Origin of the sequence: Sphingobium psychrophilum, from assembly GCF_012927105.1 — a bacterium.
Classification (GTDB): Bacteria; Pseudomonadota; Alphaproteobacteria; order Sphingomonadales; family Sphingomonadaceae; genus Sphingobium; species Sphingobium psychrophilum.
This window is the reverse complement of the sequence record NZ_JABBFV010000002.1, coordinates 287,096-344,766: the sequence shown is the minus strand read 5'-3', so window position 1 is coordinate 344,766 and position 57,671 is coordinate 287,096. Positions and strand designations below refer to the sequence as shown.

General features: G+C 64.0%; 48 protein-coding genes and 3 pseudogenes (2 of these 51 running past the window's edge). 44 read left to right on the top strand and 7 right to left on the bottom strand.

Translation table 11 applies throughout. The features are described 5' to 3' along the window. The 7 genes from HHL08_RS04955 to HHL08_RS04925 all read left to right on the top strand — a co-directional run. Positions 1-2,027, top strand: partial view of an error-prone DNA polymerase gene (locus HHL08_RS04955; protein ID WP_169571355.1) — the 3' portion only. The gene continues 1,291 nt to the left of window position 1, outside the view; only the last 2,027 of its 3,318 coding nucleotides appear in the window; its start codon lies off the left edge, out of view; the stop codon is at positions 2,025-2,027. A 408-nt stretch (positions 2,028-2,435) separates the two neighbouring features. Then, entirely contained in the window at positions 2,436-3,281 is an 846-nt protein-coding gene (locus HHL08_RS04950) for an oxygenase MpaB family protein (RefSeq protein WP_169571354.1), read from the top strand. Then, entirely contained in the window at positions 3,278-3,580 is a 303-nt protein-coding gene (locus tag HHL08_RS04945; RefSeq protein ID WP_169571353.1) for a UvrB/UvrC motif-containing protein, read from the top strand. The genes HHL08_RS04950 and HHL08_RS04945 overlap by 4 nt, the downstream gene beginning before the upstream one ends. A gap of 149 nt (positions 3,581-3,729) precedes the next feature. Further along, positions 3,730-4,068, top strand: a complete 339-nt coding sequence (locus tag HHL08_RS04940) for a hypothetical protein (protein ID WP_235954847.1) — start codon at positions 3,730-3,732, stop codon at positions 4,066-4,068. After that, the gene (locus HHL08_RS04935) at positions 4,065-5,378 is read left to right on the top strand and encodes a PQQ-dependent sugar dehydrogenase (RefSeq protein ID WP_169571351.1); all 1,314 of its coding nucleotides are present in this window, start codon (positions 4,065-4,067) and stop codon (positions 5,376-5,378) included. Before HHL08_RS04940 ends, HHL08_RS04935 begins: the two co-directional genes overlap by 4 nt. A gap of 26 nt (positions 5,379-5,404) precedes the next feature. After that, positions 5,405-6,025, top strand: a complete 621-nt coding sequence (locus tag HHL08_RS04930; protein WP_169571350.1) for a retropepsin-like aspartic protease family protein — start codon at positions 5,405-5,407, stop codon at positions 6,023-6,025. 610 nt (positions 6,026-6,635) lie between these two features. Next, a complete protein-coding gene (locus tag HHL08_RS04925; RefSeq protein ID WP_169571349.1) occupies positions 6,636-7,466 on the top strand; it encodes a 23S rRNA (adenine(2030)-N(6))-methyltransferase RlmJ in 831 nt (276 codons plus the stop codon). A gap of 327 nt (positions 7,467-7,793) precedes the next feature. Here the strand turns inward: HHL08_RS04925 and HHL08_RS25905 are convergent, their stop codons facing one another. Together HHL08_RS25905 and HHL08_RS26255 are read right to left on the bottom strand one after the other, a co-directional pair. Then, positions 7,794-7,919: a hypothetical protein gene (locus HHL08_RS25905; RefSeq protein ID WP_268932673.1), complete on the bottom strand. Its 126-nt coding sequence runs from the start codon at positions 7,917-7,919 to the stop codon at positions 7,794-7,796. Positions 7,920-7,945: 26 nt separating this feature from the next. Beyond that, positions 7,946-8,038 (bottom strand): annotated as a pseudogene (locus HHL08_RS26255) (helix-turn-helix domain-containing protein); the annotation flags it as partial. Between the two features lie 235 nt (positions 8,039-8,273). Between HHL08_RS26255 and HHL08_RS04915 the strand changes: the two are divergent. From HHL08_RS04915 to HHL08_RS04885, 7 genes and pseudogenes are all read left to right on the top strand, one after another. After that, positions 8,274-8,888, top strand: coding sequence for a TetR/AcrR family transcriptional regulator (locus HHL08_RS04915; RefSeq protein WP_169571347.1), 615 nt, complete (start codon positions 8,274-8,276; stop codon positions 8,886-8,888). 121 nt (positions 8,889-9,009) lie between these two features. Next, positions 9,010-9,762, top strand: a complete 753-nt coding sequence (locus HHL08_RS04910) for a MipA/OmpV family protein (RefSeq protein ID WP_169571346.1) — start codon at positions 9,010-9,012, stop codon at positions 9,760-9,762. A gap of 130 nt (positions 9,763-9,892) precedes the next feature. Then, on the top strand, positions 9,893-10,147 hold the full coding sequence (locus HHL08_RS25900) for a helix-turn-helix transcriptional regulator (RefSeq protein ID WP_169571345.1): 255 nt from the start codon (positions 9,893-9,895) through the stop codon (positions 10,145-10,147). A gap of 143 nt (positions 10,148-10,290) precedes the next feature. After that, positions 10,291-10,674, top strand: coding sequence for a helix-turn-helix transcriptional regulator (locus HHL08_RS04900; protein WP_169571344.1), 384 nt, complete (start codon positions 10,291-10,293; stop codon positions 10,672-10,674). Beyond that, entirely contained in the window at positions 10,671-11,018 is a 348-nt protein-coding gene (locus HHL08_RS04895) for a hypothetical protein (protein ID WP_169571343.1), read from the top strand. Before HHL08_RS04900 ends, HHL08_RS04895 begins: the two co-directional genes overlap by 4 nt. Positions 11,019-11,158: 140 nt before the next feature. Continuing rightward, positions 11,159-11,457 (top strand): annotated as a pseudogene (locus tag HHL08_RS04890) (IS3 family transposase); the annotation flags it as partial. Positions 11,458-11,837: 380 nt separating this feature from the next. Further along, the gene (locus HHL08_RS04885) at positions 11,838-12,842 is read left to right on the top strand and encodes a LacI family DNA-binding transcriptional regulator (protein ID WP_169571342.1); all 1,005 of its coding nucleotides are present in this window, start codon (positions 11,838-11,840) and stop codon (positions 12,840-12,842) included. Between the two features lie 3 nt (positions 12,843-12,845). Here the strand turns inward: HHL08_RS04885 and HHL08_RS04880 are convergent, their stop codons facing one another. Beyond that, entirely contained in the window at positions 12,846-14,168 is a 1,323-nt protein-coding gene (locus HHL08_RS04880; RefSeq protein WP_169571341.1) for an MFS transporter, read from the bottom strand. A gap of 162 nt (positions 14,169-14,330) precedes the next feature. Here HHL08_RS04880 and HHL08_RS04875 point away from each other — a divergent pair, with 162 nt between their 5' ends. The 21 genes and pseudogenes from HHL08_RS04875 (at position 14,331) to HHL08_RS04775 (ending at position 39,293) form a co-directional block, all read left to right on the top strand. Next, the gene (locus HHL08_RS04875) at positions 14,331-16,808 is read left to right on the top strand and encodes a TonB-dependent receptor domain-containing protein (protein WP_169571340.1); all 2,478 of its coding nucleotides are present in this window, start codon (positions 14,331-14,333) and stop codon (positions 16,806-16,808) included. A gap of 121 nt (positions 16,809-16,929) precedes the next feature. After that, on the top strand, positions 16,930-18,042 hold the full coding sequence (locus HHL08_RS04870) for a glycoside hydrolase family 68 protein (RefSeq protein WP_328804567.1): 1,113 nt from the start codon (positions 16,930-16,932) through the stop codon (positions 18,040-18,042). Further along, positions 18,030-18,947, top strand: coding sequence for an ROK family protein (locus tag HHL08_RS04865; RefSeq protein WP_169571339.1), 918 nt, complete (start codon positions 18,030-18,032; stop codon positions 18,945-18,947). Before HHL08_RS04870 ends, HHL08_RS04865 begins: the two co-directional genes overlap by 13 nt. A 203-nt stretch (positions 18,948-19,150) precedes the next feature. Continuing rightward, positions 19,151-20,320 (top strand): bile acid:sodium symporter, encoded by a 1,170-nt coding sequence (locus HHL08_RS04860; protein ID WP_169571338.1) that lies wholly within the window; start codon positions 19,151-19,153, stop codon positions 20,318-20,320. Then, positions 20,317-21,657: an AtzE family amidohydrolase gene (locus HHL08_RS04855; RefSeq protein WP_169571337.1), complete on the top strand. Its 1,341-nt coding sequence runs from the start codon at positions 20,317-20,319 to the stop codon at positions 21,655-21,657. The genes HHL08_RS04860 and HHL08_RS04855 overlap by 4 nt, the downstream gene beginning before the upstream one ends. Then, positions 21,654-23,021, top strand: coding sequence for an NCS2 family permease (locus HHL08_RS04850; protein WP_169571336.1), 1,368 nt, complete (start codon positions 21,654-21,656; stop codon positions 23,019-23,021). The genes HHL08_RS04855 and HHL08_RS04850 overlap by 4 nt, the downstream gene beginning before the upstream one ends. Further along, positions 23,021-23,935: a 5'-methylthioadenosine/S-adenosylhomocysteine nucleosidase gene (locus HHL08_RS04845; protein ID WP_169571335.1), complete on the top strand. Its 915-nt coding sequence runs from the start codon at positions 23,021-23,023 to the stop codon at positions 23,933-23,935. Before HHL08_RS04850 ends, HHL08_RS04845 begins: the two co-directional genes overlap by 1 nt. After that, a complete protein-coding gene (locus tag HHL08_RS04840) occupies positions 23,935-25,512 on the top strand; it encodes a gamma-glutamyltransferase family protein (RefSeq protein ID WP_169571334.1) in 1,578 nt (525 codons plus the stop codon). Before HHL08_RS04845 ends, HHL08_RS04840 begins: the two co-directional genes overlap by 1 nt. After that, complete coding sequence (locus HHL08_RS04835; protein WP_169571333.1) at positions 25,506-26,741, top strand: allantoate amidohydrolase; 1,236 nt, start codon at positions 25,506-25,508, stop codon at positions 26,739-26,741. Before HHL08_RS04840 ends, HHL08_RS04835 begins: the two co-directional genes overlap by 7 nt. Before the next feature lie 55 nt (positions 26,742-26,796). Then, positions 26,797-27,978: a pyridoxal-phosphate-dependent aminotransferase family protein gene (locus HHL08_RS04830; RefSeq protein WP_169571400.1), complete on the top strand. Its 1,182-nt coding sequence runs from the start codon at positions 26,797-26,799 to the stop codon at positions 27,976-27,978. Next, positions 27,975-28,850 (top strand): allantoinase PuuE, encoded by an 876-nt coding sequence (gene puuE / locus HHL08_RS04825; RefSeq protein WP_169571332.1) that lies wholly within the window; start codon positions 27,975-27,977, stop codon positions 28,848-28,850. Before HHL08_RS04830 ends, puuE begins: the two co-directional genes overlap by 4 nt. Then, on the top strand, positions 28,847-29,227 hold the full coding sequence (gene hpxZ, locus HHL08_RS04820) for an oxalurate catabolism protein HpxZ (protein ID WP_169571331.1): 381 nt from the start codon (positions 28,847-28,849) through the stop codon (positions 29,225-29,227). The genes puuE and hpxZ overlap by 4 nt, the downstream gene beginning before the upstream one ends. Continuing rightward, the gene (gene uraD, locus HHL08_RS04815) at positions 29,224-29,676 is read left to right on the top strand and encodes a 2-oxo-4-hydroxy-4-carboxy-5-ureidoimidazoline decarboxylase (protein ID WP_169571330.1); all 453 of its coding nucleotides are present in this window, start codon (positions 29,224-29,226) and stop codon (positions 29,674-29,676) included. Before hpxZ ends, uraD begins: the two co-directional genes overlap by 4 nt. Before the next feature lie 139 nt (positions 29,677-29,815). Continuing rightward, positions 29,816-31,240: an FAD/NAD(P)-binding protein gene (locus HHL08_RS04810; protein ID WP_169571329.1), complete on the top strand. Its 1,425-nt coding sequence runs from the start codon at positions 29,816-29,818 to the stop codon at positions 31,238-31,240. Further along, positions 31,237-31,566, top strand: coding sequence for a hydroxyisourate hydrolase (gene uraH, locus HHL08_RS04805; protein ID WP_169571328.1), 330 nt, complete (start codon positions 31,237-31,239; stop codon positions 31,564-31,566). Before HHL08_RS04810 ends, uraH begins: the two co-directional genes overlap by 4 nt. Continuing rightward, on the top strand, positions 31,538-32,998 hold the full coding sequence (gene xdhA, locus HHL08_RS04800; protein WP_235954841.1) for a xanthine dehydrogenase small subunit: 1,461 nt from the start codon (positions 31,538-31,540) through the stop codon (positions 32,996-32,998). Before uraH ends, xdhA begins: the two co-directional genes overlap by 29 nt. Beyond that, positions 32,991-35,300 carry a xanthine dehydrogenase molybdopterin binding subunit gene (gene xdhB / locus HHL08_RS04795; RefSeq protein WP_169571327.1) on the top strand — a complete coding sequence of 770 codons (2,310 nt, stop codon included), beginning with the start codon at positions 32,991-32,993 and terminating at the stop codon, positions 35,298-35,300. Before xdhA ends, xdhB begins: the two co-directional genes overlap by 8 nt. After that, a complete protein-coding gene (xdhC, locus tag HHL08_RS04790; RefSeq protein WP_169571326.1) occupies positions 35,297-36,217 on the top strand; it encodes a xanthine dehydrogenase accessory protein XdhC in 921 nt (306 codons plus the stop codon). Before xdhB ends, xdhC begins: the two co-directional genes overlap by 4 nt. After that, a complete protein-coding gene (gene guaD / locus HHL08_RS04785; RefSeq protein WP_169571325.1) occupies positions 36,214-37,494 on the top strand; it encodes a guanine deaminase in 1,281 nt (426 codons plus the stop codon). Before xdhC ends, guaD begins: the two co-directional genes overlap by 4 nt. A 10-nt stretch (positions 37,495-37,504) precedes the next feature. After that, positions 37,505-38,201: pseudogene (locus HHL08_RS04780) on the top strand (HAD family hydrolase). A 75-nt stretch (positions 38,202-38,276) separates the two neighbouring features. After that, the gene (locus HHL08_RS04775) at positions 38,277-39,293 is read left to right on the top strand and encodes an adenosine deaminase (RefSeq protein WP_169571324.1); all 1,017 of its coding nucleotides are present in this window, start codon (positions 38,277-38,279) and stop codon (positions 39,291-39,293) included. A 45-nt stretch (positions 39,294-39,338) separates the two neighbouring features. Here HHL08_RS04775 and HHL08_RS04770 read toward each other — a convergent pair whose 3' ends face one another. From HHL08_RS04770 to HHL08_RS04760, 3 genes are all read right to left on the bottom strand, one after another. Beyond that, on the bottom strand, positions 39,339-39,917 hold the full coding sequence (locus tag HHL08_RS04770; protein WP_169571323.1) for an LOG family protein: 579 nt from the start codon (positions 39,915-39,917) through the stop codon (positions 39,339-39,341). Positions 39,918-39,946: 29 nt separating this feature from the next. Next, the gene (locus HHL08_RS04765; protein WP_066608741.1) at positions 39,947-40,477 is read right to left on the bottom strand and encodes a phosphoribosyltransferase; all 531 of its coding nucleotides are present in this window, start codon (positions 40,475-40,477) and stop codon (positions 39,947-39,949) included. Between the two features lie 86 nt (positions 40,478-40,563). Beyond that, positions 40,564-41,496 carry a LysR family transcriptional regulator gene (locus HHL08_RS04760; protein ID WP_169571322.1) on the bottom strand — a complete coding sequence of 311 codons (933 nt, stop codon included), beginning with the start codon at positions 41,494-41,496 and terminating at the stop codon, positions 40,564-40,566. A 101-nt stretch (positions 41,497-41,597) separates the two neighbouring features. Here HHL08_RS04760 and HHL08_RS04755 point away from each other — a divergent pair, with 101 nt between their 5' ends. The 5 genes from HHL08_RS04755 (at position 41,598) to HHL08_RS04735 (ending at position 49,515) form a co-directional block, all read left to right on the top strand. Beyond that, a complete protein-coding gene (locus HHL08_RS04755) occupies positions 41,598-42,731 on the top strand; it encodes a purine-nucleoside phosphorylase (RefSeq protein ID WP_235954840.1) in 1,134 nt (377 codons plus the stop codon). After that, entirely contained in the window at positions 42,728-44,257 is a 1,530-nt protein-coding gene (locus HHL08_RS04750; protein WP_169571321.1) for an adenosine deaminase family protein, read from the top strand. The genes HHL08_RS04755 and HHL08_RS04750 overlap by 4 nt, the downstream gene beginning before the upstream one ends. 186 nt (positions 44,258-44,443) lie before the next feature. Then, positions 44,444-46,954, top strand: a complete 2,511-nt coding sequence (locus tag HHL08_RS04745; protein WP_169571320.1) for a TonB-dependent siderophore receptor — start codon at positions 44,444-44,446, stop codon at positions 46,952-46,954. Positions 46,955-47,017: 63 nt separating this feature from the next. Then, positions 47,018-48,127, top strand: coding sequence for a purine nucleoside permease (locus tag HHL08_RS04740; RefSeq protein ID WP_169571319.1), 1,110 nt, complete (start codon positions 47,018-47,020; stop codon positions 48,125-48,127). Next, a complete protein-coding gene (locus HHL08_RS04735; RefSeq protein ID WP_169571318.1) occupies positions 48,124-49,515 on the top strand; it encodes a uracil-xanthine permease family protein in 1,392 nt (463 codons plus the stop codon). Before HHL08_RS04740 ends, HHL08_RS04735 begins: the two co-directional genes overlap by 4 nt. 7 nt (positions 49,516-49,522) lie before the next feature. On the opposite strand, the gene HHL08_RS04730 is transcribed toward HHL08_RS04735, so the two are convergent. After that, a complete protein-coding gene (locus HHL08_RS04730; protein WP_169571317.1) occupies positions 49,523-50,557 on the bottom strand; it encodes a LacI family DNA-binding transcriptional regulator in 1,035 nt (344 codons plus the stop codon). Between the two features lie 332 nt (positions 50,558-50,889). On the opposite strand from HHL08_RS04730, the gene HHL08_RS04725 reads away from it, so the two are divergent. The 4 genes from HHL08_RS04725 to HHL08_RS04710 all read left to right on the top strand — a co-directional run. Beyond that, positions 50,890-53,541 carry a TonB-dependent receptor gene (locus HHL08_RS04725; protein ID WP_235954927.1) on the top strand — a complete coding sequence of 884 codons (2,652 nt, stop codon included), beginning with the start codon at positions 50,890-50,892 and terminating at the stop codon, positions 53,539-53,541. A gap of 68 nt (positions 53,542-53,609) precedes the next feature. Then, the gene (locus HHL08_RS04720) at positions 53,610-55,442 is read left to right on the top strand and encodes an alpha-amylase family glycosyl hydrolase (protein ID WP_169571316.1); all 1,833 of its coding nucleotides are present in this window, start codon (positions 53,610-53,612) and stop codon (positions 55,440-55,442) included. Between the two features lie 17 nt (positions 55,443-55,459). Beyond that, positions 55,460-57,067: an alpha-glucosidase family protein gene (locus HHL08_RS04715; RefSeq protein WP_169571315.1), complete on the top strand. Its 1,608-nt coding sequence runs from the start codon at positions 55,460-55,462 to the stop codon at positions 57,065-57,067. 12 nt (positions 57,068-57,079) lie between these two features. Further along, positions 57,080-57,671 carry the start of a glycoside hydrolase family 97 protein gene (locus tag HHL08_RS04710; protein WP_169571314.1) on the top strand. It continues 1,463 nt past the right edge of the window, so the window shows 592 of its 2,055 coding nt (coding positions 1-592); its start codon is at positions 57,080-57,082; its stop codon lies off the right edge, out of view.

Sequence of the window (57,671 nt, the reverse complement as noted above, 5' to 3'; positions counted from 1 at the left end):
CGACCGACGTCACCGACGCGCTGTCAGGACAGGTCTGGGGCTGGAGCCGCGAGGGTGTGCAGGACCGCCATGTCGCCGAGCTCAATCTTGATATGACCGATCGCCGCCTTGCCCTCACGCTGGAGCTGTCGCGTCTGCTCATGGATACGCCGCGCCATTCCTCGCAGCATCCCGGCGGCTTCGTGCTGACCCGCGACCGGCTCGACGAGTTGGTCCCGATCGAACCGGCCCGCATGGATGATCGCCAAATCATCGAATGGGACAAGGATGATATCGACCTCATGGGGTTCATGAAGGTCGATGTGCTGGCATTGGGCATGCTCAGCTGCATGCGACGCGGCTTCGATCTCCTGCGCGAGGAGAAGGACATCCACCTCGATCTCGCCACGATACCGGCCGAAGACCCGGCAACCTATGCGATGATCCGCAAGGCTGACACGCTTGGCGTCTTCCAGATCGAAAGCCGGGCACAAATGGCGATGCTGCCGCGTATCAAGCCAAGGACATTCTATGACCTGGTCGTCGAGGTCGCCATCGTGCGACCTGGCCCCATCCAGGGCGACATGGTCCACCCTTATCTGAGGCGCCGCGAAGGAAAGGAGGAGGTCAGCTATCCCAAGCCGGAGTTGCGCCGCGTCCTCGAAAAGACGCTCGGCGTCCCGCTCTTTCAGGAGCAGGCGATGCGGGTCGCAATTGAGTGTGCCGGGTTCACCGCCAGCGAGGCGGACCTTTTGCGGCGGGCGATGGCGACGTTCAAGCTGACCGGCGGGGTCAGCCATTTTCGCGACAAGCTCATCGGCGGCATGGTCGAGCGCGGCTATGAGCAGGCTTTTGCCGAACAGACCTTCAAGCAGATCGAAGGCTTTGGCTCCTATGGCTTCCCCGAAAGCCATGCCGCAAGCTTCGCGCTCATCGCCTATGCCTCCTCCTGGCTCAAATGCCATCATCCAGATGTATTCTGTGCAGCATTGCTGAACGCTCAGCCCATGGGCTTCTATGCGCCAGCCCAAATCGTCCGCGACGCACGCGAACATGGCGTTGAGGTCCGACCTGTTGATGTAAACCATAGCCGCTGGGACTGCACGCTTGAAGAGGGGAACCGGCGGTACAAGGCCGTGCGCCTTGGGCTGCGCATGGTCCGCGATCTTGCCAATCCGGACGGAGCGGCGATCGTCTCGGCCCGTGGCGCAGAGCCCTATGCTTCAGTGGAAGAAATCCAGCGCAGAACTGGCGTCGGCGCTGGCGCTCTCAATCGGATCGGTGATGCTGATGGCTTTGGCTCGCTCCAGCACAGCCGCCGCACTGGCCTGTGGGATGTGAAAGGGTTGCGCGACAGCCCCCTACCCCTTTTTGCCGCGGCAGACGAGCGCGAGGGAAAGCCCCGCGCCGAAGCGGTCGAACCGACGGTTGAGCTCTCGCCGATGGCGGAAGGCCGGGAAGTCGTGGAAGATTATCGCAGTGTCGCGCTATCACTCCGCGCCCACCCGGTGGCCTTTCTCAGGGCGGATTTGGTAGCTAGGAAGATGGTCCCGTGCGCGGCGCTTTCTGACATCCGCGATGGTCGCTGGGTCAATCTTGCAGGAATCGTCATGGTGCGGCAGCGACCCGGCTCTGCCAAGGGCATCATGTTCATCACTATCGAGGATGAAACCGGGATCGCAAATCTTGTAGTCTGGACCAAAATATTCGAAGCCAATCGCGGGACTGTCCTTGGCGCATCCATGCTGGGCGTGCGCGGTCAGGTTCAGAAAGAAGGCGAGGTCATTCACGTCATTGCCCAGCGGCTTGAAAATCTGTCGGGGTTGCTGGCAAGCGTGGGCGAACGGAGCGATCTTGCCAACGTCTTTCGCCCGGCGCGCGGCGATGGCGCAAAAAACGGGGGTGGACCTGATCCCCGGGACCCGGACAGCAAATTGCTCGGTCGTAAGGCACGTGAGATATACATCCCTGACCTGAGGCTGGGATCGGGCATCATTCCCGGGCAGTCGACCGAAGGCATCAAGGTGAAGCCAAGGGATTTTCGGTGAATGTTTCATCAGTGACATCGGCGCATACTGTGCGATATTGCAAGGGCGACGACCTGATCGGTTGCTCACTCACGAGCAACCGCCCTTGCGAAGAACTATTCGTTTTGTAGCGCGCCAGAATTGGTCGAAACGGAATTTTTCGGTTCCGCGGATATGCTCGATACCAGTGTCAGATCATCCGACAGCAAGAGGGGTCCTGGCGACGTCGCGCACGATGGATGGGATGCGCTGATGAAGGCAAGGCGCATATCGTGTCCGGTGGGAAAACAGGATATCGGCTGCCGTAGCGCATTTGACATCCGCGGCGATCCTGACGGAGCAGCATCGTAAGATGGGGGAACCGGGTCGGGTGATGAGGATTGCAAAGTCCATGCGGACCGATCGTCCGGGCCGTTCGTTGATCCCTATATGCTGACGCTCCGCACCCTGTCCAATGGCATCAAACAGTCTATCCGCCATCAGGTGGTTGGTATGTTCAACGACCTTGGCAAGGGCGAAACACCCGTATCAAGAAGCGCCGACGCGCTGTTCGATCCAGATTCGGTAGCATGGCGGGTGCATGGCGACGTGGCGTCGATGATGGTCGGCGGGATCGGCAGCCTGCTTATGCAGATGTTGCACCCTTCCGTACTGGCTGGCGTCTGGGATCACTCAAATTTCCGCACGGATATGCATGGCCGCCTGCGCCGGACCGCCCGGTTCATCGCGGCGACGACCTACGCCGATCGGGATTTGGCGCAGGCGACAATGGCGCGCGTCCGTCGTGTGCATGATCATGTCAGCGGCACGCTGCCGGATGGCACGGCCTATCATGCCAATGATCCGGCCCTTCTGGCCTGGGTCCATGTCACCGAAGCGAGCAGTTTCCTGAATGCCTGGATTCGCTATGGCGAACCGACCATGCCCGCCGACGACCAGAATCGGTATTTCGCGGAAATGGCGCTGATCGGTCGTGCCATGGGCGCCGACCCGGTACCAACATCGCGATCCCAGGCACGCGCCCTGGTCGAAGAGATGCGCCCGCAATTGCGAGTGGACGATCGCACCCGGACCGTCGCACGCCTGATCATGAACGGCAGCACGACCAGCCTGGCAGCCGAAGCGCCAAGACGGCTGGCGGTCCAGGCGGCGGTCGATCTGTTGCCGCAATGGGCGCGTAAGATGCACAGGATGAGCCTGCCCCCGTTGGAGCGCCCGATCGTCCGGGCAGGGACATTCGGCATCGCACAGACACTGCGCTGGGCATTCAAATGACGAAGGCTGGCGGCATCGAAGCGCTCCGGCTGGCCATGGAGGCAGCGGCTGAACGCGGCGACTTCGAAACCGCCGCGGACCTGCGGGACCGCATCAGCCTGTTGCGCAAAGCGCCTGCGGGGACGCAGGCGGCTGATTTCGATCCCACTGGGCTGGTTCGCCAGACCCCCGGCGCCATGGGCCTGGGCACGAACCGACAACGCGTATCGACCCCGCCCGGCTGGTCGCCGCCCAAGAAACCCGATCCCATGACGACGGGGCGATCCCGCCGGAGAGGCCCGCGCAAAAGCGGCACATGACGCTGATCGCGCAACCAAAGTTACGTGCCGCGCATTCCCATATTCTCCTCCCTCTCCCATCCTGGAGACATTCCTTGTCCAGCGCGTCGTCGGCATATCGGCCACTGCTTCCACCGCCCCTTGCGCTTCTTCTGTCGTTCCCAGTTGCCTTGTTCACCATCGCACTGTTCACCGACATCACCTATCTTCAGACGGCAGAGGTTCAGTGGACGAATTTCTCGTCCTGGCTCATCGTAGGGGCGCTGGTGTTCGGTGGGGTCGCCCTTGCGTGGAGCTTGATTCTGGCGATCAGGTGGCGCGGAGCACGTCTCTACGCGCTGTTGCTCGTGCTTGCGTGGATAGCGGGCCTGGTCAACGCGTTTCAGCATAGCCGCGACGCATGGAGTTCGGTCGGAACGACCGGGCTGATACTCTCCATCCTGAGCGCAGCGTTCGCCATCGCCGCAAGCTGGCTCGCGCATGGCGCCAAGTGGGAGATCGCCCGATGACCCTTTATCTCCGCCCATTCGGCGCGACGGCCGCCATCCTTGCCCTCGCCGCATGTAGTAGCAGCAAGCCGGGCATCGACCAGACCGGCGCTACCCCCGATCTGCCCGCGCAGCGCGAAACGCTGATACCACCGATCAAGATCGCCACGCCGCAGGGTTGGGATGGTGAAAAGCCGGTCGCCCCGCGCGGTTTTACCGTCACTGCGCTCGCCACCGATCTTAAAGTGCCGCGCCAGACGCTGGTGCTGCCCAATGGCGATATCCTGGTTGCAGAAGGATCGGGCGGCGCGGACGCGCCGCTGCTGCGGCCCAAGGATGTGATCGCGGGCTATATCAAGAGCAAGGGCAAGACGCCGGTCAAAGGTGCCAACCGCATCACCTTGCTGCGCGACGCCGATGGCGATGGCAGGGCTGAGGTCAGAACGATCCTGATCGACGGGCTGAACGCGCCCTATGGCCTGGCCTTCGTCGAGGGTAATCTCTACGTCGCGGATCAGGACGCGCTGCTGCGCTTTCCGTACAAGGAGGGCGACACCCGCATAGCGACCCCAGGGCAGGAGGTGACGAAGCTGCCGTCGCGCATCAATCATCATTGGACCAAGTCGCTTGCTGCCAGCGCCGATGGCACGAAACTCTATGTCGGTATCGGCTCGAACAGCAATGTGGGGGAGCGCGGCATGGCGGTTGAGGAGGACCGGGCCGTCATCTGGGAAATCGATCGCGCAACCGGCGCGCGCCGCACCTATGCCAGCGGTATCCGCAACCCCACAGCGCTCGCCATCAATCCGCAGACCCGCGCGCTCTGGTCGGTCGTCAACGAACGCGATGAACTGGGTCCACAATTGGTGCCCGATTATCTGACGTCGGTGCGGCTTGGCGGCTTCTACGGCTGGCCCTACAGCTATTGGGGGCGAAACGTCGATCCACGTGTGCATCCGCAAAATCCGAAGATGGTCGCAAATGCACAGCGCCCCGATTATGCGCTTGGCTCTCATGTTGCAGCCTTGGGTTTGAGCTTCGTATCGAGCGCGGGCTTTGGGCGGTTCTCGCAAGGCGCTTTTGTCGGTGAGCATGGCAGTTGGAATCGGCAGGACCCCTCGGGTTACAAGGTGGTGTGGATACCCTTCGTTAATGGCCGCCCGGCGGGCAAGCCGGTCGATTTTCTGACTGGCTTCCTGAAAGACGGACATGCACGGGGGCGCCCGGTTGGCGTCACCTATAATCCGGTCCATGACAGCGTAATCGTCGCGGATGACGTGTCGAACACGGTGTGGCGGGTCGCGCCAGATCGGCCTGAATCAGCGCAATGATATCGCCTTTGCAGTGGCGCGCGCCCATGGACCTCACGACTAACCCCGAATGGCAGCAACTGGCCATTTACGCGGTAGGGACCGCTGTCCTGTTGATCCTACTGTTCAATATTCCCTTTATCGGGCGGATGTTGCGTGCCCTGTTTTCGATGGGACTACTGGCCTTCTGTCTGTTCATCCTGTTCCAGCAAGCGCCATACGATCCTACGCTTGCCGGAGTGAAATCCAGGCTCGGGCTCGACGACCAGATCGTCTCTGGCAAGGATGTGCGCATCGCGATGAGCCGGGACGGCCATTTCTGGGCGCGGGTCAACATCAATGGCGTGGAACGGCATATGCTCGTCGACAGTGGCGCGACCATCACCGCCCTATCACAGGCCACTGCGGATAGCGCGTCGGTCGAGCGCAAAGCCAATATGATGCCCGTTGTCATGCAGACCGCCAATGGCGCAGTTCGCGTAGAAACCGGCTCGATTGACCGATTGCAAATCGGGTCCATCCAGGCGCGCAATCTCAAGGTGGTCATCTCGCCGGCGTTTGGACCGGTAGACATATTGGGAATGAACTTTCTGTCGCAGCTTGCCAGCTGGCGTGCGGAGGGCCGAACGTTGATCCTCGTGCCACAAAGCGTCTTGAAAGAAACCTAGCGGACAGCTTTCACCAAGACCTCCGCAACCATGGCCTTTGTGCCGTCATAACGCGTTCGAGCCGCGGATCCGCTTTATGACGCATCCATAAGTTTGTTGATTATGTGAGGAGTAGCGGCACCTTATCGCACGCCTGTGGCGCTCGAAGGCGGATGGCTTCTATTTCGCTGATCACTTGGTGCCGAACGCCAGGCCCGGCTCACTTGAAAGCCCCGTTGGAAAAGCTGAATTCAACCCAGGTGTCGACCAGTCCAAGTTATTCTACTGTGAGGAGGTGGAAGTCCGTCACTATCACAAGCGGATGCGTTCGTGTCAGCACTGCAGTTCTGATAAGTCGGCGCTATGTGAAGGTATTGCCAACATCGGACGAACAGGCGATTCCCAGTAATGCCCATCGCGTTCGGCTATGCGATGATCGAACATTCCCATGCGCCCAAAGCCTTGCCTCTCTGCCTCTGCTAACGCTGGCTTGAAGCCTTGCGCAAAAGTGCGTTGAAGGTTTCCGCCTGACTTTATACTAGCGCCGGATTGGTTCCATCAATCGCTTCGCGCTCGTCAAACGCGCCTAGTGGCATGTAGAAAAGTAGATCGTCAGGATTTTTGAGGCGTAATGAATTATCGTCATTCCTTCCATGCCGGCAATAGCGCCGACGTCGTGAAGCACTGCCTGCTTATCGCCCTCGTACGGGCATTGCAGCAAAAACCGGGCGCATTGACCCTAATCGACACCCATGCCGGCTGCGGGCTATACGACCTCCACGGCGAGGACGCCCGCCGGACCGGCGAGTCCACCCAGGGCGTGCTGCAGGCCCTTGCCGACCCGAACCCGTTGCTGGACGACTACCGCGCCGTCGTACAGGCTGTAAATACAGGAGCCGAACCGCACTTCTACCCCGGCTCGCCGGGAATTCTAGTGCAGCTTTTGCGCCCGCAGGATTTCTTAATCCTCAACGAAAAACATCCCGAAGACGCCCATACATTGCGCGGCGTGATGCACGGCACATCGGCTGCCGTGCACGAGCGCGACGCTTATGAGCTGTGGCTGGCGATGCTGCCACCCCGGACGCCTCGAGGCGTGGTGCTGGTCGACCCGCCGTTCGAGCGGACGGATGAACGCGCACGGATCACTGCCACCCTCGCCGCCATTCACCGCAAATGGGCGCATGGCGTGACAGTGATCTGGTATCCGCTGAAAGACCGCGCCGCGCATTGGCGCTGGAGGGAGCAGATGCGCAAGCTCGGTATCCCGAAATTGCTGCGAGTGGAGCATTGGTTGTACGATGGCGATCAGCCCGGAATCTATAATGGCGCGGGCCTCTATATCGTTAACCCGCCCTACGCCTTCACGCAGGCGCTGCCGCCTCTGTTGGAAGCTCTGCGCGTCGCGCTTGCGCCGGAGGGGCATAAAGGCGAGATCACAACCGATTGGTTGGGCGATTAGCCCTCATCGCCCCCCTCTCCCAAAGGAGGAATTGCTGCGCTGCAGCTCGCACGAGCAATGTAAGCGGAGGCCCCCCTTGCGCGCCTACAATGCAGCGGCACGACCGAATATCATCCAGCACCTTGGGCGTGCCGCGCATTTTCAGATAATCAGGCGACGCGCAGATGACGCATCACTGCGACCTCAGCCGCCGGGCGATAAGATTACTGGTGTCAGAAAGGGTTCCGAACCGGATGGCGAGGTCGACATCGTCGCGTAGGAGGTCGCTTGTCGCGTCCGTCAATGTGAGGCTGCGGCTCAGATCTGTATGTGCTCGAGTGATCGCCGTCAGATCGGCAGCAAAACATTGCGACCGAACACGATCAGCATGTTGATATGCACGCGGCCGCTCAATATCTGATTGCTCGCGGACAAGGCCGATTGAACCGATATGACCTCGTCGCGGCCGAACATGCCGCCAGACACGCCTCTCCATCGGCCGTCAGTCGCATGTGCCCGGTTGTACGATTGCACGGCCTGAAGCCAAGCCGCTCTTCAAGACGCGCGATCGTCTTTCCCACCGCGGATTTGGCAGTCCCAGCCGCTCTGCGGCAAGCGGGTCAAAGCATCTATCAACGCGCGATCATCTTGATCGCCAGCCTCCCTACCCCTTCGCTTCGTGCGGCTGGTCATGCTCTGACCAGTTGTGTCCTGCGCAAGCCAATAACCTGACTTTCAGTTGGTTTTATATCCTTTTAGTTTAAAGGTCTTCCCTGTCTCACAACCGACTTCGCGTGACGGCGATTGACCAGCAGGACTAAGACCGCCTTGACTAGTGACGAGGGTAACGAACTAAACCGGAGGCGTCGCGGGCTGGCGCTCGAAGAAGCCATTCTGGATGCTGCATGGTCAGAATTGTCTACCAACGGCTATGCGAAGTTTACCTTCGAAACTGTCGCTCGCCTGGCCGGCACGAGCCGTCCAGTACTTTACCGACGTTGGCCAACGCGCGCGAGTCTCGCTTCCGCCGCGATCGTGCGGCACATGAACCGTAACCTCATAATTGTCCCCGACCTTGGCAACCTGAAAGATGAACTCCAATGCGCCATGCGGAAGTTTGCTGATCGCGCGCCTCCTAGTCTCATGAGGCTTGTGTTCGAAATGCACGAGGACATGGCTTCAGGAGAGGTGAATTTCACGGATGCGCGTTTCAGCGAGAACCCGATCGGCGATGTCATCGCACGCGGTGTAGAGCGTGGAGAGATAGATCCCGAGCGACTAAACGCTCGCGTCATGCGCGCGCTACCCAGCCTTGTGATGCACGAGATCATCGTGACCGCGCAGCCCATTTCGGACCAGACCATATCGGAAATCATCGATCAGATCTTTATCCCGTTGACGATGCCCCTGCCCGGTCCAACGCGCCACTCAGAGATTACTTAAGATACAATCTGTTTCTTATTGACGACAAAGCATGACATCGGCGATATGTGCGATGCGGGATTAAGGGCATGTGCCCGGAATCGAAGACGCGGACATTTCATTCGGTGGAGCGATCGGCTCGATGAACAAACTCATGAAGTTAAGTGCTAAGCCACTCTGCGCCGTTGGCATGATCTGGTTCGGCGCCTCGGCGCAGGCCCAGGATCGAATCGTTTTTGGTACAGGAGTTGCGGTCGCGCCGACCTATCAAGGGTCTGGAGACTACCGGGTGCTGCCGTTGCCGGCGATCGACATCAAGAAGGGGACGTTCTTCGCGAACCTGCGTAATGGCATCGGGATCGAGCCAATTGATACAGGGGTGATATCAGCAGGTGTCAGCGCTGTATTTGTCCAGGGCTATCGGCGTCGCGACGTTCCAATCGGAATATCGAAACTGCCTGATGGCCTGGGTGCTCGCGCATATACAAATGTGCGCTCCAGTGGCGTGATTGGTACCTTCGGCGTTACAAAAGTCATATCGGGCGGGACAGGCGGGATTATCGCTGATGCCAGCGTCTCCTATCCTGTCAGCATATCCTCAAAATTTTCCCTCACGCCAACAGTAGGGGCCACCTGGGCGAATCGGGAGCATAACAGTCAGTATTTTGACGTAGGCAATCTGGAAGCATCTGCTTCTGGGCTTTCCCCTTTCTCTACGGGGGCGGGATTTAAGGATATCTCAGGCACCCTCACAGCGACCTATCGATTGACGGACCGAATTGCATTGAGCGCAACCGGTGGTGCGACTACCTTGCTCAACAAAGTGAACGAGAGCCCCCTGGTTGGCCGTGCGACCCAGCCCTTTGGAATGGTCGCGCTTACTTACCGTCTCTAGCAACGCTGCGGCAGCGGGGCGCTTTTGTCTCTCTACATACGTCGATCAGCCAACCAGATCTCATTGCCCTTCTACTGTGATTGCGGCATAGTCAGGCCTGGCGGGCAGACCTTCTGAATAAGGGTTGGCCATGAAGTCTGACATATCTCAATTTTCTGTAGGCCCGGCGACTTCTGCGGATGCAGAGCCGATCTATCGAAAGGACCGCCGGTCAGACCGGCTCTTGCGGACACCTGATGTCACCGCAAGAACCGGGATGTCCGTCTCAGCTATCTATAGGTTAGAAACAGCCGGTCGCTTCCCTCGCCGCCGCCGTATCGGATTGCGCTCTGTCGCCTGGTACGAAAGCGATATCGAGGAATTCGTTGCTAATCCGTCAGGCTAACGTACAGATACCGGCTGACCACTTCATGTGCCGGCCGCAGCCCGGCGTCCGACCATGTGCTTCTCGATAAATGTAGTTTCAGTTGGTTGCGGTAGCATGATCCGACATTGCAACAACAGTGGGAAGAATTCCGTCAGGTTCAGATGCACTTAACCGATTTGATCTTGCAGAAGAAATACGTAGTGGTACTATCCTATCTGCGGGCAGACCAAGAAGGAACTTGGTTTGTATGTTTGAATGTAGCAAAAAATGCGGGGTTTCCCATGGCTGAAACTCTGCAAGGTGCGGCCGGGCGTCGCGCTTCAGAATCTGTAACGGTTGATTTTTCCACGCAGATGATAACGGTCGTTGATTTTGCGCGTCTTGCTCGACTGTCGCGACGTCAAATCGATAGGTTGCGGCAGCGCCGTCCAGGAAATTTCCCCCGCGAGTTTGAATTGGGAACAGGGCACACAAAATATCGCCGTTGTCCCCGATTTCGATTATCAGAGGTTCAGGCTTGGCTCGACAGTAGAGCACTGTGGTGAACGATGTTCGTATGCATGCGGACAGCTATGGCACGGTCGTCGTTAATCCAATTTATCGGCACTTTCTCCAAGGGTCGCTGCACAGGTTTCGAAAGACAGGAGGGTCAGCGGCCGTCGCGTATACACATCGTCCCAGCAGCGCCGATGCGGCGGCGCTGGACGGCCGAGGTCAAGGCGCGCATCATCACCTCGATTTTGAACCCAGCGCCGACATCGCGGAAATTGCGCGAACGCCTGGACTGCTGCCGCAGCAGCTCGACGCTTGGCGGCATAACAGCATTACGGGCAACAGCCTGCTCCACCAGTACTTCCTGAAGGGACCGATCTCAGCCGGCACTCTATAAGGGAACTCGAAGCAGTTGCTCACGCCATTAATATGCGACTGCGAGAGGCGCTCAGATGGAGGGCGCCTGCAGAAGCCCATGACCATTCCCCCCCACCCCGCGGTATGAAGTCGGTGTTGCGCCGACCGTTTGAATCCGGAGGATATGTCTCAATCCGATACTCGGAGCGCCTTGCCGAAGTCGAGATCGAACCCTGGGTTGGTAGCGTAGGCGACTGCTATGCCAGTGCTTTGACCGGAAAGATCAACGGCCTTTAGAAGGCGGAGGTGATCCACCGCAGAGGACCGTCGCGACCCTCTAAGGCCGTTGAATACGCCAAGCTTGAATGGTTGAAATGGTTCAACAGCCGATGCCCGTACGAACCCATCGGCGATATCCCACCTGCCGAAGCCGGGCACGATATTACGCCATGCTGGACGACGTCTCCATGGCTGCATGACTTAAACCAAACGGCCTCCGGTAGACTTGGTACGGTTCAATCGACACGTTCGGCGCGTCGGTGAGTGTTCGAGCAGTTTGATTACAATGCCGTCTATCGCGATTTTTATCGCGGTTTCGTTTGAAGAGTTGAAGCTTATGTGCCAAGTCTCAGAAACCGACGGAAATCCGTGGGTTCTGGCTACGTAAATTCTAACGCCAATGTCCGCTGCAATGTTACGAATACATTCGGATTCCGCATTTCGACCAAATGGTGATGGACCAAGTGGCCACTGTCTGATTCCTTGCCTCCGCATCGGCCGGGCGATAAGCATCCTAAGTTCCTTAGTCCGTTGGCCTCGCTGCTGACCGGCCCGTTATGTGTGGACTTCCCGCTCGGTCATGAAATCAACAAATGCCTCCAGTCTCGCCAAGCTGGCCCGGATCGCGGGCGTATCGGTGTCCACCGTGTCGCGCGCGCTTTCGGGCAATCCGATGATCGCCCGCGCGACCCGCGAACGGATCGAGGCGCTGGCGCAGGACCATGGGTTTCAGATCAACCGCGCGGCCCGCAACCTGCGGCTGGGCCGCACCGGCGCGATCGGCGTCGTGCTGCCGCTTGGCCATGAAACGCAACAGCATCTGTCCGATCCCTTCTTCATGAGCCTGATCGGCCCGCTGGCCGACGCGCTGGCCGATCGCGGCTATGACCTGCTGCTCTCGCGCGTCATTCCCGCCGACGGCCAGTGGCTGGACCGGATCGTCGATGGCGGGCGGGTCGATGGCGTGCTGCTGATCGGCCAGTCGGACCAGATCGACACGATCGAGCGAGTGGCCGCGCGCTATGCGCCGCTGGTCGTCTGGGGCGCAGCGGTCGACGGCTATGCACAACTGACCGTGGGGTCGGACAATGTGGCGGGCGGGCGGATGGCGGCCGATCATCTACTAGCGCAGGGCCGCCGCCACCTGGCCTTTTTCGGCAATCCCGACGTGCCCGAATTTGCCGCCCGCCATGCCGGCTTTCGCGCGGCGCTGGCGCAGGCGGGCATGGGCGACGGCCTGCTCCTGCCCGCCCATCTGACCACGCAGGCATCCTATGACGCCATCCGCGCCTTGCTGGCCGATCATCCGCCGATCGACGGGATCGTCGCGGCGTCGGACGTCATCGCGATGAGCGCGCTGCGGGCGCTGGGCGACGCCGGGCTGCGCGTGCCCGGCGACGTGGCGGTCGTGGGCTATGACGATGTCATGGTCGCGTCGCAGACCACCCCGCCGCTCACCACCATCCGGCAGGACGTCGCGCGCGGCGCGGCGCTGATGGTGGATCTGTTGTTCGACCGGCTGGCCGGTACGCCCGCCGCCTCGGCCTGCATGACGCCGCACCTGGTCAAGCGCGCGTCCGCCTGACGATCAGGCCGCGCGCGTCGGGCGCTCCCGAATGGCCAGCGTCGCAACCGCCGCCAACAGCATCAAGATCCCCGCCAGCATCAGCACATGGCGCGGATCGCCACCCAGCAGCGGGCGATAGATCAGCGGCATGGTCAGGCTTTCGATCATCATCGGGATGACGATGAACATGTTGAAAATGCCCATATAGATGCCGGTGCGGGCGGGCGGGATGCTGTCGGCCAGGATGATATAGGGGTTGCCCATCATGCTCGCCCAGCCAAGACCGATGCCGATCATCGGCACGAACAGCATCGCCTGGCTCGTACACCAGGGCAGGGCGAGCATGGCGATGCCCGCCGCGGCGACGCTGACGGCATGGACCGGGCGCGCACCCATTTTCCGGGCGATCGGCACCATGGCGAAGGCCGCGACGAAGGCGATGAAATTATAGAATCCGCCGATCTGCCCATTCACCAGCACCGCCTGGCGAAAGCTCGCGCTGCTGGCGTCGGCCGTGTCGTAGAGCGACCGCGCAATGGCGAAGGCGACGAACTGCCAGTAACAAAACATCGCATACCATTGGAACAGCATGGCGATGGCCAGTTGGCGCATGGGGGCGGGCATTTCGACGATCGCCTGCTTGAGGTCACGAAACGTCGTGCGGGCGGACAGCGGCTCGGCCCGCATCGCCGCGATCTCCTGCGCGCTCAGCGGCAGTTCGGGCACGCGCAGCACCGACCACAGGATGGTGGACAGCGACAAGACAGCGCCCACGATGAAGGCGATCCGCGTGATGACCGGAATACCCGACGGGTCGATCGCATCGGCGTTCAGCCCGCCCCACACCAGCAGGGACGGCGCCAGATAGGACAGCGTCTGGGCCAGGCCGGTAAAGGCGCTTTGCGTCAGGAAACCAAGCGGCCGTTGCGCCGGGTCCAGCCGGTCGCTGACATAGGCGCGATAGGGCTCCATCGTCACATTGTTCGCCGCGTCCAGCACCCAGAGCAGGCTCGCCGCCACCCACAGCGCCCGGCTGTAGGGCATGGCGAACAGGCACAGGCTGCACAGCACCGCGCCGATCAGGAAATAGGGAGTCCGCCGGCCAAAGCGGGTGACGGTGCGGTCGCTCATCGCGCCGATGATCGGCTGGATCAGCAATCCGGTCATCGGCCCGGCCAGCCACAGCAGCGGCAAGGACGCCTCGTCCGCGCCCAGATAGGAATAGATCGGCCCCATATTGCTTTGCTGCAATCCGAAGCTGAACTGAAGTCCCAGGAAGCCCAGGTTCATCTGCACGATCCGCCCCAGCGAAAGGTGCGGCTTACGGGGTATCGGCTCGCTCATGATCTTTGCCTCTCCTGCCTGGCGGACTGTTGCCGTCCTTGACGGATTTGTCAGTATAGATGTTCGCAAACGATTGCAATCTGTCTGATATGCCTGTTGCAATCGTTTGCGAAAGGGATCATCACAATCACAAGCCGAACGAATCGGCGTGGGAGAGAGACAATGAAAAGGCAGTTCCAGACATTTCTGCTGACGTCGGCGACCCTGATCGTGGCCAATGCCGCCCAGGCGCAGCAGCAGCCCGTCGCCGCCCCCCAGTCGGCGCCGGACGTCGCGCCCGCCGCCGCCCCCGACGATGAAATCGTCGTCACGGCGGTCGCCCGCGGCCAGAACCGGCTCAACAGCAGCGTCACCGTCAGCTCGCTTAGCAGCGACGACATCGCCAAGGCAGCGCCGCGTTCCGTCGCCGAAATCTTCCGCAACCTGCCCGGCATCCGCTCCGAATCCTCGGGCGGCGAAGGCAATGCCAATATCTCGGTCCGTGGCCTGCCGGTCGCATCGGGCGGCGCGAAGTTCCTGCAATTGCAGGAGGACGGCCTGCCCGTGCTGGAATTTGGCGACATCACCTTTGGCAATGCCGACATCTTCCTGCGCTCGGACTTCAACATCGGCCGGGTCGAATCGGTGCGCGGCGGATCGGCCTCCACCTTCGCGTCCAATGCGCCGGGCGGCGTCATCAACATGATCTCCAAGACCGGCGAGCAGGAAGGCGGCGCGATCCAGGCGACGGCGGGTATCGACTATGAGGAATATCGGCTCGACTTCGACTATGGCGGTCGGATCAGCGACAGCCTGCGCTACCATGTCGGCGGTTTCTACCGCCAGGGTGAAGGACCGCGCAAGGCGGGCTATGACGCCAACAAGGGCGGCCAGATCAAGGCGAACATCACCAAGGAATTTGCCGGCGGCTATATCCGCCTCTACGGCAAATATCTCAATGACCGCGCCATCGGCTACCTGCCCAATCCGGTGTTGGTGACGGGCAGCAACAGCAATCCCAAATATCAGGATCTGCCCGGTTTCAGCATCAATGGCGACACGCTCCATTCGCGCTATTTCCGCGACAATGTGACGCTGGACGGCCGCAACAACCCGGTGACGCGCGACATTCGCGATGGCCAGCATCCGGTCGTCTATGCCGTCGGCCTGGAATCGCAATTCGAACTGGGCGATGGCTGGAACGTCACCGAACGCTTCCGCTATTCGGACGTGTCGGGCGGCTTCACCTCGCCCTTCCCCTCAGCGGTCGACACCGGATCGGCGATCGCGACCGCGCTGGGCGGCGCGGGATCGACCCTCACCTATGCCAATGGTCCCAATGCGGGCCAGGCGTTTAACGGCAGCAACTATCTGGCCCAAATCGTGCTGTTCGACGTCAAGATCAACAGCCTCAACAACATCACCAACGACCTGCGCGTCAGCCGGGATTTCGACACCGGCGCTGGCAAGCTGACCGCGACGGCCGGATTCTACAAATCGCGCCAGACGATCGCCACCGACTGGCTGTGGACCTCGCACCTGCTCGAAGTGACCGGCGGCGGCAATGCGGCGCTCGTCAACCTCACCAACGCGGCGGGCCAGGCGCTCACGCAAAATGGCACCTATGGCTATGGCGCGACCTTCTTCGGCAATTGCTGCCGCCGCAGCTACGATGTCGACTATGACACCGACGCCCCCTTCGCGTCCTTGAGCTTGGCCACCGGCGCGCTGACCCTGGACGGCAGCCTGCGCTACGATTTCGGCAGCGCCAAGGGCACGATCGCCGGATCGGACCTGGGCGGCGGGCGCGTGGGCGTCATCAGCCGCGACATGAACGGCGACGGGGTAATCTCCATCCCCGAAACCAATGTCGCGGTGGTCCCGACGCTGACGGCGCCGGTCGACTATAGCTATGAATATCTGTCCTATTCCTTCGGCGCCAACTACCGCCTGGCCGACGACATCGCGCTGTTCGCCCGCTACAGCCGCGGCGCGCGCGCCAACGCCGATCGACTGCTGTTCGGCCCGGCCGTCAGCACCACCACCGGCAATCTGACCGACAGCGGCGCGGCTGTCGATTTCGTCAAACAACTGGAAGGCGGCGTCAAATATCGCAATGGCGGCCTGACGCTCAACGCAACCGCCTTCCACGCCAAGACCGAGGAACAGAATTTCGAGGCGACGACCCAGACCTTCTTCAACCGCAACTATCGCGCCTTTGGCCTGGAACTGGAGGGCGGATACCGCACCGGCCGGTTCAGCATCACGGCGGGCGGCACCTATACCGACGCCAAGATCGCCAGCGACGTGTTGAACCCGGCGGTCGTGGGCAATCGCCCCCGCCGCCAAGCCAAATTCCTGTATCAGGTCACGCCGCAATATGATGCGGGCGTCTTCACTGTCGGCGCGAACGTCATTGGCACCTCCAGCAGCTATGCGCAGGACAGCAACCAGTTGAAACTGCCCGGCTATACGCAGGTCAACGCCTTCCTGACGGTCAAGCCGATGGATCGGGTCCAGCTCTCGCTCAACGCCAACAATCTGTTCGACGTCAAGGGCTTCACCGAAGCGGAGGATGCCGCCATCCCCGCCAACGGCATCGTCCGCGCGCGCTCTATCAATGGTCGCACCGTGTCCGCCTCGGTCCGGTTCGACTTCTGATCCCCGACTTTCCGGGGCGTTTTACGCCCGTGGAAATCATGGTCTTCGCCGGTGTCTGCACGCACCGGCGAAGATCATGGCCCAGCCGCCCTGCCGACACCTCCCGCCCCACGGATGCCCGATGATGACTAGCCACTGGACCGCCGCCCATGTCGCCGCGATCGACCGTGCGACCATGGCCTGCGCGCCGCTATTGTCCAAACCGCAGCCCCTGATCGAGGGGATCGACCTGTGGGATTATTGGCCGGTGCAGGCGGAGGACGGATCGCAGGCGCTGATCGCGGGCGGCACCCTGTTCATTTTGCTGTCGGCTCCCGCGCTGCTGGACCCCGACGCCCGCCATGGCATGGCCCGGCTGCGCCTGATGCACCGGGTAGGGGACAAATGGCGCGATCTTGGCCTTTTGTTCGACGATGGCTTTTCGCCCGGCAGCCGCGAATGGTCGGGGTCTGCGATCCTGTCGCCCGACCATGGCCATATCACCCTCTATTATACCGTCGCGGGCACGCGCGGCGAAGACGTGCTCAGCTTCAGCCAGCGCCTGTTCGAAACCCGCGCCGCATTGTCGGTGGAGGGCGACGCGATCGCCCTGTCGCCCTGGTCGACGCCGGTGGAAATGCTGGTCCCCGACGGCATCGACTATGTGCGCGATATGGAGGGGGGCGGGGCGATCGGCACCATCAAGGCCTTCCGCGATCCCGCCTTCTTCCGCGATCCAGCCGATGGAGCCGCCTATGTCTTTTTCGCGGCCTCGCTCGCGCAATCCTCGTCCTTCTGGAACGGCGCGGTCGGCATGGCGCGGCGCGCGCCGGACGGGCGATGGGATCTTCTGCCACCGCTCATCGCCGCCGATGGCCTCAACAATGAACTGGAACGACCGCACGTCATCGTTCATGACGGGCGCTATTATCTCTTCTGGTCCACCCAGCAAAAGGTGTTTGCCGATGACGGCCCGGCCGGTCCCAATGGCCTTTATGGCATGACGTCCGACAGTCTGGCCGGCCCATGGCGGCCGATCAACGGCACCGGCCTTGCGTTCGCCAATCCGCCCCAGGCCCCTTTTCAGGCCTATAGCTGGTTCGTGCTGCCCGACCTGACGGTGCAGAGTTTCGCCGACATGACCGGCATCGCGCATGTCCCGGCCGACCCTGCGCAGGCCCGCCGCCATTTCGGCGGCGCCCCCGCGCCCGACCTGCGGCTGGCAATAGAGGGAGACAGACTATGGCTGGCATGACCATGGACGAGCCACTCATCGTCGGGCTTGAACTGGGCGGCACCAAATGTATCGCCACGCTGGCGCAGGGCCGCACGATCCTGCGCCAGCAACGCTGGCCGACCGGCACGGCGGACACGCTCCACCTCCTGTCTGACGCGCTGACCCTCTGGCAGCGCGAAACGCCGTTCGCCGCGATCGGCATCGCCAGCTTCGGCCCATTGCACCTGAACCCGAACGCGCCCGATTTCGGCCATATGGGCAACACGCCCAAGCCCGGCTGGGCCGGCGTCGACATTTACGGCCATTTCGCCAGCCGCTTCACCGTGCCGATCGCCATCGACACCGACGTCGCGGGCGCGGCCCTGGCAGAGGGGATGTGGGGCGCATCGCAGGGATGCTCGGTCCACGCCTATGCCACCATCGGCACCGGAGTCGGCCTGGGCCTGGTGGTCAACGGCCAGGCGGTGCACGGGCATTTGCATCCCGAAGCCGGACATATGCGGGTCCGGCGTCAGCCCGATGACCCGTTCGTGGGCGTGTGCCCCAGCCATGGCGATTGCCTGGAAGGGCTTGTCGGTGGCCCGGCGCTCGCCGCACGATCGCCGATCCCCGCGGCCGACATGGCGGACGATGATCCCCTGTGGCACCGCGTCGCCGCCGATCTGGCCGAATGGACGACGATGCTGATCCTGGCCCTGTCGCCCGAGCGGCTGGTGCTGGGTGGCGGCGTGATCCAGGCGCGACCGATGCTGCTGCCGCTGATCGCCCGTCGATCGGCCGACTTGCTGAACCTGTATATCGAGGATTTGGACCCTTTGGCGCTTGAGCAACTGATCGTTCCCCCCGGTCTGGGCGCTGACGCCGGTCCGTTGGGTGCCATTCTGCTCGGCCAGCGGGCCGCCATAGCGCGCAGTAGCCTGTAAGCGAGACGATACAAGCAAGTCGGCCCGCATGCGTGCCTGCCTGCTCGCTTCGGTGCCACCGGCATGGCAAAGCGCGCCGATACCAAGCAAAGTCGCAAGCGCCGATCGTCTTTTCCCGCAAGCCTATGGCGCTCTATTTTTTGCAATGATCCGTTGAAGTCATTCTGGTGGATCGGTAGGGGCAAGACGAGCATAAGGCCGCCATGGCGCGCCTGACCCATTCTATCCTGCGGATTGACCCATTTCTCTTGTGGCTGATCGGCACAGTGGGCGTCGCGTCGCTATTGCCTGCGAGCGGGCAGGCCGCGGGCTGGATCGATGTGCTGGCCGATATCGCTGTCGCCCTGCTGTTTTTTCTCCATGGCGCAAAACTGTCGCGCGCGGCGATTTTCCAGGGGGTGGGCAACTGGCGGTTGCATTTGCTGGTCTTTGCTTCGACCTACATGCTGTTCCCGGCTGTCGGCATCGCGCTGACGTCGCTGATGCGGGGCTGGGCCGACCCGATCCTCATGTCGGGCCTGCTCTATCTGACCCTTTTGCCCTCTACGGTCCAATCGTCGATCGCCTTTACGGCGATGGCGGGCGGCAATGTCGCCGCCGCCCTGTGCAGCGCGTCGCTATCCAACCTGATCGGCATTCTGCTGACGCCCCTGCTCGTCACTTTGACCCTGAATGTAGAGGGACATGGCGGCACGGCCACGCTGCATTCCGTTCAGAATATCGCCCTGCAACTGCTGGTCCCGTTTGTCGCGGGCCATTTGCTGCGCCCCTATATTGGCGGTTTTATCGACCGGCATAAGGGGTTGCTGATGCCGGTGGATCGCGGCGCGATATTATTGGTCGTCTATTCCGCTTTCAGCGCCGCCGTGGCGGGCGGCATATGGATGCAGGTCGGTGTGGGCGACCTGCTGGTGCTGCTGGGCCTCAGTGCGCTCGTCCTGGCTATCGTCATGAGCGTGAACATGGGCGTTGCGCGCCTGGCCGGCTTGCCTCGCCAGGACGCGATCGTGCTGCTGTTCTGCGGATCGAAGAAAAGCCTTGTATCCGGCGTGCCGATGGCCGGTGCTCTGTTCCCGCCCGCGCAAGTTGGCCTGCTGATCCTGCCGCTGATGATATTCCACCAGTTGCAACTGCTTGTCTGTGCGGCGCTGGCCGCACGGTTCGCGCGGCAAACTGAAGCTCCCCTGGCCCCGGTCCTTACCTCAACACCCATCCCCCCGTTGCCCCGAAGCGAAGCGGACATTCATCGGGCGGCGGACGCCATCGGCCTGCCGATCGACGCGGCCTGCATGCCCGGCGTGGTCGCGAACATGGCCCTGCTCGATCGTCACGCCGCGCTGTTGCTGGGCCGTCATGAAAATGCCGCGCCATGATGGGCGCCATGGCGATCGCCCAGTCCGTGCGCAGCGGCCAACAGTCCGCCACCCATTTGCTCGATAAATGCCTGACGGCGCTGTCGCTAGAGGCAGCGCCGCTCTGCGCCGTCACCCGCATCATCGCCGGGCCGGCGCGCGCAGATGCGGAGAGGATCGACGCGCTGGTCGCCGCCGGGCGCGATCCGGGGCCGCTGGCGGGCGTGCCCTTTGGCGTCAAGGATCTGTTCGACATTGCCGGCCTGCCCACCACCGCCGGGTCGCGCCTTTATGCCGATGCGCCGCCAGCGACGCAGGATGCCGAAGCGATCCATCGCCTAAGAGCCGCAGGCGCAGTGCTGGTGGCGAGCCTCAACATGGACGAGTTCGCCTATGGCTTTGCAACCATCAATGCGCTGCATGGCACGACCCGCAATCCGCATGACCCAACCCGGCTGGCCGGTGGATCGTCGGGCGGATCGGCGGCGGTGGTCGCGGCCGGGCTGTTGCCTTTTTCGCTGGGGTCGGACACCAATGGGTCGATCCGGGTGCCGGCCAGCCTGACCGGTCTGTACGGCCTGAAGCCGACGCATGGCGATTTGCCGATGGCGGGCGCCTTTCCCTTCGCCGACAGTTTCGACGATATCGGCCCGTTCACTGCGTCGCTGGCGGACATGGTGACGATCTGGGAAGTGCTGGCCGGCCGATCCGCGCAGGAGGAGGATGCGCCGATCCGCGTCGCCCGGCTGGGCGGTCGCTTCGCCGAGAATATCGACCCCGACCAGAGCGCTGCGATAGACGCCATCGCGCCCGATGCGCCGGTCGTGACCGTGCCAGACATCGCCCGTGCGCGTTCCGCCGCCTTCCTGATAACGGCCAACGAAGGCGGGCAACTGCACCGCGCGGCGCTGGCGCGCGACGCCATGGCGTTCGATCCCCAGGTGCGCGACCGGCTGATCGCAGGCACGCTGTTGCCCAATCAACTGTATGAAGCGGCGCAGGCGTTCCGCGCCAATTTCCGCGCGGCCATGCTGGAGCTGATCGCGCCCTATGACGTGCTGATCGCGCCTGCGACGCCCTGCACGGCGCCGCCGATCGACGATCCCCGCATCCTGATCGACGGAGTAATGACGCCGGCGCGCGCGGATCTGGGCATCCATAGCCAGCCGATCAGCTTCACCGGCTTTCCTTCGCTCAGCGTTCCGCTCTATCGTCCGGGGCGGCTGCCATTGGGGTTGCAACTGATCGGCAAGCCGGGGGGCGAACCGACCTTGTTCCGCCTGGCCGCCATGCTGGAGCAACGGGGCATCACCGGCGTCACCATGCCGGGACATCAACATTCGGGGGACATCGCATGACGCCATCGCAGGTCGCGGATCACCATCCGCCAGAAGCGCCGACAGGCAGGCTGGACCGTTATTTCGCGCTCAGCCAGCGCGGCACATCAGCGCGAACGGAGGTGCTGGCCGGGATCACCACCTTCCTGACGATGGCCTATATCGTGCTGGTCAATCCGGCGATCCTGGGTTCGACCGGTATGCCCGTCGCCTCGGTCGCGGCGGCCACCTGCTTCGCCGCCGCCTTCGCGTCCATCCTGATGGGCCTGACCGCTAATGTCCCGCTGGCGCTGGCACCGGGCATGGGGTTGAACGCCTATTTCGCCTTCACCGTGGTCGGGCAGATGGGTGTGCCATGGCCAATCGCGCTGGGCTGCGTCTTCCTGTCGGGCGTCGCCTTTCTGATCCTGACGCTGACCGGGGTGCGGCAATTGATCGTTGCGGTCATCCCCACCTATCTGTTCGCGGCGGTGGCGGGCGGCATTGGCCTGTTCATTGGCTTTATCGGGCTGAAAAATGCAGGGATCGTGGGCGCGAACCCGGCGACCTTCGTGGCGCTAGGCGACCTCAAAGCGCCCGGCGCGGCGCTGGCGCTGCTGGGTTTGCTGGTGATCGGCACGCTCAGTGTCTGGAATGTGCGCGGCGCGATGCTGATCGGCATCGTGGCCACCACGATCGTCGGCTGGCTGACCGGCATGGTGACGGTCAAGCCCGAACCCTATAGTCTGGACGCGCTGACCGGCACGGCGTTTCAGCTGGACCTGCCCGGCGTGTTCGGGCTGACCGGTAGCCATGGCCTCGGCCTGCTGGAAATCCTGTTCGTCTTCCTGTTCGTCGATCTGTTCGACAATATCGGGACGCTGGTGGCGGTCACGAAGCGCGCCGGGTTGATGGACGCGGCCGGAAAGATTCCGGGCCTCAACCGCATCCTGATGACCGACGCGGTCGCCACCATCGTCGGGTCGATGGCGGGGACCAGCACCGTCACATCCTATGTCGAAAGCGCCGCGGGCGTGCAGGCGGGCGGGCGCACCGGACTGACGGCGGTCGTCACCGGCATCCTGTTCCTGTTGACCATGTTCGTTGCCCCTTATGCGCAACTCGTGCCGCTGGCCGCGACCGCGCCCGCGCTCATCATCGTCGGCGGGCTGATGCTGGTGCCGCTGACCGAGGTGGAGTGGGAAGACCCGATGTCAGCGATCCCCGCCTTCCTCACCGTCGCGATGATCCCACTGACCTTCTCGATCGCCAATGGCCTGGCCTTTGGCATCACCGCCCATGCGGCGCTGAAAGCGCTGCGCGGCACGGCGACGCGCAAGGACTGGTTCCTGTTTCTGCTGGCCGGCCTTTTCGTTGTCCGCTTCGTCTGGATGGGAGCAGCCTGATGCGTTTTATTGCCCTCGCGCTGCTGGCGCTTGCCCTGCCCTCTCAAGCCCTGGCGCGCAAAGCGGACAGCACACCGCGCACCGTGGTCATGACCGCCTTCCTGCCTGAATGGGATGCGCTGGTAAAATCCGTCGATAGGCCCAAGCGGCACCAGATCAACGGCATGACCTTCCTGACCGGCAGGATGGCGGGCAAGCCGGTCCTGCTGATGCAGAGCGGCGTGTCGATGGTGAACGCCGCGATGAACACGCAACTGGTGCTGGATCGCTTCACCGTGCGGCGAATCGTCTTTTCCGGCATTGCCGGCGGGGTCGATCCCGGCCTGTCGATCGGCGACGTCATCGTGCCGCAGGACTGGGCGCAATATCTGGAAGTCTCCTTCGCGCGCAAGAATGGCGACGGCTGGACCGTGCCCGAAGCGGTGGACGCTGAAGCGCCGGCCAATTGGGGCATGATGTTCCCGCGCGGGGTGCGCATCGGCAATGCGAACGAGCCGGTGAAGCGTCATTACAGTTTCGGCGTCGATCCTGCCTTGCTGCAACTGGCGCAGAAGGTGGCGGCCGACGTGAAGCTGGAACGCTGCGTCCAAAATGAGGGTACGGCCCCGGCCTGCCTGCCGCATGATCCCAAGATCGTGGTCGGCGGCACGGGTGTCAGCGCGGGCGTCTTCGCGGACAATGCCGAATTTCGCGACTATCTGAGCAGCGCATGGAAGGCGCGCGTGCTGGACATGGAAAGCGCCGCGGTGGCGCAGGTCGCCTATGCCAATGACGTCCCAGTCATCGTTTTCCGCAGCCTGTCCGACCTGGCCGGAGGCGACGCGGGCGAGAACCAGATGGTCGCCTTCATGGCTTTGGCGTCGATCAACAGCGCCCATGTCGTGCGCGCCTTCGTCGCGGCGCTGCCCGACTGATGGCGCTTTCGACCCTATCTGGCCGGCACGGCATGGTGACCGCGCCGCATCATCTGGCGAGCGCAGCGGGCCTCAGCGTGCTGCGCGATGGGGGTAATGCGGTGGAGGCGTGCGTCGCGGTCGCGGCGACTCTGGCGGTGGTCTATCCGCACATGACCGGCATCGGTGGCGATGGGTTCTGGCTGATCCGGGAGCCGGACGGGCGCGTTCATGGCATCCATGGCTGCGGCGGCGCGGCGGCCAAGGCGGACCTGTCGCTCTATGCGGGACTTGAAGCGGTGCCGACGCGCGGACCACTGGCGGCGAACACGGTGGCGGGGACGGTTTCGGGCTGGGCGGCGGCCCTGGAGGGCGGCACGCTGCCACTGGCCCGGTTGCTGCGCGATGCGATCGACCATGCGCGCGCAGGCGTCGCCGTCACCGCGGGCGGCGCGGCTATCGCCGCGACCAAGGGCGAGGAGTTGCGCGGTCAGCCAGGTGCCTATGCAACGACCTTCGAACCCGAAGGTCGGCCGGTGCGCGCGAGCGATCTGTTGCGCCAGCCCCTATTGGCCGACACGCTGGAACGGCTGGCGGACGAGGGATTGGCAAGTTTTTACAGCGGCGCGCTGGCGGCCGACATCGCCGCCGATCTGGCGGCGCTGGGCAGCCCCGTTTCCGCCGCCGATCTGGCCGCGCATCAGGCGACCCGCCCTGATCCGCTGCATGTCGGGATCGATGGCGCGACCCTCTATAACAGCGCGCCGCCGACCCAGGGCTTCGCCTCGCTGCTGATCCTCGCGCTGTTCGACCGGCTGCGCGCTGGGAGCGCCGATGGGTTCGACCATGTGCATGGGCTGGTCGAAGCGACAAAACAGGCCTTCCTGATCCGCGACACCCATGTCGGCGACCCGGTTTTCCACGATTATGACTGGCAAGGCCTGCTGGACGATCCCGCCGCGCTGGATGCGCTGGCAGCGAAGATCGATCCGGCCCGCGCCCTCCCCTGGCCGCAGCCGCCCCAATGGGGCGACACCTGCTGGTTCGCAGCCGCCGATGGCGACGGGCGGGTCGTATCCTGCATCCAGTCCACCTATTTCGAGTTCGGATCGGGTCTGGTGCTGCCGCGCACCGGCATTACCTGGCAGAATCGCGGCAGCAGCTTCCGGTTGGCGGAGAGCGGCTGGAATGCGCTGAAGCCCGGCCGCAAACCTTTCCACACACTCAATCCCGCGCTCGCATGTTTCGACGACGGTCGGGTGATGGCCTACGGCACGATGGGCGGCGAGGGCCAGCCGCAGACACAGGCGGCCTTGTTCACGCGCTACGCCCGCTATGGCATGGACTTGCAGGAGGCGATCAGTGCGCCGCGCTGGCTGTTGGGGCGCACTTGGGGCGAGCAATCGACAACGCTCAAGCTGGAGGACGGGTTCGACCACAGCGTCTATGCCGAACTCGCGGCCGCCGGTCATGATGTCGAACGGGTCGGGCCGCTAACCCCGACCATGGGCCATGCCGGGGCTATCGTGCGCCATAGTGATGGGCGGCTGGACGGCGCGACCGATCCGCGTAGCGACGGCGCGGTGGCGGCATGGTGAGCGGCGGAGCGAGAGCGGTCGCACGCTGCGACGCGCTGGGCGTGCCGCCCTATAGCGACATGGCGGGTGGCCTGTATCGGGGCTATCTGACGCCGGCCTATGCCCATGCACAGGCGGCGCTGGCGGGGTGGATGGAAGAGGCGGGTATGGCTGTGCGGCGCGACCCGGCCGCCAACCTGATCGGCCGATACGAAGGGCTGGACCCGGCCGCGCCCGCGCTGCTGATCGGCAGCCATCTTGACAGCGTCAGGGATGCGGGGTGCTATGACGGGCCGCTGGGCATCATGTTGGGCGTGGAGGCGGTCGCGGCGCTGCACCGCGCCGGGCGTCGCCTGCCCTTCCCGATCGAGGTGATCGCCTTTGGCGACGAGGAAGGATCGCGCTTTCCTGCCGCCATGCTGACCAGCCGGGCGGTGGCGGGGACGCTGGTGGCTGAGGCGCTGGACCTCAATGACGGCGACGGCGTTGCATTAGGGGATGCAGGCGTCGACATTGGTGCCTATCTCTCCGCAGCGCGCGCGCCCGAGACCACCCTCGCCTATCTCGAAGCGCATATCGAACAGGGGCCGGTACTGGAGGCGCAGGGGTTGGCGCTAGGCACCGTTACCGGCATCGCGGCGCAACTGCGCTATCAGGTAACGCTGCGGGGCATGGCAGGCCATGCCGGCACGACGTCGATGCCCTTGCGGCGCGACGCGCTCGCGGGCGCGGCGGAAGCGATGCTGGCGATTGAGGGACTAGCACGCGATGCCGCATCCGACCTCGTCGCCACGGTGGGACGGATCGAGGCGCTGCCGGGCGCGGCCAATGTCATCCCCGGCGAAGTGCGTTTCACCATCGACGTGCGGTCTGGCGATGCGGCTCGGCGCGATAGCGCCGCGGAGGCGATGATCGACGCCATCACCGGCATCGCCGGCCGCCGCCGGCTGGATGTGGCAACGACGCTGGTCCACGACTTGCCTGCCAGTCCGTGCGATCCGCAACTTACGGGCCTGATGGACGCCGCCATCGTCGGCACCGGCCAGCCGCCGTTCCGCCTCGTGTCGGGCGCGGGCCATGATGCAATGGTGATGGCGGCGCTGTGCCCGACCGCCATGCTCTTCATCCGCTGCAAGGATGGGATCAGCCATAATCCTGCCGAACATGTCGATCCGGCCGATGCCGATGCCGCGTTGCAGGCCATGCTGGGCTTCATAGACAAATTGGGAGAGACTTTTGCCGCCGCTTGACGATCACTTGGCTTCCGGCCTCTTCGGCGAGATCGACCCGCCCCAGCGGCTGCTGATGGGTCCGGGGCCGGTCAACGCCCATCCCCGCGTTCTGCGCGCCATGTCCGCCGATCTGCTGGGCCAGTTCGACCCGGAAATGACCGGCTATATGAACCAGGTCATGGCGCTGTACCGCCCGATCTTCGGCACGCAGAACCAGTGGACGATGCTGGTAGATGGCACCGCGCGGGCGGGGATCGAAGCGGCGCTGGTCAGCATTGTCGCACCGGGCGACACCGTGCTGGTGGTCAATTTCGGCCGGTTCGGCCTGCTGCTGACGGAAATATTGGGCCGCATCGGCGCGCGGGTCGAAACGGTGGAAGCGTCCTGGGGCGAAATCGTGCCGATGGATGCCATCGCTGCCGGGATCGAACGGGTGCAGCCCAAGGTGGTCGCGACCATCCATGGCGACACCTCGACCTCCATGGCGCAACCGCTCGACGGGCTGGGCGCGCTCTGCGCGGCGGCGGGGGCGCTGCTCTATGTCGATGCGACCGCGACGATCGGCGGCATGGCAATCGCCGCCGATCGCTGGGGCGCGGACATCGTCACCGGCGGCTTGCAGAAATGCCTGGGCGGGCCTTCCGGCTCGGCGCCGATCACCATCTCCGACAAGGCGGCGGCGCTGATCCAGGGCCGTAAGCGGGTCGAAGCGGGCATCCGCCGCGACGACATCAGCGACGGCGCGGGACCGCGCATCGGCTCCAACTATTTCGACCTCGCCATGATCATGGATTATTGGAGCGACAAGCGCCTGAACCATCATACCGAGGCAACGTCGATGCTCTATGCCGCGCGGGAATGCGCGCGGATCATGCTGGGGGAAGGGCTGGAGGCCCGCTACGCCCGCCACGAAGCCGCCGGGCGCGCCATGACCGCCGGGCTGCGCGCCATGGGGCTGACCGTCTTCGGCGACGACGCGCATCGCATGACCAATGTGACGGGCGTCTTCATTCCGCAGGGCGTGGACGGCGAGCGGGTGCGCACGATGATGCGCGATGCGTTCGAGATCGAGATCGGCACTGCCTTCGGTCCGTTGCAGGGCCGCATCTGGCGGATCGGCGCGATGGGCTATAACGCGATGAAGCATAAGGTTCTGATCACGCTCGGCGCGCTGGAGGCGTGCCTGCGGCAGGAGGGATTTACGCTGCCCGCGGGCGAGGCTGTCAACGCCGCGATGGCGGCGTGGGACGCATGACCCCGCCCCGCGACCTCATAGGCTATGGCGCGTCGCCGCCCGATTCGCGCTGGCCGGGCGGCGCGCGGGTCGCGGTGCAGTGCGTCGTCAATTATGAGGAAGGCGCGGAGAATAGCGTCCTCAACGGCGACAGGGGCTCCGAAGCCTTCCTGTCCGAAATGGTTGGGGCGCAGAGCCATGCCGACCGGGCGATGGCGATGGAAAGCCTGTATGAATATGGCGGCCGTGCCGGGTTCTGGCGACTGCACCGGATCTTCACGCAGCGCGGCCTTCCGGTCACGGTTTTTGGCGTAGCGAAAGCGATGGCGATGAACCCCGCAGCGGTCGAGGCGATGCTGGCGGCGGACTGGGAAATCGCCAGTCACGGCCTGAAATGGATCGACTATCAAACCGTGCCCGAAGACGTCGAGCGCGCGCATATTACCGAAGCGATCGCGCTGCACACCAGCCTGACCGGCAGCCGACCGCTGGGCTGGTATCAGGGCCGCACATCGCCCAACACCGCGCGGCTGGTGCGGGAGGAAGGCGGCTTCGTCTATGACGCGGACAGCTATGCCGACGACCTGCCCTATTATGATAGAGGGCAACTCATCGTCCCCTATACGCTCGACGCCAACGACATGAAGATGGTCGCCTATAACGGCTTTACCGAGGGCGATCAGTTCTTCCGCTACCTGCGCGACACGTTCGACCAATTGCGGGAGGAAGGCGGGCGGATGATGTCGATCGGCCTGCACGGCCGCATCGCGGGACGCCCGGCCCGCGCCCGCGCCCTGGCCCGTTTCCTCGACCATGTGATTGCCAGCGGCGACGCCTGGGTCGCGCGCCGCATCGATATCGCCCGCCACTGGATGGAGGTTCACCCGCTATGACGATAGACGATCCCGTGTTGCTCGCCGAAATGACCGCCGCCTTTGCCGAATATGAGCGGGCGCTGATGGAGGACGACATCCCGGCGATGGACGCCCTGTTCCACGATGCGCCGACCACCAACCGCTATGGCGTCGGCGAAGTGCTCTACGGCATTGAGGAGATACGGGCGTTCCGCAAGGGTCGCGGCGGATCGCCGCAGCGCACATTGGGGAAGGTCGCGATCACCGTCTATGGCGACGCTTTCGCCACCGCCGACGCCGAATTTTTCCGTGAGAATAGCGACCGGCGCGGTCGCCAGACGCAAAGCTGGGTCAAGTTCGCCGATGGCTGGAAAGTCGTGTCGGCGCATGTCTCGCTGGAGGGAAACACGCATTGACCGGCCCCCAACAAGCATTGTTCGAACATAGCCCTTGGATAGAGGCGCGGGCCGATGCGCGCCCGTCGTCCGGGGACCGCTGGGCGGACCTGATGGCGGTGGTCCGCAGCGCCAGCGGCGAGGAGCAATTGGCCCTGATCCGCGCCCATCCCGAACTGGCGGGAAAGGCGGCGATCGACCGGACGCTGACCGACGCATCGGCGGCGGAACAGGCGTCGGCCGGGCTGGATCGGCTGACGCCGCAAGACTATGCGCGCTTCCATGCGCTCAACGCCGCCTATCGGGAACGCTTTGGTTTTCCTTTCATCGTCTGCGTGCGGCTGACCGACAAGGCGGGTATATTGGCGGCGATGGAAGCGCGTCTGCGCCACGAGCGGGAAGAGGAAATCGCGACGGCGATCGAGCAGATTGGGCAGATCGTTCGGTTACGGTTGGGGGATATGACATGAGAGCCGTTTGTATTCCTCCCCGACATGGGGAGGTGGCACCGCGAAGCGGTGACGGAGGGGGCTATCCTCTTGCCGCAGCGCGTGGGGATATCCCCCTCCACCACCCTGCGGGCGGTCCCCCTCCCCGTTTCGGGGAGGAATGGGCATGATCGGCCTGCCCGCCCTGGAAGCGGACCTCGCCCGCCAGTTGTCGCTGATCGGTTTCGGCGGCGCGGACTGGACCCGGCCGCGCGCCCATCCCGACGGTCCTGTTTATGACGTGGTGATCGTTGGCGGGGGGCAGAGCGGGCTTGCCGCGGCCTTCGGCCTGCTGCGCGAGCGCGTATCCAACATACTGGTCATCGACGAAAGCCCGGCGGGTCTGGAGGGACCATGGGACAGCTATGCGCGGATGATTACGCTGCGCACGCCCAAGATGCTGAACCCGATCGATTTCGGGGTGCCCGCGCTCACCTATCGCGCCTGGTGGGACGCGCAGCACGGGACGGCAGGCTGGGACGCGGTCGACAAGATCGCGCGCGGCGACTGGATGGCCTATCTACGTTGGTATCGCCGGGTGCTGGCGCTGCCGGTGCGCAACGATACGCGCCTGACGCTGATCGAGCCGATCGGGGACGGGCTGCACCGGTTGCATCTCGACGGGCAAGCGCCCTTGCTGGCGCGCAAGGTCATATTGGCGACCGGCATCCAGGGCGGCGGGCAATGGCACATGCCCGCCATGATCCGCGACGCTCTGCCCCGACACCTCTACGTCCATACCAGCGAGCCGATCGATTATGCCGCGCTGGCGGGCAAGCGGATCGGCATATTGGGTGGCGGTGCGTCGGCGTTCGACAATGCCCATGCGGCGATGAGCCTGGGCGTGGCGGAAGCGCATGTCTTCATCCGGCGCAAGAGCCTGCCGCGGATCAACCCGATCCGTTTCATGGAGCGGGTCGGGTTCACTGGCCGCTATCCTGCGCTCGATGACGCGACCAAATATCGGGTGATGGCGAGTTTCCTCGGCCATAACCAGCCGCCCACCAACGACACCTTCGATCGCGCGGCGGCCTGGCCCGGTTTCGCGCTGCATCTGGGCGCGCCATGGCTGGATGTGAGACAAGAAGATGGACAGGTCTGCGTTACGACGCCGCAGGGCGAACAGATGTTCGATTTCGTGGTCCTATCAACCGGCCTCATCAGCGATCCCGGCCTGCGCCCCGAACTGGCGACGCTGGCGCCGCATATCGCGCGCTGGGCCGATCGCTTCACCCCGCCGCCGGGCGAAGGCAATACGCTGATCGACGCGCATCCCTATCTCGGCCCCGGCTTTCAACTGTTGCCGCGCGACGAGGCGGGCGCAACGGCGCTGCACGGCCTGTTCGCCTTCAACTATTCGGCGCTCATCAGCCTGGGCCTCTCCGCCTCCGCGCTGTCGGGGTTGCAGACCGCCCTGCCCCGGCTGGTCCGCGGCGTGACCGACCAGCTGTTTCTGGACGACAAGGACGCGCTGGTCGCCGACCTGATCGCCTATGACGAAGCGGAGTTTATCGGCCAATGGCCGCGTCAGGAGGCAGCCGAATGACCAGCCTGTCCACCCATGTCCTCGACACCGCCCATGGCTGCCCGGCCGAGGGCGTGGCGATCGAACTGTTGTCGGGGGACGACACGCTACTATTCGCAGGCGTCACCAATGCCGACGGGCGTTGCCCCAGCCTGCCCCCGATCGAACCCGGCCGCTACCAGCTGACATTCGCGGTCGCGGCCTATTATCGGGCGCGCGGGACCGTGCTGGCTGACCCGCCTTTCCTTGACGTTATAGCTGTCCATTTCGGTGTCGCGGACGATGGCCATTATCATGTGCCGTTACTGCTATCGCCCTATGGCTATTCCACCTATCGGGGCAGTTGAGATGAGCGGCGTGCGCTTCCTGCTGGACGGCGGCGTGGTGGAGATCGCGCAGGTCGATCCCACCGCCACCCTCCTCGATCATCTGCGCTATCGCCTGGGCCGCACCGGCACGAAGGAGGGCTGCGCCGAGGGCGATTGCGGCGCCTGCACCGTGCTGGTTGGCGAACTGGATGGCGACGCTATCGCGTGGCGGGCGCTCAATAGCTGCATCCTCTTCCTGCCGATGCTGCATGGCAAGGCGCTGCTGACGGTCGAGAGTCTGGGCAAGGAGGATGCGCTCACTCCGTTGCAGGCCTGCATGGCGGCGAACGGCAGTTCGCAATGCGGCTTCTGCACGCCTGGTTTCGTCATGTCGCTGCATGGCCGCTGCATCGGCGCGCGCGGCCATGACCTGCCGGTTGCCGATATCGTGGCGGGCAATTTGTGCCGCTGTACCGGCTATGGGCCGATATTGGAGGCGGCGGAGAGCGTGCCGACGCTGCCTCAGGACGATGCGGGCACGGTCGCCGCGTTGCGGGGAATCGCATCGGACCAGACCGTTGCGGGCGGCGATGGCGCGCGGCGCTGGTTCATCCCCCGCACCGCGACCGCGCTGGCCGACCTGCTGGCCGCCCATCCCGACGCGCGGCTGGTGGCGGGTGCGACAGACGTCGGCCTGTGGGTGACGAAGGGGCTGCAAACGCTGGAGACATTGATCTTCATCGGCGACATTGCGGAATTACAGGCGATCGCGGAGGGGCCGGAGGGCCTGACTGTCGGCGCGGGGGTGCGTTACGCCGACGCCCATGCCGCTTTCGCGCGGCTGCACCCGGACATGGGCGAACTGGTGCGGCGGATCGGCGGGTTGCAGGTGCGCAATGCCGCAACCGTGGGCGGCAATATCGCCAACGGATCGCCGATCGGTGACGGGCCGCCGGCGCTGATCGCATTGGGCGCGAGTCTGACCCTGCGCAGCGCCATGGGGCGGCGGACGATCGCGCTGGAGGATTATTTTCTGGCCTATGGGCAGCAGGACCGGCGGCCGTTCGAATTTGTCGAAAGCGTCCATATCCCCCGTCCCGCCGCGACAGACATCATCCTGATCGGCAAATTGTCCCGTCGGTTCGACAGCGATATTTCGGCGGTGTGCGGTGCGATCCGGCTAGGAATGGAGGGCGAACGGATCGTCGAGGCGCGGGTCGCCTTTGGTGGCATGGCGGCAACGCCGAGCCGGGCGCTGGCTTGCGAAGGCGCGCTGACGGGCCAGTCTTTGACACAGGCGACGATCGCGGACGCGGTGGCCGCGCTGGGTGAGGATTATGATCCGTTGAGCGATGTGCGCGGAAGCGCCGCTTATCGGATCGAGGCGGCGGCCAGCCTGTTGTGGCGGTTGTGGCATCGGGAGTCGGGCGCGCCGGCATCGCTGCTGGCGCTGGAGGCGGAGCATGGCTGAACGCGATCCCGGCTTGTTGGCATGCACGAAACCATCCAACCCGCATGACAGCGCGGCGCTGCATGTGAGCGGCCTTGCCCGCTATGCCGACGACCTGCCCGAACCGGCGGCGATGCTGCACCTGGCCTTCGGTCAAAGCAAGGAGGCCCATGCGCGGATCACGGCGATCGACCTGGCCGCCGTGCGCGCCGCGCCGGGCGTGGTCGCGGTCTATACCGCCGCCGACATTTCCGGCGCGAACGACGTCAGCCCGGTCGCTGGCGACGATCGACTGCTTGCGGATGGCGAGGTCATCTGCGTCGGCCAGCCCATCTTCCTGGTCGCTGCGACCAGCCAGCGCGCCGCGCGGCAGGCGGCGCGGCTGGGCGAGATCGCTTATGAACCCTTGCCCGCGCATCTGACGATCGCCGATGCCCGCGCTGCCGCGTCGTTGATCGAGCCGACCCAGCGCATGGCGCGGGGCGACGCCGCCGCCGCGCTGGCGCAGGCGCCCCATCGTCTGACCGGTGGCTTCGACATGGGCGGGCAGGATCATTTCTATCTGGAGGGCCAGGTCGCGATCGCGACGCCGGGTGAGGATGGACAGATGCATGTCCTGTCCTCCACCCAGCATCCCAGCGAAGTGCAGCATCTGGTCGCGCATATGCTCTGTCGCCGTTCCGCCGACGTGACGGTCGAGGTGCGGCGCATGGGCGGCGCGTTCGGGGGCAAGGAAACACAGGCCGCCCTCTTCGCCGCTGCCGCCGCCCTGGTCGCGGACAAGACGGGACGCCCCGCCAAGTTCCGCTGCGACCGCGACGACGACATGGTGATGACCGGCAAGCGGCATGATTTCCGGGTCGATTATGAGACGGGCTTTGACGCACAGGGCCGCGTACTGGCGCTCAAGCTGCGGCTCGCTTCCCGCTGCGGCGCGACCGTCGACCTCTCCCCCGCGATCAACGACCGGGCGATGTTCCATGCCGACAATTGCTATCATCTGCCCGCGATCGAGATCATTTCGGAACGTCTAAAAACCCATACCGTGTCCGCCACCGCCTTTCGCGGCTTTGGCGGGCCGCAGGGAATGCTGGCGATTGAGCGGATCATGGACGATGTCGCCGCGCATCTGGGGATCGATCCGATCGATGTGCGGATTGCCAATCTCTATGGCCCCGGCCGCGATGTGACGCCTTATGACATGCAATTGACGGACAATATAGCGCCCCAGCTGATCGCCCGGTTGCGCGCGGACGCCCGCTATGACGCACGGCGGCAGGCGATCGCCGCGTTCAACGCGCGCAATCCGGTGTTGAAGAAAGGGATCGCGCTAACCCCGGTGAAATTCGGCATCAGTTTCACCACCACGCATCTCAACCAGGCCGGCGCGCTGGTCCATGTCTATGCCGACGGCAGCATCCAGATCAATCATGGCGGCACCGAGATGGGGCAGGGTCTCTATATCAAGGTGGCGCAGGTGGTGGCCGATGTGTTCGCCGTGCCAGTGGGACAGGTGCGGATCACCGCGACGCGGACGGACAAGGTGCCCAATACCTCCGCGACGGCGGCGTCGTCGGGCGCGGATTTGAATGGCATGGCGGCCTACAACGCCGCGATGACGATCCGCGACCGGCTGACTGCCTTCGCTGCGCGCAGCTTTGGTTGCGGAGAGAAAGCCGTGCGTTTCTCGGACGGTGCGGTGCAGATTGGGACGGAATGGATGGGCTTCGGCGACCTCTGCCGCAAGGCGCATATGGGCCGCATCTCGCTCTCCTCGACCGGCTATTACGCCACGCCCGACATCGCTTATGACCGCGCCGCACATAAGGGGCGGCCTTTTTACTATTTCGCCTATGGCGCAGCGGTGGCGGAGGTGGCGATCGACACGCTGACCGGCGAGCATCGGGTGCTGGCGGTCGATATCCTGCATGATGTCGGCAAATCGCTGAACCCGGTGATCGACATCGGCCAGATCGAGGGCGGCTTCCTGCAAGGCCAGGGATGGCTCACCACCGAGGAACTCGTGTGGGATGACAAGGGCCGGCTGCTGACCCATTCGCCCGCAACCTACAAGATCCCGACCGCGTCGGACCGGCCGCGCCATCTGTCGATCCAGCTGTGGGACGGGGAGAATGTGCAGCCGACGATCAACCGGTCCAAGGCGGTGGGCGAGCCGCCCTTCATGCTGGCGATTTCGGTCTTTTCCGCGCTTCATCAGGCGATCGCCGCCGTCGCGCCGGACAAGCGCGCTTTGCCCCCGCTGGATGCACCAGCCACGCCCGAACGGATATTGCGCGCCATCGCGGACCATCGCGCCGCATGAGCGACTGGCTGGCATGGATGAAGGAGGTGGCGTCGAGCGAACCGGCTGCTCTGGTCAGCATACTGGCGAGCGAGGGGTCGGCGCCGCGGGGCGCGGGCACGCGAATGCTGGTGAGCGCCGACCGGCTGTTCGGGACGATCGGCGGTGGTCAATTGGAGCACCGCGCAATCGAGCAGGCGCACATCATATTGGCGCTGCCGCCGGGCAGCTGGCGGGTGCAGGATTATCCGCTTGGCCCGTTGCTCGGCCAATGCTGCGGCGGGCGGGTGCGGTTGCTGATCGAGCATGTCGATCCCGCTGCGCTCGACTGGCTGGCCGATGCAGCGGAGGAACGGGTGCTGGTATCGACCCTGACGCCGATCCGGATCGAGCGCCATGTCAGCGCGAAGGCCACACCGACCCCGCTGTCCGCGCGGGGCGACCGGCCGCGGGAGGGCGCGACCTTTGCCGAGATGATCGGCCAGCGCCGCCGCCCGCTCTATCTGTTCGGCGCGGGCCATGTCGGCCAGGCGATCGCGCGCCATGCACAGGCGCTGCCGCTACGCCTCGCCTGGTTCGACACGCGGCCCTTGTTCGAGACGATCGACGGCGTCGCCATCGTGCCGGAGGATGCGATCGCGCAATGTGTGACTGAAGCGCCCGATGACGCCGCGATGCTGATCCTGACCCATGACCATGCGCTCGACTATCGGCTGACCCGAGCAGCGCTGGAGCGGGGACCGATCGCCTTTGTGGGCCTCATCGGATCGCAGACCAAGCGTGCGCGCTTCCATAGTCGGCTGGAGCGCGACGGCGTTTCGCAAACGGCGCGTGCGCGGCTGACCTGCCCGATAGGCATCAGTGGCGTGGCCGGCAAGGAACCGGATGTGATCGCCATCGCCGCGCTGGCCCAATTGTTGCAACTGGAGCGGCCATGACTATCCGGGCCTTTCGCGGCGACATCCTGTCGGTGGCGCATGATCCTCTGATCTGTCCCGACGCCGTGCGGCATGAGCCGGACGGACTGCTGGTGGTGGAGGATGGCATCATCGTCGCGCGCGGCGCCTATGCCGACCTCGCGCCGGTTCATGCCGATGTGCCGGTCGAGACGCTGCCGGGACTGATCGTGCCGGGCTTCATCGACGCCCATGTCCATTATCCGCAGATGGACCGGATCGCCTCGCATGGCGAACAACTGCTCGACTGGCTTGATCGCCATATCTTTCCGGCGGAAAAAGCCTTCGCCGACCGCAGCCATGCCGACCTGGTCGCCGGGCTGTTTCTGGACGAACTGCTGCGGAACGGCACCACCAGCGCCCTGGTCTTTCCCACCGTCCATGCCCATTCGGTCGATGCGCTGTTCGACGCGGCGCTTGCCCGGAATATGCGGATAATTTCCGGCAAAGTGCTGATGGATTTGGGACCGGAGGGGCTGGCCGACACGCCGGAAACGGCACGTACCGAGAGCGAGGCGCTGATCGGCCGGTGGCGCGGCAAGGGGCGGCTGGGTTACGCCGTGACGCCGCGTTTCGCGCTGACCTCGTCCGATACGCAGCTGCATATCGCAGGCGCGCTGCTGGCGACGCATCCAGATGTGCTGCTGCACACCCATCTGGCCGAGAATGAACGCGAATGTGCGGCGGTGGCGGCGCGTTTCCTCGACGCGGCCGACTATCTGGACGCCTATGACCGTTTCGGGCTGGTGGGCGCGCGGTCGGTCTTCGCCCACGGCATCCATCTGTCCGACCGCGCCTGCGCCCGGATGGGGGAGAGCGGCGCGGGGATCGCGGTCTGCCCGACCTCCAACCTGTTTCTGGGGTCGGGCTTTTTCGATTTCAGCCAAGCGGCGCGGCATGGGATAAAACTGGGCCTTGGCACCGATGTCGGGGCAGGCACCAGCTTCTCGATGCTGTACACCGCCGGGATCGCCTATCAGGCGGCGCTGATGCGCGGGCATCGGCTCGATCCGTTTCGCGCGCTGTATCTGGCCACGGCGGGCAGCGCGGCGCTGCTGCATATCGGCGATAAGGTCGGCGGATTGCTGCCAGGGCAGGAGGCCGATTTCGTGGTGCTGGACCCTGCCGCTACGCCGCTGCTGGCGCGGCGTACCGCCGACGCGGACCTTGCCGAACGACTGTTCGCGTTGCAGATATTGGGCGATGACCGGGCCGTCGCGGGCACCTATATCATGGGGCGGCGCGTCGACTGCGCATGATGGAAAGACGATGACGATCAAGCTTATCTGCCTCGATGCCGACGACACGCTCTGGCACAATATGCGCCATTTCAATGCCACCGAAGAAGCGCTGGTGGCGATGTTGCAGCCCTTCGCCGACGATCATGTCACTCGCGACCGGTTGATCGCGTGCGAAACGCGCAACCTCAAACTTTATGGCTATGGGGCCAAGGGCTTCACTTTGTCGATGATCGAGACGGCCGTGGACCTGGCGGGCGACAATCTGTCCAAGTCGCTGGTATCCGATATCCTGGCCGCCGGGCGCACCCTGCTCGCCCATCCGGTCGAATTGTTCGACGATGTGCTGGAGACGCTGGAGGCGTTGTCGCATCTGGGCGAGGTCGTGCTGGTGACGAAAGGTGACCTGCTGCACCAGGAGAGCAAGCTGGCGGCGTCCGGGCTGGGCGACCTGTTCAGCGGGATCGAAATCGTCAGCGACAAGACGCCGGACACCTTCACCCGAATCTTCGCCCAATATGGCGTTGCGGGGGGACCAGGCGGTGATGGCCGGCGATTCGCTGCGGTCGGATATCAACCCCGCGCTGGAGGCGGGGGCCTGGGCGGCGTATATCCCGCAGGACGGTGCGTGGGCGCATGAAATGGGCCGGGTGCCCGATGACCATGCGCGCTTCCGCCTGCTGGACCGGCTAGGCGATTTGCCGGATTGGGTGCGGTCGATCCATTGATGCGCGCATTGCGGCAACACGCCGTCGCCGGGATTGCATTTGCGGGCGGCGGCGTGCCCGCCTAGAGTCGGGGCCATGATCGATCTCGACGCCTTTATCACTGGCCTGCCCAAGGCCGAACTCCATCTCCATATCGAGGGTAGCCTGGAGCCGGAACTGATGTTCGCCCTCGCCCGGCGCAATGGCGTCGCCATCCCTTATGCGGATGTGGAGGCGGTGCGCGCCGCCTATGCGTTCGGCAATTTGCAGGATTTCCTCGACATCTATTATGCCGGGGCAGACGTGTTACGGACGCGGCAGGATTTCCACGACCTCGCCGCCGCCTATTTCGATCGCGCGGCGGCAGACGGCGTCGTCCATGCCGAAATCATGTTCGATCCGCAGACGCATACCGCGCGGGGCATCCCCTTTGCCGAGGTGATCGAAGGACTGCTCTCCGCTCGCGCAGAAGCGGAGGCGCGGCATGGTATGACCAGCCTGCTGATCCTGAGCTTCCTGCGCCACCTGAGCGAGGAGGACGCCGTTGCGACGCTGGCGGAAGCCGAACCCTGGCTGGACCGGATTGCAGCGGTCGGACTCGATTCCTCGGAAATGGGCCACCCGCCTGAGAAATTCGCGCGCGTGTTCGCCACGGCGCGGGAGAAGGGCCTCCGCCTGGTCGCCCATGCGGGGGAGGAGGGGCCGCCCGCCTATGTGATGCAAGCGCTCGATTTGCTGAAAGTCGACCGCATCGACCATGGCAACCGGGCGCTGGAAGATGCTGCGCTCGTCGAACGGCTGGCGCGCGACGGCATGACGCTGACCGTCTGCCCGCTTTCCAACCTCAAGCTCTGCGTGATCGATGCGATCGAAGATCATCCGATCGACCGCATGCTGACGCTGGGCCTGAAAGCGACCATCAATTCGGACGACCCCGCTTATTTCGGCGGCTATGTCGCTGACAATTATCGGGCGGTCGCGGGGGCACGCGGGCTGGACCGGGGTCAACTGGCGACATTGGCGCGCAACAGCTTTACCGGCTCGTTCCTGCCGGCAGAGGCCGTGGCGGCGCATCTGGCCCGGCTGGACGACTATCTGGCAGAACAGGCTTAAAATCGCACGCTGTCCTGCTCCGGCGAAGGCCGGAGCAGGGCTTACCTAAACATCACCGTCGCCCAGCCAATGTTCAGTCCGGGGCGGCAGATATTGGGCGATGCGATCAAGCATCAGTTCGGGATCGCGCTCGATCAGCAGCATGGCGCGATGTTCGGGCTTCAGGAACCCTTCCGCCACGACATGATCGATAAAGCCCGACATGCCGCTGTAGAAGCCGTTGACGTCCAGCATCCCCACCGGCTTTTCATGATAGCCCAGTTGCGACCAGCACCAGGCCTCGAACATCTCTTCAAAGGTGCCGATGCCGCCGGGCAGCGTCACGAATCCGTCCGCCAGCTTGGCCATCAGCGCCTTGCGCTCATGCATGGTCTGAACGACATGCAGTTCGCTGATCCCCTGATGGTCATGTTCGCGGGCGCGTAGCGCTTCGGGGATGACGCCGATCACCTCGCCGCCCGCAGCGCAGGCCGCATCGGCGACCACGCCCATCAAGCCGACGGTGCCGCCGCCATAGACCAGGCCGATGCCGCGCTGCGCCAGCAATGTCCCGAACTGCTCCGCCGCTTCTCGATAGACGGGCAGCCGCCCCGGCGAGGAGCCAAGGAACACGCAGATCCGCATCCGCCCGTCGCGGCCGCTCTTATCCCCGCTCAGGACAGGCGCTCAGGCACGGACAGCGCCTCCTCCACGATGTCGTCGCTGGCGCCGACCGATTCCCAGGGAAAGACGAACCAGCGCTTGTCGCTGTCGCGATCGATCATGCTCGCCCAATAATCGACCGTCTGGCGCGACCGGCTGTTGGACATCAGCACCGCGAAGCGCAGGTTGCCGGCGTCGCAGCGATTGTCGGCCAGCAGGCGGCGAATATAGTCGATCGTGCCGCCGCTGTCGTTGATGTCGTCGACGAACAGCAGCTTCACTCCTGCCGCGCTCTTGGCCGCGACCTTGCCCAGCAGTTCGTCGGCAAAGCCGGGCACCTTGCTGCTATGGTCGATCGAGAGCATCGGCAGTTTGAGCTGGTGCGAGATATAGACCGCCGGGACCAGCCCGCCGCGGCCGATGCCGATGATGAAGTCGGGCGTCCAGTCGCCCTCCCCCACCTGGCGCGCGACGGTCTGTACGTCGGCGAGGAAGGCGTCATAGCCGATGTAGAAAAGTTCGGGTTCAGCGGTGCTGCTCATGAAAAGCGAATCCAGTTGGCCGGGAATGGACATGAGCATGCCGATTATCCCGCCCGCGCCAAGGGGGCAATCGGCGGTAACGCGGATCAGAGGTCGGCGCGCTCGATCGAGACGGGATAGCTGAGTTGCGCAAAGCCGCTCTCTATCTCGCCCAGGACGATCCCCGCCGCGTAAGACGGGGTGCGCGCCGCCGCGGTGCAGAGCGCCAGCGTCATCGGCCGCAGGATCGGATCGGAAATGCGGGTGAAGGAAAGGGTGCCGCGCTGCACCTCCGTAATCACGTCGAGCGAGGTCAATATGCCGATGCCGACCCCCTGCATGACCAGCGAGGTGATCATCTGGATATTGTCGGAACTGGCGGCGGGTTCGATCATGAGGCCGCTGGTCCCTTCCAGCACGGCGATCTGCTGGCACACCGCCAGCGGCTCGGCCGGGACGATCAATGGCGATCCGGCGCAGGCGGAAAAGCGGGCCTCGCGCTGCTCGCCAAAGGGGTGGCCGGCGGGGGTGAGGAAGCCCAGGACGACCTCGACAAAGGAGCGCACGGTCAGGTCGCGATAGGATTGCGGTTCGAACAATATGCCGAAATCCGCTTCGCCACTGGCAATGGCTTCGCGCACCCGGTCGTTTTCCAGCACCCGCACGCCAATGGTGATGCCCGGATAGCGGCTCTGGATCGCGCGGATCGCGCCGGGGATATAGCCCTTCGCCAGCGCGTCGATGATGGCGATGTCGACATGGCCACGCTTGAGGCCGCGCAGATCCTCTATCTGGGCGCGAACGTCGGACAGATTTTTCTGCCAGCGCCCGCCCGCCGCCATCATGATTTCCCCGGCGGCGGTCAGACGCAGGCCGGTTGGCAACCGTTCGAACAGCGGCATCCCCAGGTCCGCCTCCACATTCAAAATCTGCCGGTCGATGGCGGACGCGGAGATATTGAGTTCGTCTGCCGCCTTACGGATCGACCCCAGTCGGCCGACCGCCATGAAGTAGCGCAGAAAACGCGAAAATGCCGGCATGGACCCACCCTAATTTTTGCAACACTCCGTAGGATTCATTGCGTTTGATCGCATCAGGTCAAGCCCTTACTCGCACCGCAGAGTGAAATAGTGGGGATGCAATGGTGGTGGGGTCCGCAAGACAGGCGATGATGGCGATGGCCGTGACGGTCGCGGCGCTGGCCTGCCCGTCATTGGGCCGTGCTGCCGAACCGCCTGTGCCGGCGCTGCCGTCCGTCAAGCCGATCCCGGTCAAGGTCATCGTCGTCGCCAATTTCGAACCCGGCGAGGATATGGGCGATGCGCCCGGCGAGTTCCAGCTTTGGGCCGAGCGCGAGAAGCTGACTGAGGTCATCCCGATCAAGGGTGCGCTACACCCGCTGCGCCGCAATGCGGCAGGACTATACGGCATGTGCTGGGGCAGCCCGGACACGATGTTGGGCGGCGTTGCCGAACAGTTGATGAGCCTTTTGCTCGACCCGCGCTTCGATTTCAGCAAGACCTACTGGCTGTTTACCGGCATATCGGGCGTCGATCCGCAAATCGCATCGGTCGGCAGCGCCGCCTGGTCGCGCTGGGTGGTGCAGGGCGACACATTGCGGGAATTTGACGATCGCGAAGTGGGCAAGGACTGGCCCTATGGCCTGTTCGCAATCGGAGCCGACGCGCCCAACACGCTGCCCCAGAATACCGAGAGCTTCGCTGGCTTCACCGATACCGGCAAGCTGACGATGTCGGTGAAGCTGAACCAAAGCCTGGCGCAATGGGCCTATGATCGCACCAAGGATGTGGCCATTCCCGACAGTCCGGCGCTGCAAAAGGCGCGGGCAGCGTGGGCCGGCTATCCCAATGCGCAAAAGCCGCCCTTCGTGCTGATGGGCGAGACGCTGGGGTCAGTCCGCTACTGGCATGGCCCCGGCCGCACCCAATGGGCGCGCGACTGGGTGAAGCTGTGGACCGGCGGCAAGGGTCGTTTCGCCATGACCAACATGGAAAGCCAATCGCTGGCCGGCGCCATGGCGATCGCCGCGAAACAGGGGCTGGTCGATCCGGCGCGCGTGCTGGTGCTGCGTACCGGCAGCAATCCATCCATGCCGCCGCCGGGCCGATCGGCCGTCGAAAGCGTCGCCGATGAAGGCGCAGGCCAGGTCGCAGCGTTCGAAGCCAATTATCGCGTCGGCGTGCCGGTGGTGCATGAATTGCTGAGCCATTGGGATAGCTACAAGGATCATGTGCCGGGAACCGATCCGCAATGAAGCGTGGCCTGGCCCTCATGACCTCGCTGGCCGTGCTGTCGCCGGCTGCGGCGCAGACGACCAGTGGGGAAGCGGCTGCGGCCGCCCTGTTCGACCGGCTGGCGGACAGTCCGCCCGCGCTGCGGCTGTTCCTCAAGGCGATGCCCAAGGGCGGCGACCTGCACAATCATCTGGGCGGCACCCCCTATGCGGAAGATTATCTGCGCTGGGCGGCGCAGGCGGGCCTGTGCGTGGACGATAGCGGCACCCGCGTCGTCGCGCCGCCCTGCCCCGAAGCGCGGACGGTCAAACATGTGGGCGAACAGACCCCCTTCGCCTTCGCCCGGCTGGTCGATGCCATGTCGACGCGCGGCGTGCAGCAGGGCGTGGGCGCCAATGACGTGTCCGGCCATACGCAGTTTTTCGGCAGTTTCGAACGGTTCGGCCCGACTGGCCCGGTCGCGGACACCGGCGCCTTGGTTGTCGCACGGCAAGTCGCGGCGGGCGATCGGGTTGGCTATTTGGAACTGATCCACAATCCCGACGCACTGATCGCAGCGACGCTGGGCGCGGCGGACGTAAAGCTGGACGCCAGCGGCCTGGCTGCCTTTTACAGCCAAGCGATCAAGGCGGCGAAGCCCGTCATCGATCGGGCGATCGCGGAACTGGATGCGAACGAGGCAGCGGCGGGCAAGGCGCTGGCCTGTGGCGGCGCGAACCCCGATCCCGGCTGCGGCATCGCCATCCGCTATCTCGCGTGGGGATGGCGCGACCTTCCCCCGGCGCAGGCCTTCACCTCGCTGATCCTCGCCTTCGCCTTGGCCGATCGCGATCCGCGCTATGTCGGCATCAACATCGTGCAGCCGGAAGATTGGGTGATCGCGCTGCGCGACTATGACCTGCACATGGCGATGGTCCGCTTTCTGGCGGAACGGCATCCCCGCGTGCATCGCACGCTGCATGCGGGCGAACTGGCGTTCGGCCTGGTGCCCCCCGCCGCCCTGCGCGACCATATCGCCAAGGCGCTGGACGCGGGCGCGGAACGGATCGGCCATGGCACCGCCATCGCTTACGAGGACGACGCCATCGCCACCCTGGCGCGGATGGCGCGCGACGATGTTGCGGTGGAAATCAACCTGACCAGCAACGCCGTGATATTGGGAGTGAAGGGCGACGATCACCCGCTACGCCTCTATCGCCGGGCGGGCGTCCCGACGCTGCTATCGACCGACGACCAAGGCATATTACGCACCGACATGACCCAGGAATATCTGCGCGCCGCGCGCGAACAGGGCATGGGCTATGCGGATCTCAAGCAGATGGCGCGCACCAGCCTAGAGCAGGCGTTCGTCGACGGGTCCAGCATCTGGGTGGACAGGCATGTTGGCACGCGCGCCCCACCCTGCGCCGCGGGCTGGGCCGAGGATCGTTGTCGCATCCTCGCACGATCGAGCGCCAAGGCCGCGCTTCAAATCCGATTGGAGAAAGATTTCGAGACTTTCGAAGATGTTACCGTTTCCAGCTTTAATAAATCGATCGTGCCGTAAAAACTCGACGAAGACTGAAATAATAACGATAAAAACAAGACATTTTCTTTGCTGCGCCGCGTCAAGACTATTAGCATGACGCATTGCAGCATCAAAAATTTTCATAGGAGAGGCAGACAGCAGGGACAACCGGCTGGCGAAGCCGTGGGGATTTACGCTTCGTCGCCATTATAAAGGGGGCTCAACATGGCGCATTATCTGCCTTTTCATCGTTCTAACAATCATGCTGCGCGGCAACATCGTTCGCGACCGGGATCGACCGCCATCGCCACGCTGGCGTTGCTGTCCTGCACCGCCCTAAGTCCTGGGCTGAGTTCCGCCGCCTGGGCGCAGACGCCCGCGCCAGAGGATGCGCCAGAGCCGACCGCCGAAATCGTCGTCACCGGCGCACTCGACGCGCTGCCGATCAAGAATGTCGGTTCGATTTTCGGCTTCGACAAGACGATCCTTGAAACCCCGCGCTCCGCATCGACCATCAGCAGCGAGCAGATGGAGCGGTTCGGCATCACCGACATTTATGACCTGGTCGCGCAGGCGCCCGGCACCTTCACCAACAGCTTCTTCGGCGTCGGCGGCGCGCTCGACATTCGCGGCACGCCCGGCGAAGTCTATTTCCGCGGCATGCGTCGCCTGGACAATCCGGGCAACTATCCCACGCCCATCGGCGCATCGGACCGCATCGATATCGTCCGCGGCCCGGCGTCGCCCATTTTCGGGCCCTCCAAGACCGGCGGCTACATGAATTTCGTGCCGAAATCGGCGCGCGTTGCCGACGGCAAGTTGCGCGACAAGGCGAGTGGCGAAATCAGCTATACCCGCGGCAGCTGGGACATGAATGTCGTCAAGGGCAATGTCTCCGGCCCACTGAAGATCGGCGAGCAGGAATTTGGTTACAGCCTGTTCGGCCAATATGAGGATGACGGCAGCTATTATCGCAACATGTCGACCAAGCAGACCATCCTGCAAGGCTCCTTCGACACCGACCTGTCCGACCATGTCCGCATCGAATTTGGCGGCCAGTATCAAAATTACAAAGGCCAGCAAAATGGCGGCTGGAACCGCCTGACCCAGGCGCTGGTCGATGACGGCACGTACATCACCGGCCAGGCCCAGCCGCTCGACACCAGTGGCGACGGGCAGATTTCGCAGCAGGAAATCAAGGCTTCGGTGCCGGGCGGCTTCTCTATCTTCGGCAACTTCTCCTGCCCCAACAGCACGTTCAGCCCCTTTGCCAGCGGCTTTACCGACGCCTGCTTCACGTCGACCTATCCCAGCCTAGCGCTGACCAATACGGGCACGACCAAACTCAGCCGCCGCGATGTGTTGACCGGAAAGGATGATAAGCTGGTCAACCGGGGTTCGACCTTCTACTTCGACGCTATCTACACCGCGGACAGCGGTTTCGAGCTGAAGAACCAGTGGTTCTACGACAGCTATGAAAATATGAACGAGAACGCCTATGGCTTCGCACAATTCCATGACAGCTGGGTGATCGAGGACAAGATCGTCGCATCCAAGACGCTGGAAAGCAGCGCGGGCAAATTCTCGTTCCAGCTGTCGCCGTCGGTCCGCTACACCAAGTTCGCGCATGGCGACGACTTCAACTATGAATATTTCCACCGCGTCGACCTGACGGTGGGCTATGATGCGTTGTCGGACCGGTTGCTGTCGACCGAGTGCGATTGCGACTACACCAATTATGTCGTCGGCCATTATAGCGACCTGGCGCTCGCGGGGCTGGTCGATCTCGACTTCGCCTTCGGCTTGGATGTGACGCTGGGCGCGCGCTACGACCATCTGGACGTCAAGGCGACCAACATCACCTCGAAGATGGAAGCCCCCGCGGCCGGCCTGGCGGCGAACAATGCCAGCGGCAGCAAGGGCGCCTGGTCCTGGTCGGGCAGCGCATCCTACAAGCTGCCCTTCGGCCTGATCCCCTATGGCACCATCGCGAAGCAATCGACGGTGATCGCGGGTCAAGGGGCGGAAATCTATCCGGCCGATGTCGCGGGTGGCACCTTCCTGTCCGCCTCCAAACTTTATGAAGGTGGGATCAAGGGCAGTTGGCTCGACAACAAGCTCTATGCGGCCGTGTCGGTCTACAAGCAGAAGCGCACCGACTTTAACATCCAGTCGATCACGGTGAACCAGTCGGTCGAGACCAAGGGGCTGGAGGCGGAATTCCGCTGGTCGGTCGATCGGCACCTGCTCATTACCGGCGCTTACACCCACACCAATGTCTATAATCTGACCGCGTTGCAGGACGGCAGCCTGTTCAGCTTCTTTGGCATCGAGGATCTGGTGAACGTGTCCGATCCGACCCTCTATCTGGGCGGCCAGCCGATCGGGCTGGTGCCGATCAACAGCAGGAACGATTCCAAGCGTGCGGGTATTCCTGAAAATATGTATTCGGCCACCGCAACCTATGCGTTCGACTTCGGCCTCGCTCTGTCGGGCAGCCTGGTGCATGTCGAGTCGGTCTATTCGGGCCAAAGCCAGGCGGTGAAGCTGCCGGCCTATACCACCGTAGACCTGGGTGTATCGTTCGAAACCGGACCGATGCTGTTGCGCCTGGTGGTGAAGAACGCGACCAACGAGAAATATTTCCGCGCCAACTTCACCGAATTGTTCGGCAGCACTATCGTCCTGCCGGAACGGCCGCGCAGCTTCCAGGCGTCCGCCGTCTATAAATTCTGATCTGTTTCGGGGAGCGCAGCATCTCTGTGCTCCCCGTCCCTTTTACCGGAAGGCCCTGCGCCGATGCCATTTGCTGTCCGCCGCCTGATTGGGACTGCCTGGGCCTGCCTTGCCCTGTTTGGGGTCGGGACGGCCGGGGCCGCGTCACCAGCGGTCGATGCCGTTCTTGCCTGCGTCCCCGGCAAGCCGTGCACCACGAGCCTGCCCGTCCGCATGGTCATCGTCACCATGTTCGAAATCGGCGCGGATGAGGGCGATGCGCCCGGCGAGTTCCAGTTGTGGAAGGAAAGGCGGCAGCTAAATGTCCGCATCCCCTTCCCCCAATCCTGGCACGACCTCTATTACAACCCAGACACCCAGATATTGGCGATGGTGACCGGCGTCGGTACCGCGCGGTCCGCCACCGCGACCATGGCGTTGGGCCTTGACCCGCGCTTCGACCTGTCCAAAGCCTATTGGCTGGTCGCCGGCATCGCCGGCATCGATCCGCAGGATGCATCGATCGGATCGGCCGCCTGGGCGCGCTACAGCGTCGACGGCGATCTGGTCCATGAAATTGACGCACGCGAAATACCCAAAGGCTGGGCATCGGGCTTCTTCGCGCTCGACCGCAAGGGACCGGACGATCCCAATCCACCTGATACCGATGGCCGAACCTTCGCCATGAACCCCAAGCTGGTCGACTGGGCCTATGCCCTGACCAAAGACACGCCCCTACCCGACGATCCGGGCGTGGCGGCGGCGCGCGCAGCCTATAAGGGCTATCCCAATGCCCAGCGCCCGCCCTTCGTCCTGATCGGCGACCAACTGTCGGCCATGACCTTCTGGCACGGCAAGCTGATGAACGACTGGGCCAATGACTGGGTCAAGCGCGCCACCCACGGCAAGGGCGAGTTTGTCACCTCCGCCATGGAAGAAACAGGTACGTTCCAGGCGCTGACCTATCTGGACAAGGTCGGACGGGCGGACAAGCAGCGGGTCATGCTGTTGCGATCGGGCAGCAACTATTCCATGCCGCCGCCCGGCGTGACCGCCGCCGACAATCTACTGCGTGAAAATGAAGGCTATTCCGGCATGCGGGCATCGCTCGAAAGCCTGTATCTGGTCGGATCGAAAGTCGTGGACGAATTGCTGGATCATTGGGACCGCTACGAGCAGGCACCGCCGCAATGACCGCAGCGCCGCTCGCCATACCGCAGGCTGCGCCTGAGCAGCCAACGGGAATGACGGCGGCGCAGGCGCGCGACCCCGATCACTTCCCCGGCCTGGCCATCGCCATCCCGCTGGGCATCCAGCATGTGCTGGCCATGTTCGTCAGCAACATCACGCCCGCCATCATCATCGCGGGTGCCGCCGGGTTCGGCTATGGATCGGCGGACCCCGGCGCGCTGATTTACATGATCCAGATGGCGATGTTGTTCGCCGGCCTGACCACCCTGCTTCAGACGGTGGGCGTGGGACCGGTGGGTGCGCGCCTGCCCCTGGTGCAGGGCACCAGCTTTGCCTTTCTCCCGGTCATCATCCCGATCTGCGCCGGGCGCGGGGTGGACGCCATGGCGGCACTGACCGCCGCGGCGCTGTGCGGCGGGCTGTTTCATGCGGTGCTGAGCATGTTCGTGGGCCGCATCCGCTTCGCCCTGCCGCCGCTGGTCACGGGCCTGGTCGTGCTGATGATCGCCCTGTCGCTGATGCGGGTCGGCATCCAATATGCCGCCGGCGGGGTCATGGCGCAGGGTACGCCAGCCTATGGCGCGGGCGCAGGCTGGCTGCTGGCGGGCGTGGTCATCGTCACGACGCTGGGGCTCAGCTTTTTTGCGCGAGGCCTGTGGTCCACCGCGTCTGTCCTGCTGGGACTGCTGGCTGGCTATGCTCTCGCCGCCGCTATGGGCCGCGTGTCGCTGGCCCCGATCGGCACCGCCCCTGTCGTCATGCTGCCCGATCCGTTCCATTTCGGTTTCGCTCTGTCGGCGTCCGCTATAGTAGGCTTCTGCCTGATGGGCTTCATCTCCGCGATCGAATCGATCGCCGACGTGTCCGCCATCTGCGAAGCCAATGTCGGTCGCCCGGCACGCGACAGCGAATTGATCGGCGCGACGGCCGCCGATGGCGTGGGAACGGCGATCGGCGCGCTGTTCGGGGCCATGCCCAATACCAGTTTCAGCCAGAATGTGGGATTGATCGCCATCACTGGCATCGTCAGCCGCCATGTCGTGACGGTCGGCGCTCTGTTCCTGGTGCTGTGCGGATTGGTGCCGAAGATCGGCGCGGCGATCACCACCATACCGATCGAGGTGCTGGGTGGCGGGGTGATATTGATGTTCGGCATGGTCGCGTCGGCCGCCCTGTCCATGCTGTCGGCGGTCGCATGGACCCAGCGCAACATGCTGATTTTCGGCCTCGCCTTGTCTCTGGGCATCGGCCTTGAACTCGAACCCGACGCGCTGTCGCACCTGCCAGCATCCGCGCGCATCATCCTGGCGTCCGGCGTGCTGCCGGCTGCGGTAGTGGCGGTGATACTCAACCTGATAGTGCCGGGCCGGACGGCCGTGCCGCAGAACTGACCTGCCCCTATCCGGCCGTGCTCCGCCGCACGACCAGCCTGGTTCCCAGCGTGCAGGGCGGCGGAGGCCGACCCTCCACTTGCGCGACCAGCGTGTCGACCAGCAATTGTCCGGCCCCCTTCATGTCCTGCATGATCGTGGTCAGCGGCGGCGTGGTCAGGCTGGCGGCCGGGATATCGTCGAAGCCGATAATGGCGACGTCGCCCGGAACGGACAGGCCCGCCTCCGCCAGCGCGCGCATCGCGCCGATTGCGATCAGGTCGCTCGCCGCAAAGATCGCGTCGAAGGGCTTGGCCCGCGCTATCAGCGTCCGGGCGGCGGCATGGCCGGCATCCTCGGCCGTCAGCGCATCGACCTGCAACGCTGGATCGGGGGCGATGCCGGACGTGGCCATCGCCTGACACAGGCCAGTGAAGCGATCGGCAAATTCGGGATAATGTTCGTCCGCCTGGCCCAGAAAGGCGATGCGGCGGCGGCCGAGACTGAGCAGATGCTCGCCGGCCAGGCGGCCCGCCCCGACATTGTCCGATCCCACGGTCGGCCCGATCGTGTCCTCCCCCGCCGACCCCCAGCGGACGAAATGGGTGCCATGATCGACCAGTTCGGTCAGCCGCCGGGCGTAGAGCGTATAGTCGCCATAGCCGAGCAGAATGAGGCCGTCGGCGCGGTGGCTGTCCTGGTAACGGACGTGCCAGTCATCCTCCATTTTCTGGAAGGAGATGAGCAGGTCCAGCCCGCGCGCGCCGCATTGCCGCGTGATCGATCCCAGCATCGCCAGGAAGAAGGGGTTGATGTTGGATTCGTCGGGGGTGGGATCTTCGAAGAACAGGAGCGCGATGGTGTTCGATCGTTGCGACCGGAGCGAGGACGCATTTTTGTCGACCGAATAGTTAAGTTCCTGAGCGATCGCCTCGATCCGCTGGCGCGTGGCGAGGCTGACCGATCGCGATCCGCGCAGCGCGCGGCTGACCGTGGGCTGCGACACGCCTGCCAGATAGGCGATGTCGAAGCTGGTCGGCTTGCTGGTGGGCTGGCGCCCCATATCCCTCTCCCGGCGCGGTCGATACGCCACAGCCATGGTAGGGCCACGCTGAAAACAAGGCAATTGCGTCCTTCCGGGCCAGGCTCATCGTGACATGACGGCCACAGTCGGGGCCTGTGCATATATGCGTATACGTATGCCTTATGGCCGGGTGGCGCGAACGGGGCGTATGACCGGCCCACCCGCAGGAACGTGGCGCTTCACAGCCATGCTTGCGGCCAGGGTTTCCAGCACCGGCAAACAGGGTGTGTCCGGTGTCCATGGGGGAGAGGATCAAAGTGGCTCATCATCATCATCGCGTCCGTTTGTTCGGCGCATCGCTTCTGGCCATCATGGCGACGGCGGCCGCCAGCCCCGCCTTCGCGCAGGACGCGCCGCAGGCCGACACCGCGTCGCAGGATGCGGCCAGCGACACGATCGTCGTCACCGGCTTCCGCGCCGCGTTGCAGAGCGCCGTCAACACGAAAAAGAACGCCGCGCAGATCGTGGAATCGGTATCGGCCGAGGATATTGGCAAGCTGCCCGACGCATCGATCGGCGAATCCATCGCCCGCCTGCCCGGCCTGACGTCGCAGCGCCTGTTCGGCCGCGCCAATTCGATCGCGATCCGCGGCGCCAGCGCCGACCTCTCCTCCACCACGCTCAATGGCCGCCCGCAGACGTCGACCGGCGAACAGCGTAATGTCGAATTCGACCAATATCCGTCCGAAGTCGTCAGCCGCGTCGATGTGTTCAAGTCGCCCCAGGCCAACCTCATCAACCAGGGCCTGGCCGGCACCGTCGACATCCGCACCATCCGCCCGCTCGACTATGGCAAAGAACTGTTCTCGGTCGGCGCGCGCGGCGTTTACACCGATCTGGGCAAGGTCAATGCCGACAGCAAGGACAAGGGCTATCGCCTGACCGGCACCTATGTCGGCCAGTTCGCGGGCGACCGCATCGGCGTGTCGCTCTCCGCCGCCTATAATGACGAACCCTATCAGTCGAAGGAGTTCGAGGCCTGGGGCTATGCCGACGGGCCGAATGGCGACAAGGTCATCGGCGGCATTAAGCCGTTCGGCGTCTCGACGCAGTTGAAGCGCCTGGGCATCCAGGGCGCAGTGCAGGTGCAGGCGACCGATACGCTGCTCCTGACCTTCGACGGCTTTTACGGCGACTTCAAGGAAAAGCAGATCAAGCGCGGCGTCGAATTTCCGCTCTACTGGAGCGGCGCGACGCTGGTCCCCGCCAGCATCGGCACCGACAGCGGTTTCATCAACAAGGGCACCTTCACCGGCGTCGAGGCGGTGGTCAACAACCATGGCTATGAGCGCAAGTCGAAGATCTTCTCCGGCGGGTTCAACGGCAAATATACCGGTGACGATGGCTGGTCGGCCAGTTTCGATTTCGGCTATTCGCGCACCGACCGCAACGAATTGTCGCTGGAGTCGAACGCGGGCACTGGTTACGGGCCCGGCAATGGCGCGACCGACACGCTGGATTTCGTGAGCGGTGCCAAGGGCACGCGCTTCACCTCCAGTCTGCTCGACTATAGCGATCCCAATCTGATGGTGTTGACCGACCCGCTCGGCTGGGGTGGCGGCGCACCGCTAGGCCATCAGGAAGGCTATTATAACAACCGCATCATCGATGATGAGATCAAGAGCTATCAGGTCGAGTTCGGCAAGGAGATCGAGGGAGGCTTCCTGTCGAAGATCACCGCGGGGCTGGGCTATGTCGACCGCACCAAGGCCAAGACGCCCGAAGAATATGTGCTGAACCTGGCCAATGGCGCAACGTCGCTTGTGCTGCCGGAGCAATATCGTCTGGCCGCGACGGACCTCAGCTTCCTGGGCATCGGTCCGATCCTGTCCTACGACCCGTTCAAGCTGCTGGCCGACGGCGTGTATATCAAGACGCTGAATCCCAGTAAGGACGTGCCGGCCAAGGCCTATTCGGTGACCGAGCGGGTGATGTCCGCCTATCTGATGGCCAATATCAAATCGGACGTTGGATCGGCGGAACTGACCGGCAATATCGGCGTACTCGCGCAGAATACCGAACAGAAGTCGCGCGGTTTCGTAAACCTGGCGGCGGCCGACCTGGTGCCGACCACACGGGGCGACAATTATTGGGACGTGCTGCCCAGCATGAACATGTCCCTGCGCTTCCCCAGCGATTTCATCGTCCGTCTGGCGGCCGCGCGCGAAATCCAGCGCCCCCGGTTCGAGGATATGAAGGTCAGCCTGGACTATGGCTATAACACGGCCAGCGGGGTCATCACCGGCACCGGCGGCAACCCCACCCTGCGCCCCTATCGCGCCTGGGCGGCGGACCTGAATTTCGAGAAGTATTTCGGGACCAAGGGCTATGTGAGCCTGCAACTGTTCGCCAAGAAGCTGCAAAGCTATGTCTATCGGGAGACAGCGGCGTTCGATTACACCGGCCTGCCGATCGTCCTGCCGCCGGGCGTCACCGATCCCGACGGCACGCTGACCCGCCCGGTCAACGGCAAGGGTGGCAAGCTCTACGGCTTCGAGGTCGCCGGCACCGTGCCGTTCGACATCGTGACACCCGCGCTGGAGGGCTTTGGCCTGACCGGCGGCGTGGGCTATACCAAGACCAGCATCAAGCCGGGCGTCGGCGCGGCATCCGAAGACCTGCCCGATTATTCGCGCTGGGTCGCCAATGGCACGCTGTTCTTCGAGAAATGGGGCTTCAACGCCCGCGCTTCGGCCCGCTACCGTTCCGCCTTCGTCGGCCAGTTCGTGGGCTTCGGCGGCGAGCGCGAGTTGCGCCGGGCTTTGAGCGAAACCATCGTCGATGGACAGGTCGGCTATGATTTTCAGAAGGGCAGCGCGCTGGAAGGGCTGGCGATCTTCGTGCAGGGCCAGAATCTGACCGACGAACCCTTCGTATCGGTCGATACCGGCGCGTCGATCCAGGTCCGCAACTATCAAAGCTATGGCCGCCGCTTCATGGCGGGCTTCAACTACCGCTTCTGATGTGTAGAGTGGCCCGGCGGCCTTGTCGTCGCCGGGCCTTTTCCCAAGGTTCAAGCAAAGGGGTGCCCATGATGGGTCGAACGGCCACGAGATTTTTCGTGACAGTCGCCGGGATCGGTGCGGCTCTCCTGGGCGCGCCGCTGGCGATGGCCGATACGCTGGCCGACTTGCGCGCCCGCACCCCGGAACAGGAGATCGTCTATTTCGTCCTGCCCGATCGTTTCGCCAATGGCGACCGCAAGAATGACAAGGGCGGCCTGAAGGGCGGCCCGCTCCAGACCGGCTATGACCCCACATCGCGCGCCTTCTATCATGGCGGCGACCTGAAGGGGCTGACCGCGAAGCTGGACTATATCAAGGGGCTGGGCGCGACTGCGATCTGGCTGGCACCGGTGTTCAAAAACAAGCCGGTGCAGGGTGCCCAGGGACAGGAAAGCGCGGGCTATCACGGCTATTGGGTGACCGACTTCACCACCGTCGATCCGCATTTCGGCAGCGACGCCAACTTCAAGGCGCTAGTCGATGCCGCCCATGGGCGCGGCATGAAAGTCTATATGGACATCATCGCCAACCATACCGCCGATGTGATCCAATATCGCGAAAGCCCGACCAGCGCGGCGTCCTATCGCAGTAAGGCCGACTATCCCTGGTCGCGCCGTGGCGGCGTGGCGGGCGCGCCGATCAATGCGGGTTTCGCCGGCGACCAGGATGGCAGCGCCGCGAACTGGGCGAAGCTGACCGATCCGGCCTTCGCCTACACCCCGGTCGTGCCGAAGGGCGAGGAAAGGGTCAAAGTCCCCGCCTGGCTCAACGACCCCGTCTATTATCACAATCGCGGCGACACCGACTGGAAGGGCGAGAGTTCACAATATGGCGATTTCGTCGGGCTGGACGACCTTGCCACCGAAGACCCGCGCGTGGTGGCTGGCTTCATCGCCATCTATAAAGGCTGGATCGATCGCTTCGGCATCGACGGATACCGCATCGACACCGCGCGCCATGTGAATGCGGAATTTTGGCGCGCCTTCATTCCCGCCATCCGCGCCCATGCCACGGCGAACGGTATCCCGAATTTTCATGTGTTCGGGGAGGTCGCCACCGACGCTTATGACCCGGCATTGCTGGCCAGTTGGACGCGCAACGCCGGATTTCCCGCCGTGCTGGACTTCGCCTTCATGCGCGCGGCCGTCGATGCAGCCAGCGGCAAGAGCGGCACCGACATGCTGGCGCGGCTGGGGGAGGATGATGCCCTTTATGAAGGCGGGAAGGCGGCGGCGCTGCAACTGCCGACCTTCCTGGGCAATCATGATGCGGGCCGCTTCGCCTGGTTCCTGCGTCAGGCCAAGCCCGGCATGAGCGCGGAAGAGGAATTGGCGCGCGACCTGCTGGGCCATGCGATGCTGCTGACGCTGCGCGGCGTGCCCACGCTTTATTATGGCGACGAGCAGGGTTTCGCCGGCACCGGCAACGACCAGCAGGCGCGGCAGGACATGTTCGCATCCAAGGTTGCCGAATATAATGCGGACAGGCTGGTCGGCACCGCATCGACCACCGCGACCGACAATTTCCATGCCGACCATCCGCTCTATCGCGCAATTGCAAAGCTGGCGAAAATCCGCAGCGCCACGCCGGCCCTGTCGCGCGGCGCGACTGTCCTGCGCAACAGTTCGGACAAGCCCGGCCTGTTCGCCGTATCCCGCATCGATCCCGATACGGGCCGCGAAGTCCTGGTCGCCTTCAATACGGCCGCGACGCCCTATTCCGGTTATGTCGCGGTCGATCCGGCCAGCGGCGGCTTCACGTCGCTGATCGGCGCCTGCCCCGCCGCGCTGCAAGCGCCAGGCAGCCTCGCCTTGTCCCTCCCCGCCTTCGGCTACGCCGTCTGCGCCGCCCACCCCTAACCGCCGGAACGCCCCTTATGACGCTTGCGACGACATCGACCGATCAGCCCTGGTGGAAGGGGGCGGTGATCTATCAAATCTATCCGCGCAGTTTTCAGGACAGCAATCATGACGGCATCGGCGACCTGAACGGTATCACGCAGCGACTGGAGCATATTGCCCGGCTCGGCGCGGACGCGATCTGGATTTCGCCCTTCTTCACCTCTCCCATGCGCGATTTCGGTTATGACATTGCGGACTATTGCGACGTCGATCCGATCTTCGGCACGCTGGCGGATTTCGATGCGCTGATCGCCCGTGCGCATGATTTGGGCCTGAAAGTCACGATCGATCAGGTCTATGCCCATACGTCGGACCTGCATGATTGGTTCGCGCAAAGCCGCGCCAGCCGGACCGGCGACAAGGCCGACTGGTTCGTCTGGGTCGATCCCAAAGAAGACGGCACCCCGCCCAACAACTGGCAGTCGGTGTTCGGCGGCCCGGCTTGGACCTGGGACGGGCGACGCGGCCAATATTATATGCATCAGTTTTTGACCAGCCAGCCGCAGCTCAACGTCCATAACCCGGCGGTGCAGGATGCGCTGCTGGACGCGATGCGCTTCTGGCTGGATCGCGGCGTGGACGGCTTCCGCCTCGATGCGCTCAACCATTCGATGCACGATCCCCTGCTGCGCGACAATCCGCCTGCGCCCGATACGGGCAAGCCGCGCACGCGGTCCTTCGATTTTCAGATCAAGCGCTACAGCCAGTCGCACCCCGGCGTGGTCGATTTCATCAAGCGCATCCGCACGCTATGCGACGAATATGGCGCGATCTTCACCGTGGCGGAGGTGGGCGGCGACCTTTCCGAGACGGAGATGAAGGCCTATACGGCGGGCGAAACCCACCTCAACAGCGCCTATGGCTTCAACTTCCTCTATGCCGATGCGCTGACGCCCGCTCTGGTGGCCGACACGGTCGATCGCTGGCCGGGCGAACCGGGCATGGGCTGGCCAAGCTGGGCGTTCGAAAATCATGATGCGCCGCGCGCGCTTTCCCGCTGGTGCGCGGCGGAGGATCGCCCGGCGTTCGGGCGCTTGAAGGCGATGCTGCTGGTCGCGCTACGCGGCAACGCCATCCTCTATCAGGGCGAGGAACTGGGGATCACCCAGGTCGATATCCCCTTCGAACGGCTGCAAGATCCCGAGGCGATCGCCAATTGGCCGCTGACCCTGTCCCGCGACGGCGCGCGCACGCCTTTGCCATGGGCAACCGATGCGGCGCAGGCGGGCTTTTCCAGCGTCGAACCCTGGCTGCCCCATGGTGCGGATCATCTGGCGCTGGCGGTCGACGCGCAGGAGGCTGACCCAGCGTCGCTGCTGAACCACACCCGCGCGATGCTGGCGCTGCGCAAGGCTAACCCGGCGCTACGCCATGGTAGCTTTGAGATACTCATCGCCGACGATCAGCGGCTGCTGTTCCGACGCACCGCCGATGGCCAGTCGCTTCTCTGCCTGTTCAATCTGTCGGCCGAGCCGGCGGAATGGCCCGAAGATATCGCCCCTACCAACAAGCTGCTGTCCGCCGTCAATGGCGCCACACCCGGCACCCTGCCGCCCTTCGGCGCGCTGATCATCGAAGAATAAGGAGACGCCCCAATGCTGAACCCGTTGCTGCGCGCCTGCGCGCTGACCCTTCCGTTCGTCTTCATGACACCGGCCTCTGCGCAGGAGGCGCGCCCCGCCGTCACCTCCACCTCGCCCGACGGGTCGATCGTGCTGACCGTTTCCACGGACAATGACAGCCGCCCCACCTGGTCGCTGTCGCGCAAGGGCAGGCTGCTGATCGCGCCATCCAAGCTGGGTTTCATCCTGACCGACGGGTTCAACATGGCGCGCGGCTTTGCGATCGCGGGATCGGACAAGGGCCAGGGCAACGATCGATGGGAACAGCCCTGGGGCGAGCGCCGCTTCGTCACCGACCGCTATAATGAAGTGACGGTCCGCTTCCGCCAGTCGAATGTCCAGGGCGCGCGGCTCATGAACGTGCATTTCCGCCTGTTCGATAATGGCGTCGGCTTTCGTTATGAGCTGCCGCAGCAGCCCGGCCTCAAAACGATGAAGATCGCCGACGAAACGACCGAGTTCGACATCGCGCCCAAGGGGCAGGCCTGGTGGATTCCGGGTGGCGAATGGAACCGCTACGAACAGGTCTATCAGAAGACGTCGATCGATGCCGTCTCTACCGCCC

Bases quoted from the DNA above. Each gene is read 5' to 3' on its own strand.
- HHL08_RS04845 (WP_169571335.1), top strand. From the start codon at position 23,021: ATGCGTTTTATTGCCCTCGCGCTGCTGGCGCTTGCCCTGCCCTCTCAA.
- HHL08_RS04755 (WP_235954840.1), top strand. From the start codon at position 41,598: ATGGTGGTGGGGTCCGCAAGACAGGCGATGATGGCGATGGCCGTGACG.
- HHL08_RS04850 (WP_169571336.1), top strand. From the start codon at position 21,654: ATGACGCCATCGCAGGTCGCGGATCACCATCCGCCAGAAGCGCCGACA.
- puuE (WP_169571332.1), top strand. From the start codon at position 27,975: ATGACCCCGCCCCGCGACCTCATAGGCTATGGCGCGTCGCCGCCCGAT.
- HHL08_RS04730 (WP_169571317.1), bottom strand. From the start codon at position 50,557: ATGGGGCGCCAGCCCACCAGCAAGCCGACCAGCTTCGACATCGCCTAT.
- HHL08_RS04745 (WP_169571320.1), top strand. From the start codon at position 44,444: ATGGCGCATTATCTGCCTTTTCATCGTTCTAACAATCATGCTGCGCGG.
- xdhC (WP_169571326.1), top strand. From the start codon at position 35,297: ATGAGCGACTGGCTGGCATGGATGAAGGAGGTGGCGTCGAGCGAACCG.
- HHL08_RS04925 (WP_169571349.1), top strand. From the start codon at position 6,636: ATGAATTATCGTCATTCCTTCCATGCCGGCAATAGCGCCGACGTCGTG.
- HHL08_RS04935 (WP_169571351.1), top strand. From the start codon at position 4,065: ATGACCCTTTATCTCCGCCCATTCGGCGCGACGGCCGCCATCCTTGCC.
- HHL08_RS04865 (WP_169571339.1), top strand. From the start codon at position 18,030: ATGGCTGGCATGACCATGGACGAGCCACTCATCGTCGGGCTTGAACTG.
- HHL08_RS04840 (WP_169571334.1), top strand. From the start codon at position 23,935: ATGGCGCTTTCGACCCTATCTGGCCGGCACGGCATGGTGACCGCGCCG.
- HHL08_RS04725 (WP_235954927.1), top strand. From the start codon at position 50,890: ATGGCGACGGCGGCCGCCAGCCCCGCCTTCGCGCAGGACGCGCCGCAG.
- HHL08_RS04860 (WP_169571338.1), top strand. From the start codon at position 19,151: ATGGCGCGCCTGACCCATTCTATCCTGCGGATTGACCCATTTCTCTTG.
- HHL08_RS04870 (WP_328804567.1), top strand. From the start codon at position 16,930: ATGATGACTAGCCACTGGACCGCCGCCCATGTCGCCGCGATCGACCGT.
- hpxZ (WP_169571331.1), top strand. From the start codon at position 28,847: ATGACGATAGACGATCCCGTGTTGCTCGCCGAAATGACCGCCGCCTTT.
- HHL08_RS25905 (WP_268932673.1), bottom strand. From the start codon at position 7,919: ATGTTCGGCCGCGACGAGGTCATATCGGTTCAATCGGCCTTGTCCGCG.
- HHL08_RS25900 (WP_169571345.1), top strand. From the start codon at position 9,893: ATGAAGTCTGACATATCTCAATTTTCTGTAGGCCCGGCGACTTCTGCG.
- HHL08_RS04875 (WP_169571340.1), top strand. From the start codon at position 14,331: ATGAAAAGGCAGTTCCAGACATTTCTGCTGACGTCGGCGACCCTGATC.
- HHL08_RS04835 (WP_169571333.1), top strand. From the start codon at position 25,506: ATGGTGAGCGGCGGAGCGAGAGCGGTCGCACGCTGCGACGCGCTGGGC.
- HHL08_RS04855 (WP_169571337.1), top strand. From the start codon at position 20,317: ATGATGGGCGCCATGGCGATCGCCCAGTCCGTGCGCAGCGGCCAACAG.
- guaD (WP_169571325.1), top strand. From the start codon at position 36,214: ATGACTATCCGGGCCTTTCGCGGCGACATCCTGTCGGTGGCGCATGAT.
- HHL08_RS04910 (WP_169571346.1), top strand. From the start codon at position 9,010: ATGAACAAACTCATGAAGTTAAGTGCTAAGCCACTCTGCGCCGTTGGC.
- HHL08_RS04740 (WP_169571319.1), top strand. From the start codon at position 47,018: ATGCCATTTGCTGTCCGCCGCCTGATTGGGACTGCCTGGGCCTGCCTT.
- HHL08_RS04770 (WP_169571323.1), bottom strand. From the start codon at position 39,917: ATGCGGATCTGCGTGTTCCTTGGCTCCTCGCCGGGGCGGCTGCCCGTC.
- HHL08_RS04880 (WP_169571341.1), bottom strand. From the start codon at position 14,168: ATGAGCGAGCCGATACCCCGTAAGCCGCACCTTTCGCTGGGGCGGATC.
- xdhA (WP_235954841.1), top strand. From the start codon at position 31,538: ATGGCTATTCCACCTATCGGGGCAGTTGAGATGAGCGGCGTGCGCTTC.
- HHL08_RS04750 (WP_169571321.1), top strand. From the start codon at position 42,728: ATGAAGCGTGGCCTGGCCCTCATGACCTCGCTGGCCGTGCTGTCGCCG.
- HHL08_RS04735 (WP_169571318.1), top strand. From the start codon at position 48,124: ATGACCGCAGCGCCGCTCGCCATACCGCAGGCTGCGCCTGAGCAGCCA.
- HHL08_RS04720 (WP_169571316.1), top strand. From the start codon at position 53,610: ATGATGGGTCGAACGGCCACGAGATTTTTCGTGACAGTCGCCGGGATC.
- HHL08_RS04885 (WP_169571342.1), top strand. From the start codon at position 11,838: ATGAAATCAACAAATGCCTCCAGTCTCGCCAAGCTGGCCCGGATCGCG.
- xdhB (WP_169571327.1), top strand. From the start codon at position 32,991: ATGGCTGAACGCGATCCCGGCTTGTTGGCATGCACGAAACCATCCAAC.
- HHL08_RS04830 (WP_169571400.1), top strand. From the start codon at position 26,797: ATGGGTCCGGGGCCGGTCAACGCCCATCCCCGCGTTCTGCGCGCCATG.
- HHL08_RS04930 (WP_169571350.1), top strand. From the start codon at position 5,405: ATGGACCTCACGACTAACCCCGAATGGCAGCAACTGGCCATTTACGCG.
- HHL08_RS04760 (WP_169571322.1), bottom strand. From the start codon at position 41,496: ATGCCGGCATTTTCGCGTTTTCTGCGCTACTTCATGGCGGTCGGCCGA.
- HHL08_RS04765 (WP_066608741.1), bottom strand. From the start codon at position 40,477: ATGAGCAGCACCGCTGAACCCGAACTTTTCTACATCGGCTATGACGCC.
- HHL08_RS04775 (WP_169571324.1), top strand. From the start codon at position 38,277: ATGATCGATCTCGACGCCTTTATCACTGGCCTGCCCAAGGCCGAACTC.
- HHL08_RS04900 (WP_169571344.1), top strand. From the start codon at position 10,291: ATGCACTTAACCGATTTGATCTTGCAGAAGAAATACGTAGTGGTACTA.
- HHL08_RS04945 (WP_169571353.1), top strand. From the start codon at position 3,278: ATGACGAAGGCTGGCGGCATCGAAGCGCTCCGGCTGGCCATGGAGGCA.
- HHL08_RS04810 (WP_169571329.1), top strand. From the start codon at position 29,816: ATGGGCATGATCGGCCTGCCCGCCCTGGAAGCGGACCTCGCCCGCCAG.
- uraH (WP_169571328.1), top strand. From the start codon at position 31,237: ATGACCAGCCTGTCCACCCATGTCCTCGACACCGCCCATGGCTGCCCG.
- HHL08_RS04715 (WP_169571315.1), top strand. From the start codon at position 55,460: ATGACGCTTGCGACGACATCGACCGATCAGCCCTGGTGGAAGGGGGCG.
- HHL08_RS04950 (WP_169571354.1), top strand. From the start codon at position 2,436: ATGCTGACGCTCCGCACCCTGTCCAATGGCATCAAACAGTCTATCCGC.